The 57,671-nt window shown below is 68.9% G+C and carries 39 protein-coding genes and 1 tRNA gene (2 of these 40 only partly in view); 19 read left to right on the top strand and 21 right to left on the bottom strand.

What is annotated here, in order from left to right; genetic code table 11:
* From ABIC28_RS19120 to ABIC28_RS19110, 3 genes are all read right to left on the bottom strand, one after another.
* Positions 1-1,023: the beginning of an MMPL family transporter gene (locus ABIC28_RS19120; protein WP_354580323.1), read on the bottom strand. The gene continues 1,335 nt to the left of window position 1, outside the view; only the first 1,023 of its 2,358 coding nucleotides appear in the window; the start codon lies at positions 1,021-1,023; the stop codon falls past the left edge of the window.
* Between the two features lie 33 nt (positions 1,024-1,056).
* Positions 1,057-1,710 (bottom strand): acyl-CoA-like ligand-binding transcription factor, encoded by a 654-nt coding sequence (locus ABIC28_RS19115; protein ID WP_354580321.1) that lies wholly within the window; start codon positions 1,708-1,710, stop codon positions 1,057-1,059.
* A 113-nt stretch (positions 1,711-1,823) separates the two neighbouring features.
* A complete protein-coding gene (locus ABIC28_RS19110) occupies positions 1,824-2,759 on the bottom strand; it encodes a methionyl-tRNA formyltransferase (protein WP_354580319.1) in 936 nt (311 codons plus the stop codon).
* Positions 2,760-2,878: 119 nt separating this feature from the next.
* Here ABIC28_RS19110 and ABIC28_RS19105 point away from each other — a divergent pair, with 119 nt between their 5' ends.
* From ABIC28_RS19105 to ABIC28_RS19090, 4 genes are all read left to right on the top strand, one after another.
* On the top strand, positions 2,879-3,679 hold the full coding sequence (locus ABIC28_RS19105) for an alpha/beta fold hydrolase (protein ID WP_097211868.1): 801 nt from the start codon (positions 2,879-2,881) through the stop codon (positions 3,677-3,679).
* Positions 3,680-3,774: 95 nt separating this feature from the next.
* The gene (locus tag ABIC28_RS19100; protein WP_354580317.1) at positions 3,775-20,619 is read left to right on the top strand and encodes a non-ribosomal peptide synthetase; all 16,845 of its coding nucleotides are present in this window, start codon (positions 3,775-3,777) and stop codon (positions 20,617-20,619) included.
* Positions 20,620-20,740: 121 nt separating this feature from the next.
* Complete coding sequence (locus ABIC28_RS19095) at positions 20,741-22,135, top strand: lysine N(6)-hydroxylase/L-ornithine N(5)-oxygenase family protein (protein ID WP_374102894.1); 1,395 nt, start codon at positions 20,741-20,743, stop codon at positions 22,133-22,135.
* Complete coding sequence (locus tag ABIC28_RS19090; protein ID WP_027503481.1) at positions 22,132-22,371, top strand: MbtH family protein; 240 nt, start codon at positions 22,132-22,134, stop codon at positions 22,369-22,371. Before ABIC28_RS19095 ends, ABIC28_RS19090 begins: the two co-directional genes overlap by 4 nt.
* A 31-nt stretch (positions 22,372-22,402) precedes the next feature.
* Here the strand turns inward: ABIC28_RS19090 and ABIC28_RS19085 are convergent, their stop codons facing one another.
* Positions 22,403-23,845 (bottom strand): threonine/serine exporter family protein, encoded by a 1,443-nt coding sequence (locus tag ABIC28_RS19085; protein WP_257017481.1) that lies wholly within the window; start codon positions 23,843-23,845, stop codon positions 22,403-22,405.
* Between the two features lies 1 nt (position 23,846).
* The gene (locus tag ABIC28_RS19080; protein ID WP_097211994.1) at positions 23,847-24,221 is read right to left on the bottom strand and encodes a nuclear transport factor 2 family protein; all 375 of its coding nucleotides are present in this window, start codon (positions 24,219-24,221) and stop codon (positions 23,847-23,849) included.
* A gap of 150 nt (positions 24,222-24,371) precedes the next feature.
* Between ABIC28_RS19080 and ABIC28_RS19075 the strand changes: the two genes are divergently transcribed.
* Genes ABIC28_RS19075 through katG form a run of 3 tightly spaced genes read left to right on the top strand, consistent with a single transcriptional unit; the run spans position 24,372 to position 30,282 of the window.
* Positions 24,372-27,548 carry a multicopper oxidase family protein gene (locus tag ABIC28_RS19075; RefSeq protein WP_354580313.1) on the top strand — a complete coding sequence of 1,059 codons (3,177 nt, stop codon included), beginning with the start codon at positions 24,372-24,374 and terminating at the stop codon, positions 27,546-27,548.
* Between the two features lie 42 nt (positions 27,549-27,590).
* A complete protein-coding gene (locus tag ABIC28_RS19070; protein WP_502945049.1) occupies positions 27,591-28,106 on the top strand; it encodes a Fur family transcriptional regulator in 516 nt (171 codons plus the stop codon).
* Entirely contained in the window at positions 28,093-30,282 is a 2,190-nt protein-coding gene (gene katG, locus ABIC28_RS19065) for a catalase/peroxidase HPI (RefSeq protein WP_354580309.1), read from the top strand. The genes ABIC28_RS19070 and katG overlap by 14 nt, the downstream gene beginning before the upstream one ends.
* A 61-nt stretch (positions 30,283-30,343) precedes the next feature.
* Here katG and ABIC28_RS19060 read toward each other — a convergent pair whose 3' ends face one another.
* On the bottom strand, positions 30,344-31,522 hold the full coding sequence (locus tag ABIC28_RS19060) for an acyl-CoA dehydrogenase family protein (RefSeq protein WP_354580307.1): 1,179 nt from the start codon (positions 31,520-31,522) through the stop codon (positions 30,344-30,346).
* Between the two features lie 290 nt (positions 31,523-31,812).
* Between ABIC28_RS19060 and ABIC28_RS19055 the strand changes: the two genes are divergently transcribed.
* Positions 31,813-32,664, top strand: coding sequence for an alpha/beta fold hydrolase (locus tag ABIC28_RS19055; RefSeq protein WP_354580305.1), 852 nt, complete (start codon positions 31,813-31,815; stop codon positions 32,662-32,664).
* A 5-nt stretch (positions 32,665-32,669) separates the two neighbouring features.
* Here the strand turns inward: ABIC28_RS19055 and ABIC28_RS19050 are convergent, their stop codons facing one another.
* The gene (locus ABIC28_RS19050; protein ID WP_354580303.1) at positions 32,670-33,230 is read right to left on the bottom strand and encodes an AraC family transcriptional regulator; all 561 of its coding nucleotides are present in this window, start codon (positions 33,228-33,230) and stop codon (positions 32,670-32,672) included.
* A gap of 135 nt (positions 33,231-33,365) precedes the next feature.
* Between ABIC28_RS19050 and ABIC28_RS19045 the strand changes: the two genes are divergently transcribed.
* Positions 33,366-33,800 (top strand): YjdF family protein, encoded by a 435-nt coding sequence (locus ABIC28_RS19045; RefSeq protein WP_354580301.1) that lies wholly within the window; start codon positions 33,366-33,368, stop codon positions 33,798-33,800.
* Positions 33,801-33,829: 29 nt separating this feature from the next.
* Here ABIC28_RS19045 and ABIC28_RS19040 read toward each other — a convergent pair whose 3' ends face one another.
* Both ABIC28_RS19040 and ABIC28_RS19035 read right to left on the bottom strand, forming a co-directional pair.
* Complete coding sequence (locus ABIC28_RS19040) at positions 33,830-35,143, bottom strand: alpha/beta fold hydrolase (RefSeq protein WP_269589072.1); 1,314 nt, start codon at positions 35,141-35,143, stop codon at positions 33,830-33,832.
* Positions 35,144-35,257: 114 nt separating this feature from the next.
* Positions 35,258-36,208: a helix-turn-helix transcriptional regulator gene (locus ABIC28_RS19035; RefSeq protein ID WP_209927608.1), complete on the bottom strand. Its 951-nt coding sequence runs from the start codon at positions 36,206-36,208 to the stop codon at positions 35,258-35,260.
* 94 nt (positions 36,209-36,302) lie between these two features.
* On the opposite strand from ABIC28_RS19035, the gene ABIC28_RS19030 reads away from it, so the two are divergent.
* From ABIC28_RS19030 to ABIC28_RS19015, 4 genes are all read left to right on the top strand, one after another.
* Positions 36,303-36,716, top strand: a complete 414-nt coding sequence (locus ABIC28_RS19030; RefSeq protein ID WP_097211880.1) for a VOC family protein — start codon at positions 36,303-36,305, stop codon at positions 36,714-36,716.
* Position 36,717: 1 nt separating this feature from the next.
* A complete protein-coding gene (locus tag ABIC28_RS19025) occupies positions 36,718-37,347 on the top strand; it encodes a YdeI/OmpD-associated family protein (RefSeq protein ID WP_097211881.1) in 630 nt (209 codons plus the stop codon).
* A 12-nt stretch (positions 37,348-37,359) separates the two neighbouring features.
* On the top strand, positions 37,360-38,367 hold the full coding sequence (locus ABIC28_RS19020) for an alpha/beta fold hydrolase (protein WP_097211882.1): 1,008 nt from the start codon (positions 37,360-37,362) through the stop codon (positions 38,365-38,367).
* 79 nt (positions 38,368-38,446) lie between these two features.
* Positions 38,447-38,788 (top strand): SdpI family protein, encoded by a 342-nt coding sequence (locus ABIC28_RS19015; protein ID WP_143548456.1) that lies wholly within the window; start codon positions 38,447-38,449, stop codon positions 38,786-38,788.
* Between the two features lie 132 nt (positions 38,789-38,920).
* On the opposite strand, the gene ABIC28_RS19010 is transcribed toward ABIC28_RS19015, so the two are convergent.
* From ABIC28_RS19010 to ABIC28_RS18980, 7 genes are all read right to left on the bottom strand, one after another.
* Positions 38,921-39,481 carry a dihydrofolate reductase family protein gene (locus ABIC28_RS19010; protein WP_354580297.1) on the bottom strand — a complete coding sequence of 187 codons (561 nt, stop codon included), beginning with the start codon at positions 39,479-39,481 and terminating at the stop codon, positions 38,921-38,923.
* 17 nt (positions 39,482-39,498) lie between these two features.
* Positions 39,499-39,843 (bottom strand): PepSY domain-containing protein, encoded by a 345-nt coding sequence (locus tag ABIC28_RS19005; RefSeq protein ID WP_097211885.1) that lies wholly within the window; start codon positions 39,841-39,843, stop codon positions 39,499-39,501.
* A gap of 37 nt (positions 39,844-39,880) precedes the next feature.
* Complete coding sequence (locus tag ABIC28_RS19000) at positions 39,881-40,852, bottom strand: antibiotic biosynthesis monooxygenase (protein ID WP_269589068.1); 972 nt, start codon at positions 40,850-40,852, stop codon at positions 39,881-39,883.
* A gap of 10 nt (positions 40,853-40,862) precedes the next feature.
* Positions 40,863-43,589 (bottom strand): molybdopterin-dependent oxidoreductase, encoded by a 2,727-nt coding sequence (locus tag ABIC28_RS18995; protein WP_354580294.1) that lies wholly within the window; start codon positions 43,587-43,589, stop codon positions 40,863-40,865.
* The gene (locus ABIC28_RS18990) at positions 43,586-44,413 is read right to left on the bottom strand and encodes an FAD binding domain-containing protein (RefSeq protein WP_097211888.1); all 828 of its coding nucleotides are present in this window, start codon (positions 44,411-44,413) and stop codon (positions 43,586-43,588) included. Before ABIC28_RS18990 ends, ABIC28_RS18995 begins: the two co-directional genes overlap by 4 nt.
* A gap of 155 nt (positions 44,414-44,568) precedes the next feature.
* Positions 44,569-45,234, bottom strand: a complete 666-nt coding sequence (locus ABIC28_RS18985; RefSeq protein ID WP_097211889.1) for a response regulator — start codon at positions 45,232-45,234, stop codon at positions 44,569-44,571.
* Positions 45,231-46,421 (bottom strand): sensor histidine kinase, encoded by a 1,191-nt coding sequence (locus ABIC28_RS18980; protein ID WP_354580291.1) that lies wholly within the window; start codon positions 46,419-46,421, stop codon positions 45,231-45,233. The genes ABIC28_RS18985 and ABIC28_RS18980 overlap by 4 nt, the downstream gene beginning before the upstream one ends.
* A gap of 216 nt (positions 46,422-46,637) precedes the next feature.
* Between ABIC28_RS18980 and ABIC28_RS18975 the strand changes: the two genes are divergently transcribed.
* Entirely contained in the window at positions 46,638-47,864 is a 1,227-nt protein-coding gene (locus ABIC28_RS18975) for a serine hydrolase domain-containing protein (protein WP_257017482.1), read from the top strand.
* Positions 47,865-47,947: 83 nt separating this feature from the next.
* Positions 47,948-48,022: transfer RNA gene (locus tag ABIC28_RS18970), tRNA-Thr, on the top strand.
* 13 nt (positions 48,023-48,035) lie between these two features.
* On the opposite strand, the gene ABIC28_RS18965 is transcribed toward ABIC28_RS18970, so the two are convergent.
* Positions 48,036-48,476, bottom strand: coding sequence for a tyrosine-type recombinase/integrase (locus ABIC28_RS18965; RefSeq protein ID WP_257017483.1), 441 nt, complete (start codon positions 48,474-48,476; stop codon positions 48,036-48,038).
* A gap of 348 nt (positions 48,477-48,824) precedes the next feature.
* Here ABIC28_RS18965 and ABIC28_RS18960 point away from each other — a divergent pair, with 348 nt between their 5' ends.
* Positions 48,825-49,877: an acyl-CoA dehydrogenase family protein gene (locus ABIC28_RS18960; RefSeq protein ID WP_097211892.1), complete on the top strand. Its 1,053-nt coding sequence runs from the start codon at positions 48,825-48,827 to the stop codon at positions 49,875-49,877.
* Complete coding sequence (locus ABIC28_RS18955) at positions 49,862-51,022, top strand: acyl-CoA dehydrogenase family protein (RefSeq protein WP_097211893.1); 1,161 nt, start codon at positions 49,862-49,864, stop codon at positions 51,020-51,022. The genes ABIC28_RS18960 and ABIC28_RS18955 overlap by 16 nt, the downstream gene beginning before the upstream one ends.
* Positions 51,023-51,536: 514 nt before the next feature.
* Here ABIC28_RS18955 and ABIC28_RS18950 read toward each other — a convergent pair.
* Positions 51,537-52,616 carry an acyl-CoA dehydrogenase family protein gene (locus ABIC28_RS18950; protein ID WP_097211894.1) on the bottom strand — a complete coding sequence of 360 codons (1,080 nt, stop codon included), beginning with the start codon at positions 52,614-52,616 and terminating at the stop codon, positions 51,537-51,539.
* Between the two features lie 19 nt (positions 52,617-52,635).
* A complete protein-coding gene (locus ABIC28_RS18945) occupies positions 52,636-53,817 on the bottom strand; it encodes an acyl-CoA dehydrogenase family protein (RefSeq protein WP_354580287.1) in 1,182 nt (393 codons plus the stop codon).
* Between the two features lie 277 nt (positions 53,818-54,094).
* Between ABIC28_RS18945 and ABIC28_RS18940 the strand changes: the two genes are divergently transcribed.
* Together ABIC28_RS18940 and ABIC28_RS18935 are read left to right on the top strand one after the other, a co-directional pair.
* A complete protein-coding gene (locus ABIC28_RS18940; RefSeq protein WP_143548457.1) occupies positions 54,095-54,832 on the top strand; it encodes a helix-turn-helix domain-containing protein in 738 nt (245 codons plus the stop codon).
* Between the two features lie 479 nt (positions 54,833-55,311).
* Positions 55,312-56,562: a cation:proton antiporter gene (locus tag ABIC28_RS18935; protein ID WP_097211897.1), complete on the top strand. Its 1,251-nt coding sequence runs from the start codon at positions 55,312-55,314 to the stop codon at positions 56,560-56,562.
* On the opposite strand, the gene ABIC28_RS18930 is transcribed toward ABIC28_RS18935, so the two are convergent.
* Positions 56,471-57,328: a pentapeptide repeat-containing protein gene (locus ABIC28_RS18930; RefSeq protein ID WP_354580284.1), complete on the bottom strand. Its 858-nt coding sequence runs from the start codon at positions 57,326-57,328 to the stop codon at positions 56,471-56,473. The genes ABIC28_RS18935 and ABIC28_RS18930 overlap by 92 nt on opposite strands.
* 115 nt (positions 57,329-57,443) lie before the next feature.
* Positions 57,444-57,671: the 3' portion of an amidase gene (locus ABIC28_RS18925; protein WP_179800554.1), read on the bottom strand. 1,200 nt of this gene lie beyond the right edge of the window; the window shows 228 of its 1,428 coding nt (coding positions 1,201-1,428); its start codon lies beyond the right edge, outside the window — the gene reads right to left on this strand; its stop codon occupies positions 57,444-57,446.

Here is a 57,671-nt window from a genome sequence, read left to right as displayed (position 1 = left end):
GAGCGCGATGATCACCGTCAGCCCCGCGAAGACCACGGCCGATCCGGCGGTGCCCACGGCGCGTCCGGCCGCTTCCTCGCGGTTGTCGGTGACGGTCAGTTCGTGCCGGAAGCGCGAGACGATGAACAGCGAGTAGTCGATGGCGACGGCCAGGCCGATCATGATCGCCAGCGTCGGCGTCATCGATCCGAGCTCGGTGAATCCGGTCGCGATGGTGATGCCGAGGCTGCCGATGCCGACGCCGATGATCGCGGAGATCAGCGGCAGACCGGCGGCGACGAGCGAACCGAAGGTGATCATCAGGACGACCGCGGCCACGGCCATGCCGATCAGCTCGGTGGTTCCCCCTGGAGCCTCCTGGACCTGCGCGGCGCTGCCGCTGAGCTTGACGTTGAGCCCGGCGTCGCGGCCGACCTGGGCGGCGGCGTCAATCTCCGCGATCAGTTCGTCGGTGACGTCGGTGACCTCGCCGGTGAACGGCACGTCGACATAGCCGACGGTCGCGTCCGCGCTGAGCGAGGACAGCGCCTGCGCGTCGGCGAGCGCGCGGTCGAGCGGCTTGCCGGACTCCTGCGCCTGCTCGGTGACCATCTCGACCAGGCCGTCATGGGCGACAACGGGGTTGACCAGGGCCGCGCTGCGTTCTCCCGCGGCGGGCGGGGTGGCCGAGTCGGCCTTCGCGGCGGGTTCGACCTGCTCGATGCCGCGCACCTTGTTCAGCACGGCGTCCATCGCGGCCTCGTTCGCCGGGGCCGTCAGCGTCTGGCCGTTGGGCGCGGCGAAGACGAAGCGGGCGCTGAGCGAGTTGAAGGGGTCGCTGCCCGCGGCCTCAGGGAAGCGCTCGGCCATCAGGTCCTGCGCCTGCTGCGCGGGCGTCCCGGGGATCGAGAAGGAGTCGTTGGTCGGCCCGGAGAGGGTCGCGGCGCCGACGCCCATCAGGACGAGAAGGGTGAGCCAGATGGACAGGACCGTGCCCTTTCGTCGATAGGCGAACTTGCCGATCCGATAGAGATAGGTGGCCATGGAGGACCCTTCGTTCGAGGTGGTACGGGTCGGTCAGTGCTGCATGGGGGCTGGCGCGGAGCCTGCGAAGCCACCCGGCAGCGGTGTCGGCTGCGGGATGCCTGCGCGGAGTTGGCGGAAGGCCTCGGTGACGAGCTCGCCGGGGTTCGCGTAGTCGGAGGTGCCCTGCATCCAGAGGTCGATCGCCGCCTTACATGCGGCCCCCGCGGCCATCTGCAGCAGGTTCGGGTACAGGTCGCGCTCGATGTCGGTGCCGGTGCGTTCGGCGATCGCCTCGCCGAAGATGCGGTTGACGCGCCCCTGCAGTTCGAGCTGGCGGGCCAGCAGCGCGGGGCTGTCCTCGACGAGGGCCATCACGGCGAAGGTGTCGGTGAGGTCGCGCTCGGGATCCATCACGATGCCGACGACCACCGTCTCGAGCGAGTCCCAGATGGGTTCCTCGGCCGGGCGCTCGCGCAGTTGCTGCACCCACTGGGTCACTTCGGTCTCGAAGCGGAAGAGGATGGCCTCTTCCTTCGACGGGAAGTAGTTGTGAAAGGTGCGCGTGGAGACGCCCGCGTCTGACGCGATGGCGTCCGCCGTCACGCAGTCGATGCCGAGGGTCCTGGCCAGCCGGACCGCGGCGTCGCTCAGTGCCCGTCGGGTGGCGGCCTTCTTACGGTCGCGCAGGGGCAGTTCTTGGATCACCCCATCGACGGTACGGACTTTGCAGACCTCTGCAAGGTTGCAGAGGTCTGCAAAATTGGTGTGGTTGCCCACACTCGACGCCGCTCGGTGACGGGGGTCACCGAGCGGGGTCGTCAGCTCAGGTAGCCGCCGCCGTGCGGGAAGAACTCCTTGCCGGTCATCTCGGTGCCGTCGTCGAGGCGCACGCGCTCGATCGACAGGCCCCGGTTGCCGCCGCTCCACGCGTCGGGCCCGGCGACGATGACCATGCCGTCGCCCTCGTGGATGAAGACCCGGCCGGGGGTGCCGCCGTAGCAGCCCTTGGACACCGAGGACTCGATGACGCGGATGCGCTGGCTCTTGAAGTGGGTGAACGCATTCGGGTACGGGTCGGACTGCGCGCGGACGAGTCGCTCGATGACCTCGGCGGGCCAGGTCCAGTCGATCCGGCTGTCCTCCGCGGCGCGCTTGTGGAAGAAGGTGGCCTGCGACCGGTCCTGGGGCGTCCAGTCCGTGCGGCCGGACTCGATGAGGTCGAGGGCGTCCACGGTGATCGGGCCGATCATGTCGACGGTCCGGTGGAACAGGTCGGTGACCGTGTCCTTGGGGCCGACCGGGGTGCTGCGCTGCAGGATGATGTCGCCCGCGTCGAGCTCCTCGTCCATCAGGTGTGCGGTGAGGCCGACCTCGGGTTCGCCGTTGATCAGGGCCCAGATCAGCGGGGAGAACCCGGTGTACTTCGGCAGCAGCGAGTCGTGGATGTTGAGGGTGCCGTAGCGGGGGGCGTCGAAGACGTCCCTTGGCAGCCAGGTGCGCCAGTTGTTCGCCACGATGATGTCCGGGTCGGCCTGCTTCAGTGCGGCCTTGAAATCCTCGTCGGGCTTGTTCGCGATGTGCACCGGCACCCCGTGCTCGGCAGCGAGGTCGGCGACCGAATCGGCCCACATCCGCTCGTACGCGTGGTCGCTCTTGGGGTGGGTGATCGCAAGTACCACCTCATGTTTGGAATCCAGCAGCGCCTGCAGGGTACGGTGACCCCAGGTCTGGTATCCGAGCGTGGCGACTCTCAACGGGTTCCTCCTGGACGAGCGCGACAATTGCCGTCGAGTGATCGACGCGGGGCTAGCTTAGGCTATCCATAGCGCTGGAACCGGGCCGTGTCCCCGGTTCTCGCCAGAAAGGCTCGTCGATGCCCCTCGCCACGATCAATGGGATTCAGCTGAATTACCAGGTCAAAGGCTCAGGAGACCTGGTCGTCCTGATCATGGGGACCGGCAGCCCCGGTCGGGTGTGGGACCTGCATCAGGTCCCCGCGCTGCTGGCCGCGGGATATCGCGTGTGCACCTTCGACAACCGCGGCATCGCCCCGACCGACGAGTGCGCGGACGGCATCGCCATCGAGGACATGGTCGCGGACACCGCGGCGCTGATCGAGCACCTCGGGGGCCCGGCCCACGTGATCGGCACCTCGCTCGGCGCCCGCGTCGCGCAGGAGCTCGCGCTGGCGCGCCCCGAGCTTGTGCGCAAGGCGGTCTTCCTCGCCGCGCACGGCCGCCGGGTAGCGCTGCAGAAGGCGTTGTCCGAGGGTGAACGGGAACTCGACGCGCAGGGCATCACGCTGCCCGCGAGCTACCGGGCCGCGATCACCGCCGTGCTCAACCTCTCGCCCGCCTCGTTGGTGGACCAGATGGCGGCCCAGGACTGGCTGGACATCTTCGCCTTCTCCAAGGCCGAGACCAGCCGCGGCGTACGCGCCCAGCAGAACCTGGACGACTTCGGCGACCGCCTCGCGGCTTACCGCCGGATCACTCGGCCCTGCCTGGCGATCGGGTTCGCCGACGACCGGTTGGTGCCGCCGCACCTGGCCGCCGAGGTGGCCAAGGCCATTCCTGGGGCGAACTACGTGGAGCTGCCGGACTGCGGCCACTACGGCTACCTCGAGCGTCCCGACGCGGTGAACTCCGCGATCCTGGACTTCCTCACCGGCTAGTACGGGGTAGTTTGCCTACCCTAAGGGTAGGTAGCCTATCCTAAGGTCCGAAATCGCGGCGACGACCGGCGCCGCGCGACGAAGATCGGACCTGTATGTCTTCTCCCTCGGATTCGACGGCACTCCCGCGCGCCACCGGCCAGTGGCTTCCCGTCACCGCCGCCCAGTCCGAGGTGTGGGTCGCGCAGCAGCTCACCCCTGCCAGCCCGGCCTACAACATCGCCCTCACCGTCGAGGTGAACGGGCCGCTCGACATCGCCCGCGCGGTCGAGTCCGTGTACATGACCATCCGGCGCGCCGAGGCGCTGCACGTGCGGTTCGCGGTCGGGGCGGACGAGGTGCTGCGGCAGCAGCGACTCGATCCGGAGGGGTGGACCCTGCGGATCGTCGATCTGCGCGGTCGGCCGGATCCCCTCGCAGCCGCCCGCGCGTGGGTCGAGAACGACATGCAGACCGTCGCCGAGCTCGAGAGCGACGAGCCACTGTTCACCCAGGCGATCCTGCGGATCGAAGACGAGCTCACGTGGTGGCACCAGCGCTACCACCACAGCATCATCGACGGGTACGGCATCGTGCTGCTGGTCGCCGAGGTCGTCGGCAGGCAGGAACACCCGGAGCTGCTGTTCAACGAGCAGGACTGGTCGCTGCAGACCGCGATCGACGCGGACGTCGAGTACCGCGAGTCCGGGCGGGACGAGGCGGATCGTGCCCACTGGCTGGAATGGCTGGCCGACGCCCCCGAACCCCCTGTGCTGCTGCCGCCCTCGCCGGACCCCACCGCGCCGCCGATCAAGGCGACCGTCGAACTCGACCCCGAGACCGTTGCCGGGCTGTTCCGGTTCGCCGACGCCCAGGACATCCGGCGCAACCGGATCCCGTTCGCGATGATCGCCGCCTATCTGCACCGGGTCAGCGGCCAGACCGACCTGATGCTGTCGGTGCCGCTGACCGGCCGCACCGGTCGGGCGCTGCGGAACCTGCCGTCGATGGCCTCGACCATCCTGCCGATGCGACTGCGGGTGGACGGCGACAGCACGCTGGCCGCACTGGCGGCACACATCGACAAGGGGCTGGTCGGGCTGCTCCGGCACGGCCGCTACCGCGGCGAGGACCTCGCAAGGGAGATGCGCGCGCTCGACCCGTCCCGGCGCGTGTTCGGCCCCGGCGTGAACATCGTGATGTTCGAGCACCCGATGACCTTCGGCGGCAGCCCCGCGTCCGCGCAGAACATGGTCACCGGCGCGATCAGCGAGCTGGACTTCACCGTGCAGGGCGGTCAGGAGGGTCAGTCGATCAGGATCGACCTGCGCGTCGGTGCGGGCCTGGAGGACGAACTCGAGCGGCACCGCGTGCAGTTCACCGAGTTCCTCCGCCAGCTCGCCGCCGCGCCCGAGGCCCCGGTCTCGCGGTTCGACGTGCTGTCGGACGCGCAGCGGCGCCAGGTGCTGGTGGACTTCAACGACACCGCCCGGCCGCAGCCCAGCCACACCGTGCCCGAACTGTTCGCGGCTCAGGTCGCGGCGACCCCGGACCGGGAGGCGTTGATCGCGGGCGAGGTCCGGCTCAGCTACCGGGACCTCGGCGCGCGGGTGAACCAGCTCGCCCGACACCTGACCGAGCGTGGACTGGCGCCGGAAGAGGTTGTCGCGGTCGGTGTTCCGCGTTCCTCCGAGATGGTCGTCGGACTGCTCGCGGTGATGGCCGCGGGCGGCGCCTTCGTGCCCCTCGACCCGGCCTGGCCGCAGGACCGCCGCGACCAGGTGCTCGCCGACGCGGGCGCACGGCTGGTGCTCACCGGACCGGGCGGGGTGCAGGCCTCGCCGGACGCCGCGGTCGCGGTGGACCTGGCCGACTGGGCGCACGGGGTGCAGTCCGCGGATCCGCTCGACGCCCCGATCGAGGGCCGGTCGCTGGCCTACGTCATCTTCACCTCCGGTTCCACCGGCAGGCCCAAGGGCGCGATGATCCGCCACGAGGCGATCTGCGCCCGGTTGCTGTGGCAGGTCGAGGAGGTGCTCGGGTTCGGCGTCGACGACGCCTCACTGTTCAAGGCGCCGCTCTCCTTTGACATCTCGGTCAACGAGATCCTGCTGCCGCTGGTCTCCGGCGGCAGGCTGGTGGTCGCCGAGGCGGGCGGCGAGCGCGACCCGCACTACCTGCTCGACCTCATCGAACGCGAGCGGGTCACCTTCGTGTACCTGGTCTCGTCGATGCTCAGCGTGCTGCTGGACCTGGCCGAGGGCGGCCGCTCGCTCGACGGACTCCGGCACGTCTGGTGCGGCGGCGAGGTGCTCACCCCGGAACTGTTCGACCGCTTCCGGCGCCGGCTCAGCACCACCCTCTACCACGGCTACGGCCCCGCCGAGGCGACGATCGGTGTCTCCCATGTGATCTACCGCGATCGCGCCGAGCGGATCGCGTCCTCGATCGGCAGGCCGAACCCCAACACCCAGCTGTACGTGCTGGATTCGCAGCTGCGGCCGGTGCCGCCCGGAGTCGGCGGCGAACTGTATGCCGGCGGCTACCTGCTCGGCCGGGGCTACGTCGGGGCGGCCGCCATGACGGCCTCCCGATTCATCGCCAACCCCTTCGCCGAGGACGGGTCCCGGCTCTACCGCACCGGTGACCTCGCGCGGTGGGCGGAGGACGGCAGCCTCGACTTCATCGGTCGCGCCGACAACCAGGTCAAGATCCGCGGCATGCGCCTCGAGCTCGAGGACGTCGAGGCCGCGCTCGCGTCGCACCCGGGCGTCCGTGACTGTGCGGTGCTGGTGCGCGAGAACAACGGATCCAAGTACCTTGCGGGCTATGTGGTCTCGCACGCGACACACCCGGGGCTGACCTCCGATGAGGTGCGGGCCTGGGCGGCGGCCAAGCTGCCCGAGTACATGGTGCCCACCGTCGTGTTGGTCCTCGACGAGTTCCCGCTGACCCCGAACGGCAAGCTGGACCGGCGGGCACTGCCGGAACCGGACCTGCGCGCCGCGCTGCCCGGGCTGGCTCCGCGCACCGAGCGGGAGCAGCAGCTGTGCGCCATCATCGCCGGGGTGCTCGGCGTCGACAGCGTCGGCGTCACCGACGACTTCTTCGCGCTCGGCGGTGACAGCATCGTCGCCATCCAGCTGGTGAACCACGCGCGCGGCGCCGGCCTGAACTTCAGTGCCCGCGAGGTCTTCCAGTTGCGCACCGCGGAGGCCCTCGCCCGCGAGATCGAGGGCCGCGCGGAGGCGTTGGTGGACCGGCTCGACGTGCCGCTCGGCGAGGTTCCCGCGACGCCGATCATCGCGCACACCAGCGAATCCGGCGAGGCCGTCGCCCGGTTCCACCAGTCGGTGCTCGTGCAGACGCCGATCGGGTTCGACGCGGACGCGGCGCGCGCGGCGCTGGCCGCGGTGATCGAGCGCCACGATGCGCTGCGCGCCGCGCTGGTCCGCGGTGAGCGCTGGGCGCTGTCGGTGCCGGAGACCGCGGCCGCGACGGACCTGCTCCTGCTCGACGCGGAGCACCTGTCCGAGGCCGAGCTGGACGCCGTGGTTTCACGCGAAACAATCGCCGCCGCAGCGCGACTCGACCCCGACGCGGGCGCGATGGTCGCGGCGGTCTGGTTCGACGGCGGGACGGACCGCCCGGGCCGGCTGTTGCTGGTTGTGCACCACCTGGTGGTGGACGGCGTGTCCTGGCGGATCCTGCTCGAAGACCTGGCCAGGGCGGGATCGGCGGCGACGGCGGGCATTCCCGTCGAGCTGGCCCCGGTGGGCACCTCGCTGCGCCGGTGGTCCCAGCTGCTGTCCGAGCGGGCCGAATCCGGTGCGTTCGACGGCGAACTCGATCACTGGCTCTCGGTGTCGCGGACACCGGACCCCGCGCTCGGATCCCGCGGGCTCGACCCGGCGCTCGACCGCTGCGGCGCGGCCGAGTCGATCACGGTGAGTCTGGCGCCCGAGTTCACCGGTCCGCTGCTCGGGGCCGTGCCCGCCGCGTTCGGCGGTCAGGTCGGCGACGTGCTGCTCACCGGACTCGCCGCCGTGCTGGCGGACTGGCGCGGCCAGGCCGGGTCCGGCACCCAGGTGGTCATCGACCTCGAGGGCCACGGCCGCGAGGAGGACGCCGCGGGCAGGCCGGTCGACCTTGGCCGCACGGTCGGCTGGTTCACCAGCCTGTACCCGGTCCGGATCGACGCGGGTGCGCTCGCGGACGGCCTCGACCCGGCCGCGCTCGGCGTGGCGGTGAAGACGGTCAAGGAACAGCTGCGGGCGGTGCCCGGCAACGGTATCGGCTACGGCGCGCTGCGATACCTGAGCCCGTCGGGTGCCGAGCTGGCCGGTGGCGTCACCCCGCAGGTGCTGTTCAACTACCTGGGCAGGGTTTCCGCCTCCGAGGGCGCGGACTGGCTGCCGATCGCGATGGACGGCGCCAACGACCCCGATGCGCCGATGGGCCACGCCATCGAGTTCAACGCGATCGCGGAGGACGGACCCGACGGGCCGACCCTGCGCACCACCATCACCTGGGCGCCAGGGTTGTTCCCCGCGGCGCGGATCGCCGCCCTGTCCGAGGCCTGGACCGCGGTGCTGCGTGCGCTCGCGGCGAGCGCCCCGTTCGGCGGCCACACCCCCTCGGACTTCCCGCTCGCGCGGCTGGGCCAGGCGGACGTGGACCAGCTCGAGGCCGCGGCCGCCGAGCTGGTCGACGTGCTGCCGATGACCCCGCTGCAGGAGGGCATCTACTTCCACAGCGCGTTCGAGACCGAGCACTCCGATCCCTATGTGGTGCAGCAGATCATCGAGCTGACCGGTCCGGTGGACCCGCAGGCGCTGCACACCGCGCTGCAGACGGTCGTGGACCGGCACGCGGCGTTGCGCACCGGGCTGCGGGCGGTGTCCGACGGCCGGGTGGTGCAGGTGGTCTCCGGCGAGGCCCTGGTCCCGATGGATGTGGTGGACCTGCGTGGGCTTGGTGCCGACGAGGTCTCGTCCCGGGTCCGGCAGATCCTCGCCGACGAGCGGGTGCGCGGGTTCGACCTCGAGCAGGCGCCGCTGATGCGGTACGTGCTGGTGCTCGTCGGACCGGGCGAGCACTTGCTGCTGCAGTCGATCCACCACATCGTGGCCGACGGCTGGTCGGTGCCGGTGATGCTGCGCGAGCTGATGGCGCTGTACACGCCCGCGGGCTCGGCGCCCGCGGCGCTGCCCGCCCCGGAGCCGTACCGGAACTACCTGGGCTGGTTGGGCTCCCGTGATCGGGAGGCATCGATCGAGGTGTGGCGCGCCGCGCTCGACGGTGTCGACGAGCCGACCGGGCTCAGCAAGGCCGAGCGCGGCACCGAGGTCGGTGTCCGCGAGGTCGAGGTCAACCTGTCGGCGGCGCAGACAGCGGACCTCATCGCGTTCGGTCGAGCTCGCGGATTGACGCTGAGCACCCTGGTGCACGGCGCCTGGGGCCTGCTGCTGGGCCGGCTCACCAAGCGCCGCGATGTGCTGTTCGGCTCGACGGTGTCCGGGCGCGGCGGCGACCTGCGCGGCATCGAGACGATGGTCGGGTTGTTCATCAACACGGTGCCCGCTCGATTGCGGTACCGCGCCGAGGAATCCGCCGCGGAGGCGCTGACCCGTTGGCAGGACGAGCAGTCGAGGCTGCTCGAGCACCAGTACATCGGCCTGAGCGAGCTGCGCAGGCTGACCGGGCTGCAGGAGCTCTTCGACACCCTGGTGGTGTTCGAGAACTACCCCATCGGCGAGGGCGCCGTCGCCGACCCCACCGGCCGGCTGGAGATCACCGGCATCACCTTCGAGGAGAACCCGCCGTACCCGGTCACGCTGATCGTCGCGCCCGGCGACGAGCTGCGGCTCGAGGTCAAATACCAGGCCGCGGTGGTCGACTCGGCCACCGCCAACCGGTTGGCCGACGGCATGGTGTCCTTCCTCGGTGAGCTGGTGCGCGACGGCGACCAGCCGATCTCCGCGCTGGCGCTGGTGACCGCGGCCGAGCGGGACGAGCTGGAGGCGAGCTGGGCCGCGTCCCTCGGATCCGCCGAGGACCGCACCCTCACCGACCTGCTCGACGAGCAGGCCGCCCGGACCCCGGAGGCGGTCGCCGTCGAGTTCGAGGGACGGTCGCTGACCTACGCCGAGCTGCACGCACGGGCGAATCGGCTGGCGCGAGACCTCGTCGACCGGGGGGTGGGACCGGAGTCGCTCGTCGGCGTCGCGCTCGGACGTTCCCTCGAACTCATGGTCGCGCTGCTGGCGATCGGCAAGGCGGGCGGCGCGTACCTGCCGCTCGACCTCGACTACCCGGCCGACCGGTTGTCGTACATGCTGGCCGACGCGGAGCCCGTGTGCGTGCTCACCGACGGCGGGCCGTTCGACACCGGGCTGCCGGTGCTGACGGTGGATCTGTCCGAGCCTCTGGGGGATTCGGGTGTGCTGCCGGCGGTCGCCAGGGCCGTGGCGGGCAATCCCGCCTACGTCATCTACACCTCGGGTTCGACCGGCAGGCCCAAGGGCGTGCTGGTGCCGCACGAGGCCATCGTCAACCGGCTGCTCTGGATGCAGTCCGAGCACCCGCTGGCGGTCGGGGAGCGGGTGCTGCAGAAGACGCCGTCGAGCTTCGACGTCTCGGTGCCGGAGTTCTTCGGGCCGTTGATCGCCGGGGCCACCGTCGTGTTGGCCCGTCCCGGCGGACACAAGGATCCGGCGTACCTCGCCGGCCTGATCGCCGAACGCGGCATCAGCCGTGCGCATTTCGTGCCGTCCATGCTCGACCTGTTCCTGGCGGAGCCGGGCGCCGCCGCCTGCACCGCGCTGCGGGTCGTCGGCTGCTCGGGTGAGGCGCTGCCCGCGGCATCGGCCCGGCGCTTCGCCGAGGTGCTGCCGGGTGTCCGGCTGGACAACCTCTACGGACCCACCGAGGCCGCGGTCGAGGTGAGCTACTTCTTCGGGGCGCAGGAGGTTTCGTCGGCGGCGCTCAGCGTGCCGATCGGCGCGCCGGTCGCGAACACCCGGCTGTATGTGCTCGATCAGTACCTGAACCCGGTGCCGCCGGGCGCCGAGGGCGAGCTGTACCTGTCCGGGCCGCAGCTGGCCCGCGGCTACCTGGGCCGCGCCGCGCTGACAGCGGATCGGTTCGTCGCCGACCCGTTCGTCGCAGGCACCCGGATGTACCGCACCGGTGACCTGGTGCGGTCCGTGGATGGCGACCTGGACTACGTCGGTCGCGCCGACGATCAGGTGAAGCTGCGCGGCTTCCGGATCGAGCTCGGCGAGATCGAGGCCGCGCTACTGGCCGATCCGTCGGTGGCCCAGGCCGCCGTCCTGGTGCGCGAGGACCGCCCCGGCCGGCAGCGTCTGGTCGCCTACGTGGTGCCCTCCGGGCCCGTGAGTCCTTCTGGCCCCCAGGGGGACCAGAAGTACGCACAGGCGCTGGCCGCCTCGCTGCCGGAGTACATGGTGCCCAGCGCCTTCGTGGAGCTGGACGCGTTGCCGCTGAGCCCGAGCGGCAAGCTCGACCGCAAGGCCCTGCCCGCGCCCGACTTCTCCGCCGCGGTGTCGGCACCCGCCTCGAGCACAGGCACGGAGGGACGCATCGCCGCCCAGTTCGCCGAGGTGCTCGGCCTGGACCGGGTGGGACCGAGCGACGACTTCTTCACCCTCGGCGGCGACAGCATCCTGGCGATCCGGCTGGTGAACCTGGCCCGCCGCGACGGCGTCACGCTCACCCCCCGCCAGATCTTCGAGCAGCGCACCCCGGCCGCGATCGCGCGGTTGGTCGGCGAGGCGGACCCGGTCGCCCAGGCGGCCGCGCCCGACGCACCCGTCGCCGACGGCATCGGCGAGGTCATCCCGCTGCCGGTCGTGCACCGGCTCTCCGAATGGTCAGGCGGCACCGACCGCTTCAACCAGGCCGTGCTGCTGCACACCCCGGCGGGCGCCGACGAGCTCACACTCCGCACGGCGCTGCAGGCCCTGCTCGACCACCACGACGGCCTGCGTGCCCGCCTGACCCGGCACGCGCTGGGCGTGTGGTCGACGGCGACCACCGAACCCGGTTCGGTGAGCGCCGACGCCCTCCTCACCTCCGTCGACGCCCGCGACCCGGAGTCGCTGCGCGACATCGTCACCGAGCACTCCGAGGCGGCGACCGAGCGCCTCGACCCCGAGTCGGGCGTGATGCTGCAGGCGGTGTGGTTCGACGCCGGACCGGAGACCACCGGCCGCCTGCTGATCGTCGCCCACCACCTCGTGGTGGACGGGGTGTCCTGGCGGATCCTGCTCGAGGACCTCGCGATGGCGAACGTGGCGTCGGCATCCGGTCAGGATGCGGCGCTCGATCCCGTCGGCACCTCGTTGCGCGGGTTCGGCCGGATCGTCGCCGAGCAGGCCCAGGGCGCCGAGCGCCTCGCCGAGTTGGCGCACTGGACCGTCGTGACTGCGCCAGGAGCGGCGCTGGTGCCGGAGGTCAGCGGTCACGCGACCATCGGAACCGGCTCCCAGCACCGGGTTTCGCTGTCCGTCGAGGACACCGCCGCCGCGCTGACGACCGTGCCTGCGCTGGCGAACGCCGACGTGACCGACGTGCTGCTCAGCGCGCTGCGGATCGCCGTCAGCCGCTGGCACCGCGACACCGGCCGCGCCGCCTCGGACCTGCTGGTCGACCTGGAGCGGCACGGCCGCGAGGAGCTGGCGTCAGGCGTGGACCTGTCCCGCACGGTCGGCTGGTTCACCAGCATCAGCCCGGTCCGGCTGCGGGCGGGCGAGCGACCGCTGGACGTGCTCAAGGACGTGAAGGAGCGGCTGCGGGACGCGCCCGACGGCGGCATCGGCTTCGGCATGCTGCGGTACTCGAACGCCCGCACCGCCGCCCTGCTCGCCGCCCGCGCGGAGTCGCAGGTCCTGTTCAACTACCTGGGCAGGATGCCGTCGGCCGATCTCGGCGTCGCGGTCCCGTGGGCCCCTGCGCCCGAGATCGATGCGCTGTCAACCGATCCCGATGCCGACATGGGCGGTCCCTACTTGCTGATCGTCAACGCGATCTGTGAGGACACGGCCGAGGGCCCGGTGCTGCGCGCGAATTTCGGCCGCTCGGACCTGGGGCTGACCGAGTCCGACGGTGAGGCGCTGAGCCAGGGCTGGGCCCAGGCGGTGCGCGAGCTCGTCGAGACCGCGGCGCGCCACGACGGACCCGGCGTCCTGACACCGTCCGACGTGCCGCTGATGGCGCTGACCCAGGACGAGCTGGACCTGATCGCCGAGCGCAGCCCCGCCGGGGTCGACGCGGTGTGGCCGCTGTCCCCGCTGCAGGAGGGCCTGTACTTCCAGGCGACCTTCGACACGTCGCCGGCGGCGACCGGTGACGCTCCCGCCGACATCTACACCGCGCAGTTCTCGCTGGACTTCGAGCATCGCCTCGACATCGAGAGGCTGGCCGCGGCGCTGCGCGCCCTGCAGCGCCGGAACCCGACGCTGCGTGCGGGATTCCTCAGCGACGGCCTCACCACGCCGGTGCAGTTCATCACCGCCGACCTCGACGTCCCGATCCTCGAGTTCGACCTGCGTGAGCTGGCGGAGTCCGAGCGCGAGGCCCATGCCGCCGAGCTGATGACCACCGACCGGCTCACTCCGTTCGACCTGACGGCGCCGCCGCTGTGGCGGGCGATGGTGATCCGTCTCGACGACGACCGCGACCGGCTGGTGGTCAACCGGCAGTTCCTGCTCTGGGACGGCTGGTCGAACGGCATCGTCGTCAGCCAGCTGCTGGCGCTCTACGAGTCCGCGGGCGACGACGGCGGGTTCCCCACCGCGACGGGCGGTTTCGACGACTACCTGGGCTGGCTGCGCGACCGCGACAGCGAGACAGGGAAGGCGGAGTGGCGGCGTGCGCTGGCCGGTCTCGAGGAGCCGACGCTGCTCGGGTCGACGGTGGCAGGGGCGCCGGCGCTGCCCGGCCGCCGCGACACCGTGCTCACGGCCGAGCTCAGCGAGCGGCTGCGGGCCAGGGCCTCGGCAAGCGGGGTCACCTTCAACGCCGTCCTCAGCGGCGCGCTGGCGCTGGTGCTCGGCGCCGCGACCGGGCGCGACGACGTGGTGTTCGGCATCACCGTCGCCGGTAGGCCCCCCGAGGTCGAGGGCCTCGACACGGTGGCCGGGCTGTTCCTCAACACGGTCCCGGTCCGCACCACGCTGCGTCCGGCGGAGCGGGTGGAGGACCTGTTGCGGCGCAGCCAGTCCGAGCGTCTCGGCCTGATGCCGCACGACTATCTCGGACTGGCCACCATCGGACGCGAGTCCGATCACCGCCAGCTCTTCGACGTGCTCTACGTGCTGCAGAACTTCGTCGACGAGAACCAGGTGTCGGCGCTCAACAGCGCGCACGACATCAGCGGCGGCGACAGCGTCGACCACACCCACTACCCGCTGACCGTGGTGGTGACACCCGGCAACCGGGTGAAGATCAAGTTCGAGTTCCGCCCCGAGGCGGTGGCCGAGGCGACGGTCGAGTCCATGCTCGCCCGGTTCGTCGGGCTGCTCGAACTGTTCGCCGAGGACGTGTCCGCGCCGGTCGGGTCGCTGGACCTGTCGCTGCCCGGCGAGCGCGCCGCGCTGGCGTCTCTCTCGGCCGAGCGGGGGCTGCCCGAATCCACCATCGCGGACATGTTCGCGGAGGCGGCCGCCCGCACGCCGGGCGAGGTCGCGCTGGTCTTCGGGGCGCAGTCGGTGACCTACCGGGACCTCGACGGCCGGATCAACGCCATGGCCCGGCTGCTGCTGGCACACGGCGCCGGTCCGGAACGGATTGTGGCGCTTGGCCTGCCGCGGTCGGTGGAGATGGTCGTCGCGCTGTTCGCGGTGCTGCGCACCGGGTCGGCGTACCTGCCGCTGGAGCTGGACCACCCGGCGGAGCGTCTGCTCGGGATGCTCGACGACGCCCGGCCGGTGGCGCTGGTGACCACCGTCGCGGTCCGCGAGACCCTCGCCGGTTTCCAGGGCACGGCGATCGTCCTCGATGGCGAAGACGCACAGGTCCACGGCACCGGACCGTTGACGGACGTCGAGCTGGGTGGCTTCGCCCCCGGCACCCCGGGACGGCTGGATCACCCGGCGTACGTCATCTACACGTCCGGCTCGACCGGTAAGCCGAAGGGCGTGGTCACCGGCTACCGCGGCCTGACCAACATGCAGTTCAACCACCGCGCCGAGATTTTCGACCCGACGATCTCGATGACCGGGGGCCGACGCCTCCGGATCGCGCACACGGTCTCCTTCGCCTTCGACATGTCCTGGGAGGAGCTGCTCTGGCTCGTCGAGGGACACGAGGTGCACATCTGCGACGAGAACCTGCGCCGCGACGCGGAATCGCTGGTCGCGTATTGCAACATCCACGCCATCGATGTCGTCAACGTGACGCCGACATACGCGCAGCACCTGTTCGAGGAGGGCCTGCTCGGCGACGGTCCTGGCGAGCACCGGCCGCCGCTGGTGCTGCTTGGCGGCGAGGCGGTGCCGGATTCGGTGTGGAGCCGGCTGCGGGACACGGAGGGGACGTTCGGCTACAACCTGTACGGACCCACCGAGTACACGATCAACACGCTCGGCGGCGGCACCGCGGACTCCGCGACGCCCACGGTCGGCAAGCCGATCTGGAACACCAGGGCCCACATCCTCGACTCGTGGCTGCGTCCCGTCGCGGACGGGGTGGCAGGCGAGCTGTACATCGCGGGCATCGGCCTGGCCCGCGGCTACCTGGACCGCTTCGGCCTGACCGCCGAGCGCTTCGTGGCCGACCCGTTCGCTGGGGGCGGCCGGATGTACCGCACCGGCGACCTGGTGCGGCGCGGCGTCGACGGCAATATCGACTTTCTCGGCCGCACCGACGCCCAGGTGAAGATCCGCGGTCACCGGGTCGAGCTGGGCGAGATCGAGGCGGTCCTCGCCGGCCTCGACGGGGTGCGGCAGTGCGCCGTCATCGCGGCGCCCGGCCCCGGCGGCGTCAAGCGGCTGGTCGCCTACGTGGTGCCCTCCGGGCCCGTGAGTGGTTTTGGCCCCCAGGGGGGCCAGAAGTACGCACAGGCGCTCCGCGCCTGCCTGCCGGACTACATGGTGCCGGCGGCCTTCGTACCGACCGAGACCTTGTCGATGACGGTGAACGGCAAGCTCGACGTGCGAGCACTGCCGCCGGTGCCGGACGCGGTCGGTTCGGGATCACGCGCGCCCGCCGACCACATCGAGCAGGCGCTGTGCGAGCTGTTCGGTGAGGTGCTCGATGTCGGCGAACTCGGTGTCGAGGACAGCTTCTTCGACCTCGGCGGGCACTCGCTGCTGGCGACCAGGCTGATCAGCCGGGCCCGGTCGGCATTGTCGACCGAGCTGACGATGCGGGACCTCTTCGAGGCGCCCACCGTGGCGGAGCTGGCGGAGCGGGTCCGCGCGCGGGGCCAGGCTGTGCGGCCGGGGCTGGCGCCCGCGATCCGGCCCGAGAACCTGCCGATGTCCTCCGCGCAGCAGCGGCTCTGGCTGATCCAACAGATCGAGGGGGAGTCGGTCTCGACGGACGGCGTGCCCGCCGGGGCTGCCTACAACTTCCCGATCGTGTTGCGCCTGAAGGGCGAACTCGATCCCGAGCTGTTCTCGACCGCGCTCGCGGACGTGGTCAGCAGGCACGAGTCGCTGCGAACCGTGTTCGGCGAGGTCGACGGCCTGTCCGTGCAGCGGATCCTCGACGAGGCGACCCCGGAGCTGACGGTGGTGGACGGGACCGAGGCCGAGATCGCGGGCCTGGTCCGCGGCGCCGTGCTGCGTCCCTTCGACCTGACCCGTGAGATCCCGGTGCGCGGCACCGTGATCCGGCTGGCTGCAAACGATCACGTCCTCGCGCTGGTGCTGCACCACATCGCCACCGACGAGTGGTCGGACCGGCCGTTCCTGCGGGATCTGATGCTCGCCTACGCCTCGCGGGCGCACGGGCAGGCGCCGCAGTGGGAGCCGCTGGCCGTGCAGTACGCGGACTACACGCTCTGGCAGCGCGAGCTGCTCGGCGACCCCGCGGACCCGGATTCGGTTCTGAGCGAGCAGCTCTCGTACTGGGAGCGGACGCTGTCCGGTGCGCCGGAGGAGCTGACGCTGCCCACCGATCGGGCCCGGCCCGCACGGCCGAGCTTCGCGGGCGGCGCGATCGAGCTGGATCTGGATCCGCGCACCACCGCAGCGCTGCGGGCGCTGGCCACCGACAGCGGAGCGAGCATGTTCATGGTGCTGCACGCAGCCGCGGCGGCGCTGCTGCACCGCATCGGCGCGGGCGAGGACCTGCCGCTCGGCGCGCCCATCGCGGGCCGCACCGAGCAGGGCCTCGACGAGCTGGTCGGGTTCTTCGTCAACACGCTGGTGCTGCGCACCGACGTGAGCGGCAACCCGACGTTCGGCGAGCTACTCGGCCGGGTCCGTGAGCTCGACCTCGCGGCGTTCACCCACGCCGACGTCCCGTTCGAATCCGTTGTCGAGCGCCTGAACCCGGCACGCACGCTGGCCAGGAACCCGCTGTTCCAGGTGATGGTCGGCTACCACAGCCGGGCCGCCGATATCACCGAACTGGGTGGCCTGACCCTGGAGCCGGTGCCGCTGCCGGAGCGGACCGCCAAGTTCGACCTGGTGTTCAACTTCACCGAGTTCCTGCCCGCGGCAGCGGATTCGGATGCCGGCGACGGCAAGATCACGCTGCGCCTGGAGTACGGCGCGGACCTGTTCGACCGGTCCACCGCCGACGCGATCGCGCACCGTCAGCTGGCGCTGCTCGACGCCGTCGCGCAGGAGCCGACGACGCCGATCGGCGCTGTCGACGTGTTCCTGCCCGGCGAGAGGGACCTGGTGCTGGTGGACTTCAACGACACCGGCCGGGAGGTGCCGGAGGAGACCCTCGACGCCTCGTTCGCGCGCTGGGTCGAGGCCACACCGGACGCGGTGGCCGCGCTCGACGAGCACCGCAGCGCCACGTACGCCGAGCTCGACGAGCGGTCCGATCGGATCGCCGCGGTGCTCGCCTGCCGCGGCGTCGGCGCGGAATCGGTGGTGGGCCTTGCCGTTCCGCGCTCGGTGGACATGGTCGCCTCGGTGTTGGCCGTCCTCAAGCTGGGCGGGGCCTACCTGCCGCTCGACCTGAGCCACCCCGCGGACCGGATCTCGTACATGCTGGCCGACTCGAACGCGGGGGTGCTGCTGAGCACCGCCGCGGAGTCCGCGCGGATCGACGAGGTGCCGGGCCTGCGCCGGGTGCTGCTCGACGAGCCGGGTACGGTCGCGGAACTGGCCGCGGCACCGAAGCCGGTGGCCGCGGTGCCCGACGGCATCGACCACGCCGCCTACGTCATCTACACCTCCGGATCCACCGGCAGGCCGAAGGGCGTGGTTGTCTCGCACGAGGGCATATCCAGCCTGGTCGCCACCGCCGAGGACCGGATGAAACTGGTCCCGGGTTCGACCGTGCTGCAGTTCGCCTCGGTCGGGTTCGACGTCGCGGTGTTCGAGCTGTCGATGGCGCTGTGCACCGGGTCGCGCCTGGTGATCGTGCCGGACCGCTCGCGGGTCGCGGGCCCGGAGCTCACCGACTTCATGCACGAGCACGAGGTCACGCACGCGATCATCCCGCCGTCGCTGATGGCCGCGCTGCCGCCTGGCGCCCTGGTGCCCGCGGGCTGCACGGTCCTGGTCGGCACCGAGACGGTGCCGCCGGACCTGATCGGGCGGTGGGCGGAGCGGCTGAACCTGCTGGCCGCCTACGGCCTCACCGAGGCCACGGTGAACAACACCCTGTGGCAGGCGCAGCCGGGCTGGAACCAGGCCGTGCCGATCGGCATCCCGGACCCCAACGAGCAGGCGTTCGTCCTCGACGCGCGACTGCGGCCGGTTCCGGTCGGCGTCGCGGGCGAGCTGTACATCGCCGGCCGCGGGCTTGCCCGCGGCTACCTCGGCAAGCCGGCGCTGACGGCGGGGCGTTTCGTCGCCAATCCGTTCGGCCCCGGCCGGATGTACCGCACCGGCGATCTGGCGCGCTGGCGTGCGGAGGGCAATATCGACTTCCTCGGCCGGGTCGACGACCAGGTGAAGATCCGGGGCTTCCGCATCGAGCTCGGCGAGATCATCGCGGCGCTCGCGGACGGCCCGGGCGTCAACCAGTCCGCGGTGGTCACCGACAGGGACGGGTCGATCGCCCGGCTGATCGGGTACGTGGTCCCGCACGAGGGTGCGGTGATCGATCCGGCCGCGGTGCGCGCCCACGTGGCGTCCTCGCTGCCGGACTACATGGTGCCGAGCGTGGTCATCGTGCTGGACGGGCCGCTGCCGCTCACGCCTAACGGCAAGCTCGACCGCAAGGCGCTGCCCGCGCCGGACTGGTCGGAGCTGACCGGCGACGTCGCGCCGCGGACGCCGAGGGAGCGGGTGATCGCGGACCTGTTCGCGGAGATCCTGCACCTGCCCTCGGTCGGCGTGCACGACAACTTCTTCGACCTCGGCGGTCACTCGATGGCCTCGATGCAACTGGTCGGCCGGGTGCGCGCGGAACTGGGTGCCCAGCTGAGCATTCGGGAGGTCTTCGACGCGCCGACGGTCGCGGAGCTCGCCGAGCTGACCGAGGCGGACACCGGTGAGGGCAGGCCTGCCCTGATCGCGGGCGTGCCCCGCGACGGGGCCGCGCCGCTGTCGCCGCCGCAGCGCAGGCAGTGGCGGATGTACCGGGAGTCGCCGACCGCCAGCCACGCCCTCTCGCTCTATCCGGAGCGTCGGCTCGATGCGGAGTCGCTGGCGTTGGCGCTCGACGACGTGGTCTCGCGGCACGAGCCCCTACGCACGGTGTTCTTCGAGCGCGACGGCGAGGTGTTCGGCCAGGAGGCGGTGCGCCCGCAGGTCGAGCTGGTCGACATCGGCGACGGCGATCTGCACGCGCGGGTCTTCGAGCTGGCCCAGCAGCCGATGGATCTCACCGAGGAGGCACCGCTGCGGGTGCAGCTCGTGGAGGACGCGTCGGGTCGCCAGGCCCTGCTGCTGGTGATGCACTACCTGGCCGTCGACGAGTGGTCCGTGGTGCCGTTGCTCGGGGAACTGCTCGCCGGCTACCTGGCTAGGCAGGCGGGACATTCGCCCGACCTGCCGCAGCTGCCGGTGACCTATGGCGACTACGAGCTCTGGTCGCGGCAGGTGCTCGGCGATCCCGCCGATGAGTCGAGCAGGCACGCAACGCAACTCGCGTACTGGCGGCAGCGCCTGTCCGGCGTGCCGGAGGCACTGGCCATGCCGGGCGAGCGGCCGGGCGGTCCCCGCCGCGGCGACGTGGTGCCGCTGCCGATCGACGAGTCACTGCATCGCGAGATCGACGCGCTGGCCCGCCGGACCGGCACCTCGATGTTCATGGTGTTGCAGTCGGCACTGGCCGTCGCGCTCACCGAGGCCGGTGTGGGCGAAGACCTCCCGATCGGGGCCCTGGTCGCCGGCCGGACCGAGGAGGCACTGTCCGGGTTGATCGGCTGCTTCTTCAACACGGTGGTGCTGCGGACGGACACCTCGGGTGAACCGACCTTCGCGGAGTTGCTGGCCCGGGTCCGGGAGAGCAACCTGTCCGCGCTCGAGCATCAGGATGTCGGATTCGACGACGTGGCAACCGATCTCGGCGGCGACGCGCTGCGGCCTCAGGTGATGATCGTGCACCACGAACAGGCGCGCCTTGGCGAGGTGGACGGGGTCTTCGGGGGGCTGCTGCCGGTCCCGGTCGGGGAGCCGGTGTCGGACCTGACGCTGAGCTTCTACGAGCCCGTGGGGGAGGGTCCCGTGCACGCCTACCTCGGCTACCGGGCGCACGTGCTCGATCCCGCCATCGTGTCAGTGCTGGCGGACCGACTGCTGGCCGTGCTGGCCGTCGCGTGCGCCGACGCGGATCGCCGGATCGGGGTGATCAAGTGAGGGCCCGCCCAGCCACCCGAATTAGGGTAGGCTGCGCTACTATTCGGCGCGGCCCAAATGTTGGACCCCGAGCTATGTCAGCAACAAGCAGCACTGCCGCCGGCCGAACCGGCGAGGATGGATGACCGTCATGGATACGACTCTCTCGGCCGCTGACCGCGACCAGTCGCCGACCTACGACCTGGTCGGTGTCGGCTTCGGGCCGTCCAACCTGGCGCTGGCCATCGCCATCGAGGAGCACAACGCGAGCTGCGCCCCCGGCGACCGGATCCGGGCGCACTTCCTGGAGAAGCAGGACCGCTTCCGCTGGCACCCCGGCATGCTGCTGGACGGTGCGACCATGCAGATCGCGTTCCCGAAGGACCTGGTGACCTTCAGGAACCCGGCCAGCTCGTTCAGCTTCTTCTCCTACCTGTTCGACAAGGGCAGGCTGGTCGACTTCGTCAACCACCAGACCTTCTTCCCGACCCGGCACGAATTCAATGACTACCTGCAGTGGGCGGCAGGCCGGGTCGACGCCGACGTGCGATACGGCACCGCCGTCACCGGCGTTCGCGGCCTGCCCGCCGCGGATGGGGCGGTGGACGAGTTCGAGGTCGAGACGGCCGACGGGCAGGTCCTGCGGACGCGGAACCTGATCGTCGGGGCCGGGCTGCGCGAGCGGATCCCGGAGTGGGCGACGCCGTCGGCGCGCTGCTTCCACAACCATCAGTTCCTGTTCCGGATCGACGAGCTGCCCGAGCTGCGGCACCAGCGCTTCGTGGTGCTCGGCGCCGGCCAGAGCGCTGCCGAGGTGGTCCAGTACCTGCACCGCAACTACCCGAAGGCCGAGGTGCACAGCGTCTTCTCGCGCTACGGCTACAGCCCGGCCGACGACAGCCCGTACGCCAACCGCATCTTCGACCCCGGCGCCGTCGACGAGTTGCACGGCGCCGACAGCACCGAGCGCGAGCGGATCCTGACCCTGCACAAGAGCACCAACTACTCGGTGGTCGACATCGAGCTGATCAACGAGCTGTACACCACCGAATACCAGGAACTGGTGCGCGGCCAGCGGCGCCTGTTCATGCGCCGGGCCTCCGAGATCGACGGCGTGGTCGAGACCGAGGAGGGCATCGAGGTGAGCGTGCGCAGCAGCCTCGACGGGCTGACCGACTCGCTGATGTGCGACGCGCTGGTGCTCGCCACCGGGTTCACCCCCACCCCGCTGAGCAACCTCATCGGCGATCTGGCCCCCGAGGGCGGGGTGGCCACCGAGGTGGACCGCGATTACCGGCTGGTCACCCCCGAGAACGTCCGGGGTGGCATCTACCTCCAGGGCGGCACCGAGAAAACGCACGGCCTCACCTCGTCGCTGCTGTCCAATGTCGCCGTTCGCGCCGGTGAGATCCTGAATTCTGTGCTGGATAATCGTCCCGACCACGGCGATCTTGATAGGGTCGAGGCGTCCGCTGGGACGGAAACCTCAGCGCTGGAAACACCGATGAACGAATTTGCGACAAGCGAGGCCAGATGAGCACCAATCCCTTTGACGACGAAGACGGCCGTTTCTACGTGCTCGTCAACGACGAGGACCAGCATTCGCTGTGGCCGACGTTCTCGGACGTCCCGCAGGGGTGGCGTGTGGTGTTCGGTGAGGACAGCCGCCAGGCGTGCGTCGAGTACGTCGAGGCCAACTGGACCGACATGCGCCCGAAGAGCCTGCGTGAGGCCATGGAACGCGACGCTGCCGAGCGCGGGAACCAGAGCTGACAACCCGGCGCCACCGGCGCAGGCGCATTGACTACAACGCCCGATTCTGACCCGACCTCCGTCGGCTCAGGGTCGGGCGTTTCAGCGTTCCTGTACGGCGCAGGATCCGCGGCCGCCGCATGGTCCGGGCGATCCACTCGCCGAGCGTGACCCCCGCGGCGAGCGCACATCCGATGCCGAAGGCCGACAGCAGCGCGCTGAAGCCGTCCAGTAACTCGTTGTTGAGCAGGGCGTACAGGCCGCGGTACAGGGCGAGACCCGGCAACAGCGGGGTGATGCCCGCGACCGCGATCACCTGCGGCGGGGTCAGCGCCCGGCGGGCCAGGATGCCGCCGACGGAGCCGACGACGGTCGCGGCGATGGCCGAGGCGATGACCGGGCCGATGCTCACGCTCAGCGCCAGGGCATAGACGAGGATGCCGGCGGCGCCGCCGATGCCCGCGATGGGCAGCGCCCGCCGCTCCGCGTAGCAGGCCACCGCGAAGAACAGCGAGGTGAACGCGCCCGCGACCACCTGCACCGGGATCTGGGCAAGCGCGGGCGGCGGGACGGTGGTCAGCACCGGCAGCGTCGAACCGAGGGCGCCCGCGATCCGCAGCGAGATCGCGACGCCCGCGATGATGCCGCCGGTCATCATGAGGACCTCGAAGAACCGCGCGACGGCGGTGATCGGTGCGCCGGTGATCGCGTCCTGCACCGAGCCGACCAGCGACAGCCCCGACAGCAGCACGATCACCCCTGCCGCGATGATCAGTGACGGCCGGATGGTGATGCCCAGCTGGTCGCTGAAGGTGTACAGCAGGCTGGCGGGCGCGGCGGCGATCAGTCCGCCCATCACGTGCTGGAAGAAGAACGGGAGCCCGATGGCGTTCAGCCTGCGGTTGACCCGGTCGATGACCATGGTGGTCAGAAAGCTGACGACCGCCACCAGCAGGTTGCCGCCGAGCAGCACCGAGGCGGAGGCGGCCATCGACGCCCACGCCAGCGTCGCCGTCCAGCGGTTGTAGGGATGCGGCGCGCGGGTGATCCGGGTCAGCTCGTCGTGCGCGTCGTCCGGGCTGACCGCCTCCGTCCGCAGTCGGCGGGTGAGCCGGTCGACCGCGGCGAGCCGGGTGAAGTCCAGCGACCGGTAGTGCACGATCCGCATGGTGGCGGCGGGCGGCATCGTCGGACCGCGGTGCGCGCTGATGCGGATCGCGTTGTAGGTGACGTCGACGTCGCAGCGCGCGAGCCCGTAGCTCGCGGCGACGAACTGGACCTGCGCGGTGGTGTCCATCGCGGAGGTGCCGGACGCGAGCAGCACCTCGCCGGATCGGAGGGCGATGTCGAGGACCTCGGCGACCTTGGCGTCGTCGGTCAGGTCGATCGGCTGGAGCGGCGCGGGGGCCGATGTCTGGTCGTCGACCACCGCCCGCTCTTCACCGATCAGCCGGTTCAGCGAGGTGAGTGCGTCGCGCAGGCGCCCCCTCGCCACGTCAGGACACCGCGTCCGCTTCGCTCAGATCCGTTGCCGCAAAAGCTGCTTCGAGGTCGTTGTGCCGGAAGATCGAGGTCACCTGGTCGTGCACCACTCGGAAGGCGGTGGCGACGGTCGACTTCTCGTCGGGCTTCGAGGCCCAAGAGGCCTCCTCCTCGACCACGACGACGCCCTCGTGCACGAACATGCGGCCCGGGGTCAGGGTCATGCCCGCGCTGGAGGCCCACTCACGCAATGCTGTGAGACCCTGTCCGGCACCCTGCGGACCGCCCACCTCGACGTCGTCGCTGGACAACGCGAGGAGGGTGTCGATGTCGGAATCGTTCAGTGCGTCGTGCCACGCGAGAACCGTGGCGATCTCCGAGGTGCTCATGCCGTCCACGCTATCGGGTTTCCCGCCGCGGGGGCCGCGCACGGGCCGAGCGCCGTTTCGTGTGCGACCGCCGCGGCGGCGAACTAGGCTTTTGAGGCGCTGACGCTGGAGCGCCGGTGCCCGTATTCGTTCACGGAACGGGGCAGCGAGATGGTCGCGAATCGTCGAAGGCCGATCTCTGTCGTCGCGTGCGCTGCGTTCGCCATGGCGCTGGTCCTCACCTCGTGCTTCTCGACGACGGGGGAGCCGGGGGTCAACGCAGGTCCAGACGGCGCCCCCGCCTCCTACCGGGAGCCGGTCAAGCTGTCGAGCGAGGACGGCGTGCTCGAGGTGCGGCTGTCGGCCCACCAGGGCAAGGTCGCCCTCGACACGGCCTCGGGGCCGGTCTCGAATTTCCTGCTGTTCGGGTACGAGGTCATCCGGGGGACGGCATCGGACGGCTCGACCGAGGGCGAGGACGTGTACCCGGCGCCGACGCTGCGGGTCGATCCGGGCGAGCGCCTGATCATCCACTACGACAACGACCTGCGGGGCCTGACGATCGAGGACTTCAACGACCCCGCCTTCACCCCGGCAGGCGGCGACGTGCCGATCTACCCGCAGGCGCTGGAATCCGCGCCGCTGAACCTGCACACCCACGGGCTGCACGTGAGCCCCGACGGCAACGCCGACAACGTGCTGCTCGACATCCCCGCCGGGATGGGCAACCGTTACGACTACGCGGTTCCGGAGGACATGCCCAACGGAATGTACTGGTACCACAGCCATCGCCACACCCTCACCGCGCAGCAGACGTACCTGGGGCTCGCCGGTCTGCTGGAGATCGGGCGGCCGGACGGAAACCTGCCGCTGGTGACGCAGAACGAGATCCCGATCCGCGACATGGCGTTGCAGTACAACTTCGTCGTCGACCGCAAGGGCAGCGGGCGCCAGCTGAACAACGCGTACTGGTCGCAATGGGTGAGCACCTTGAAGCCGCCGGAAGGAGCACAACTCGCCGACGGCACCTACCGGCCGAGCCTGGCCCCGGTGAACTTCGACCAGACGACGAAGGGCTCCCGGTACATCACCAACTGGTATGCCGGTGCACTCTCTCCGGCCAACCATCGGGGGCAGAACCAGTTCATACCCGGCAACCTGCAGACCTTCACCAGCGACACGGTGACCGTCGCGGCGGACCCGTCGCTGCCCGACAACCAGCGCGACGTCCAATTCACCGTCAACGGCCAGTTCCAGCCGGAGCTGAAACTCGAACCGGGCCAGACGGAGATCTGGGTGCTGGCCAACATCAGTGACATCGCCTACATGCCGGTCCGGCTCACCGAGACGGCGACGGGCACCCATCCGACCTTCGCGATCGTCGGGCAGGACGGAAACCCCTTCACCCGGGTGGAGCCGCCGGTCGGCGGCGACGGCACCCGGCTCGTCATCCCTCCCGGCTCACGGTTCGCGATCGCGGTGACGATGCCGAAGACCGGCGACCTCGTCCTCGACATCCCGCCGCTGGAGGGGGCGAAGCCGGTCACCAACCCGGGCGTGCTCTACACCAACGACGGCACCGAGAACCCGCCCGCGGTGCTGGGGACGGTGACCGTGGACCCGTCGGTGATCAGCTACGCCGACGGCTTCTTCACCTTCCCCACCCAGACGCTGCTGCACGCGACCCCCGATAGCGGGCAGGGACAGACGACGGCCTTCGAGCCCGGCCAGAACCTCGACGCCTACACCTCGTTCGTGGACACCTCGGTGATGACGCCGGACGTGAAGCGGACGCTGACGGTCTCGGGCGGCTTCGGCAACGACAAGGCCAGCAACAGCGATCCGAAGGCCTTCACCTACGAGTTCGACGACAACACCTTCCCGAACATCCCCCTGCTCCAGCCGCGGCTGAACTCGGTGGAGGAGTGGACGGTCACCAACCTCAACAACGACGAGCATCCGATGCACATCCACGTCAACGATTTTCAGGTGATGGAGGTCGTGGACCCGGTGGCGGGCACCAGGACCGGTGTGCAGCCGTGGGGCATGGACAACGTGAACGTCCCCGCGCCGGTGACCGATGAGAACGAACAGGCGCTCGAACCGGCCTCGGTGACGCTGCGGACCAAGTTCACCGAGTACACCGGCACCTTCGTGATCCACTGCCACCGCCTCAATCACGAGGACAACGGGCTGATGGCGCTCGTCAGCGTGATCCCGGAGGTGTCCACGTACGCGGTCGCGGTGCCGGGGTTGCCGGGCACCCCCGCGACGGTGCGGGTGCATGACGGCAACGGCGACAAGGTGATCGCCGCCGTCACGCCGTTCCCGTCGTTCGAGGGCACCCCGACGGTGGCGATGGCCGACGTGAACGGAGACATGGTGCTCGACCTCGTCGTCGGCACCGGCGCGGGCCCCGAGTCGGAGGTGGTGGCCTACGACGGCGCCGACCGCGCCGACGGCGCGTTCAGCGCCGAGCTGACCCGGTTCGCCCCGTTCGACCCCAGGTTCCGCGGCGGGGTGAACGTCGCGGGTGTCGATATCGATGGAAACGCCTTGGCCGACAACATCATCGTGGGCACCGGCCCGGGCGCCCCGACGCAGGTCAAGGTGTTCTCCTCGACGCTGCCCGCCGGGAAGGGTGAGGCACCGGAGGTGTTCTCGAGCTTCACGCCGTACCCGGGGTCCGAGGCGGGGGTGTCCGTCGCGACGGGGCTGGTGGACACCGCCTCTGGCCGGGCCAGCATCGTGACCGCGCCGGGCCGGGGGGAGGCGCCGCGGGTGAAGACCTTCCGCTACGACCTGTTCGAGCCGACCGCGGCCGCGGCGGCGTCGAAGAGCGGCCACGGCGGGCACGGCGGCACGGGCGCGAGCGGCGGCGGCACCGACGATCCGACGATGACGTCGGAGTTCCTTGCCTTCGACGAGGGCTACCGCGACGGCGTCTCGCTCTCGACGGGCTGGGTGGCAGGCGCCGAGGGCGGCGCGAAGAGCATCGTGACCGGCATGGCGGGCGGGGCGGGCACGGTGCGGGTGTGGTCGAGCGGCTCGCGGCTCGACGGCGCGCCCGGGATGTACCTCGACAGCCCGGATCACCACTCGGGCCCAGTGGATTTCCGCCAGATCGCCTCGTTCGAGCCGTTCGCGGGCGGCGGGGTGCAGGTGGCCACCACCAGCACCACCACCGGCGCGGACCTGCTCGTCAGCGGCGCCGGTGCGACGGGATCCGAGGTCCGCAAGTTCGGGCTGGGCCGGGCGGACCCGCAGTCGACGACGCTGACGCCCGCGCCGCTTGGGGCGCTTCCCCCGCTGCCCGCGGCGGGCGCGGTTCCGCTGGGCGGACGGTAGTTCCGCGATCGACCCCGAAAACTCTTGACCGAGTCCAGAACAATGCGCCATTGTATTGATGTGCCCTCCGCGAGGGAATACGCAGCGCATTTGCGCGCGGCAGAGCTTCGCGTGACCCGCCCCCGGGCCACGGTGCTCGAGGCTGTGCACAAGCACCCGCATGCCGACACGAAGACGATCTACGGAGCCGTGCGGGCCGTCCTGCCCGAGGTCTCCCGCCAAACCGTGTACGACGTGCTGCAGGCACTCAGCGATGCGGGCCTGGTGCGGCGGATCCAGCCGGCGGGCACCGCCGTGCGGTACGAGGCACGCGTCGGCGACAACCACCATCACTTCGTCTGCCGTTCCTGCGGGGTCATCGCCGACGTCGACTGTGCGGTCGGCGCGGCCCCCTGCCTGACCGCGCCCGGCGACAACGGCTTCGTCGTCGACGAGGCCGAGGTCACCTACTGGGGATCGTGCCCCGACTGTTCGGCAGCACAGGTTTCGCGACCAGGTTCGCGATCGCAGTCCGATTCACCCACTCCTGGAAGGAAGGACCGTCGTGTCCAACAGTGAAAGCGAATGCCCGGTAATCGGCTCCCCGAGCCCGCAGGAGCACCGGCCCAGGACCAACAGGGACTGGTGGCCGAATCAACTGGACCTGCAGGTTCTCCATCAGCACTCGCCGCTGTCCAACCCCATGGGCGAGGACTTCGACTACGCGGCAGAGTTCGCCACGCTCGACGTGGACGCGCTGAAACGGGACGTCATCGAGTTGATGACGGCGTCGCAGGACTGGTGGCCTGCCGATTTCGGACACTACGGGCCGCTGTTCATCCGGATGAGCTGGCATGCGGCGGGCACCTACCGCATCGCGGACGGCCGTGGCGGTGGCGGTGAGGGCGCACAACGGTTCGCCCCCCTCAACAGCTGGCCGGACAACGCGAGCCTCGACAAGGCACGGCGGTTGCTCTGGCCGGTCAAGCAGAAGTACGGCCGGAAGATCTCCTGGGCGGATCTGCTGATCTTCGCCGGCAACTGTGCCTACGAATCGATGGGGTTCGAGACGTTCGGCTTCGGTTTCGGCCGCGAGGACATCTGGGAGCCCGACGAGGTGTTCTGGGGGCCGGAGGACACCTGGCTCGGCGACGAGCGTTACACCGGCGACCGGGAGCTCACCGGTCCCTTCGGCGCCGTGCAGATGGGCCTGATCTACGTGAACCCGGAAGGGCCCAACGGAAACCCGGACCCGCTCGCCGCGGCCGTCGACATCCGCGAGACCTTCCGCCGGATGGCGATGAACGACGTCGAGACCGCCGCACTGATCGTCGGCGGCCACACCGTCGGCAAGACCCACGGCGCGGGACCGGCCGACCTCGTCGGGCCCGAGCCGGAGGCAGCGCCGATCGAGCAGCAAGGCCTCGGCTGGAAGAGCTCCTTCGGCACCGGCGTCGGTGGGGACGCGATCACCAGCGGCCTCGAGGGCACCTGGACGCCCACCCCGACCAGGTGGGACAACAGCTTCCTCGAGACCCTGTACGGCTACGAGTGGGAGAAGACCAAGAGCCCGGCCGGTGCGTGGCAGTACATTCCCAAGGACGGCGCCGGGGCGGGCACCGTCCTCGACGCGCACGATCCGTCGAAGTCCCACAGCCCGGTGATGCTGACGACGGACCTCTCGCTGCGCCTCGACCCGGTCTACGGGCCGATCACCCGGCGCTGGCTGGACCACCCCGAGGAACTCGCCGACGAGTTCGCCAAGGCCTGGTACAAGCTGCTGCATCGCGACATGGGGCCCGTCTCGCGCTATCTCGGCCCATGGGTTGCGGAGCCCCAGTTGTGGCAGGACCCCGTCCCCGACGTCGATCACGATCTGGTCGGGACGGACGAGATCGCCGCGCTCAAGGCCACGGTCCTGGGGTCGGGTCTGTCCATTCCCCTGCTGGTCGGTGCGGCATGGGCGTCGGCTGCCTCCTTCCGCGGCACCGACAACCGCGGCGGGGCCAACGGGGCGCGGATTCGGCTTGCGCCGCAGAAGGACTGGGAGTCCAACAACCCGGCAGGCCTGGCCGAGGTGTTGCAGACGCTCGAGCGGATCCGGGGCGACTTCAACGGTGGGAGGTCCGACGGCACGAGGATCTCGCTGGCCGACCTGATCGTCCTGGCGGGATGCGCGGCGGTGGAGCAGGCGGCGAAGAACGCCGGGCACGACGTCACGGTCCCGTTCACGCCGGGCCGCACCGACGCCGCCCAGGAGCAGACCGACGTGGAGGCGTTCGAGGTGCTCGAGCCCAGGGCCGACGGGTTCCGCAACTACCTGCGCGCCGGGGAGAAGCTGCCCGCCGAGCGGCTGTTGCTGGACAAGGCGAACCTGCTGACGCTGACCGCCCCGGAGATGACGGTCCTCATCGGTGGGATGCGCGCGCTGAACGCCAACGTCGGGCAGTCCGGGCACGGTGTCCTCACTGCCCGTCCCGAGACGTTGACCACCGACTTCTTCGTGAACCTGCTCGACATGGGCACGGAGTGGAAGGCATCGGCCGAGTCCGAGAACGTCTACGAGGGCCGCGCCCGCGGCACGGATGAGGTCAAGTGGACGGCCACCACCGTCGACCTGGTCTTCGGTTCGAACTCGCAGTTGCGCGCGCTCGCCGAGGTATACGCGAGCGACGATGCGCAGCCGAAATTCGTGGCGGACTTCGTCTCCGCGTGGGACAAGGTGATGAACCTGGACCGCTTCGACCTCGCCTGATCGCGGCACGGCGCCCCGCAAGCCGACTCGGCTCGCGGGGCGCTCGCGTTTCCTCGATCGGTCAGATCATCGCGCGGTGCGCGCCCTGCGGCTCGCCGCCGAGCTGCGTCAGCGCCGACGAATGGAAGATCGAACCGGGCACGTGAATCGCGTGCGACAGGCCGGCGTGTGCGTCCCGCCAGAAGCGCTGCATCGGCGTCTTCATCTGCAGCGCACCGCCGCCCGACCGCGCGAAGATCTCGTCGACCGCGCGCACCGCCCGCCACGCGGCGGCGGTCTGGGTCCGACGGCCGATCGCGCGCTGCTCGAAGGTGACCTCCTTGCCCTGGTCGGTGAGGTCCCAGAACCGGTCCACCGTCTCGAGGATCGCCGCCCGCGACGCGGCGATCTCCGCCGCAGCCTCGCCGATCGCGAACAGCACGTACGGATCGTCCTTGATCGCCGTGCCGGACACCGTGATCCGCTCGCGCTGCGCGTTCAGATGGCAGGCCAGCGCCCCCTCGGCGATGCCGATCAGCGACGAGGTGATGCCCAGCGGGAAGATGCACGAGAACGGGAAGTTGTACAGCGTCTGCGTGCGGCCGGCCTCCTTCGGCGCGGTGCCGTCGAAGACCTTCGCCGCCTCCAGGGTCCGGTGCGTCGGGATGAACGCATTCTTGACGATCACGTCCTTGCTGCCGGTGCCGCGCAGACCGACGACGTCCCAACTGTCCTGGTCGATCTCGTAGTCGCTGCGCGGCAGAAGCACGTGCAGGATCTTCGGCGGCATCTGCGGCTTGCCGTCCTGGTTTCCGACCATCGCACCGATCATCACCCACCGGCAGTGGTCGGTACCCGAGGAGAACGACCAGCGGCCGTTGAGGACGTAGCCGCCGTCGGTCGGGACCGCGACACCCATGGGCGCGTACGGCGAGGCCATCCAGGTGTCGGGGTCCTCACCCCACACCTCCTCCTGGGCCTTCGGGTCGAAGAACGCCAGCTCCCACGGGTGCACGCCGACGATGCCGCTGACCCAGCCGGTGGCGCCGTCCATCGCGCCGATCGCCATCGCGGTCTCGGCGAACTCACGGGGATGCGATTCGAGGCCGCCGTGGTCCTTCGGCTGCAGCATCCGGATCACCCCCGATTCACGCAGCCGCTTGGCCGAGGCATCGGTGAGGCGCATGAGCCTGTCGCCCTCGGCACCGTTTGCGCGGATCTCGTCCGCGTACTGCTCGATCCGCTCGTGAACCTGACCCATGACTTCCTCGTCTCGGTAGAAGTGCCGGCTGATTGACTCCAAAACTAGAACAAGTTCCATGCTTGCGGAAGGGGAACGAACTCATCGGTTTCCTTCCTGGTTCCGGCCGGGGGCCGCCGCATGTCGGCGATCGAGTCATGGGTTTCAGCAGGTAAGTGTCGATATTTGGGGCGATGTCGGGTCTCGGGCGTGGTGGCCGCACGCCTGGATTTGGTGTCGCGAATCACTGAAGTTGGGGCGATCTGTCGAATCGGGCGCACACAAACTAGAATGTGTTCTAGTGTCGAGTGATGGACGTGACCTACGAGGGGACCAAGAGGGAAGTCGCTACCGACAAGGGGGTGTTGCGCTACCACGAGGCAGGCGAGGGACCGCCGCTGATCCTGTTGCACGGCTCCGGTATCGGAGTCAGCGGCTGGCGAAACTACCGGGGAAACCTGGACGTCTTCGCCCAGCATTTTCATTGCTACATCCTGGAGTTCCCTGGATTCGGCGTGAGCGATCCGGTGGACGGGCATCCCGTGCTCACCGCGGGCTCGTCGGTGATCCGCTTCATGGACGCCCTCGGTATCCGATCGGCCGCGATGATCGGCAATTCGATGGGCGGCGTCGTCGGCGTGAACGTGGCGATGAGGCACCCCGAGCGGGTCGGCAGGCTCGTCACCATCGGCGGGGTGGGACCGAACATCTTCAGTCAGAACCCGAGCGAGGGCACCCGGCTACTGCAGGAGTTCGCCGACGGCCCGAGTCGCGAACGGCTGGTTCGCTGGCTCGAGTGCATGGTCTACGACCCGGCGGTGATCACGGAGGAGCGGGTGGAGGAGCGCTGGGAGACCGCCAACGACCCGGCGTCGCAGAAGACGCTGGCGGCGATGTACGGCTCCACAGCGTTTGCGGCGCAGCAGCAGTTGATGGCCTCGTCGGATGCGCCGCCGTACTGGTCGCAGATGCACAAGGTGCAGTGTCCGACCCTGCTCACCTGGGGCAGGGACGACCGGCAGTGCCCGCCGGACATGCCCATGGTGCCGATGAGACTGATCCCCAATGCCGAGCTACACGTGTTCCCGAACTGCGGTCACTGGGTGATGGTCGAGGCGAAGGAGGCTTTCGAGCGAATTGCCATCGAGTTCCTGCGCCGCTGAGGGTGTTACCGCCGCAGTGGAACCCAGAGCTGGCACAGGTGGCGGGTGAGCAACTCCGATGTGTACATCTCGAAAATCGGTTCGCCGTCCACGGACAGCCCGCGAGTTTCGATTTCCTCGAAGATGCTCGACCATGCCGCACCCACGCCCTCCGTGGTGTGCGGCACATCGAATACCGCGTAGTGCCCGCCGCGGAGGCAGCCGACGCCGACCGCGCCGTCGACTTCGAGATCGTCTGTCACGACGATCGCCGCGTCGTAGCGGCACTCGTCGGGCGGCGTCACCGAGGGATCGTCCCTCGGAATTCCACACAGGATCGCTCCGTCGTCGAGTAGTCCCCGACGAGACGCCCACTGCTTTATCTCGGCCATCGCCTGGGCGTTGCCCTGTCCGAACGGTCCGGTCACGCGCACGAAGGCGAGGCGATGATTCGGAATGTGGTGAAGCGTCATGCGCATGATTTCTCCCGCTGTCGTTGGTGTGGCAGCGAAGGTATCACGGTATAAATCGGCTCTGACCTGCATTTTTAATACATGCGATACGCTCACCGTGATTGCTGGTCGCACGAATTGCACAGTCCGGAGGAAGTCCGGATGGCACGTCCCGATGGGTCCTCGGGCCCCCGGCTCGGGCGTGTTCGTCACTTCGCCGTCGAAGACTCCTGATGCTGCCAGGTTGCCTACGCATACCTGGAGGTTGAAATGAGTTCCACGACGTTCACCGTCTTCCACGACGGACAATTTTGGGTCGGTCTGCTCGAGGTCATCGACAACGGCGAATTGCGCGTAGCCCGTCACGTGTTCGGGTCCGAACCGAGCGGGCCCGAACTCTACGAGTTCTCGCTGCGCGACTATGGCGCGTTGTCCGCTCTCGCGCACCGCTCGCCCTCGGTGCCGGTCGACCAGCGGCGGGCGGCACCGCGGTCGGTCAATCCCAAGCGGCTGGCGCGGCAGGTCGCGAAGGAACGAGCCCGGCCGGCCGTCTGCACCGCCGCGCAGGAGGCCGTCAAGCAGAGCATTTCCGAGAACGCCACTGCCAGGAAGTCCAGGAGAAAGCACCTTCGCGACGCCGCCGAGGACACGCGCCGACAGATCGCCCGGGCGAAGGCGAAGGCGCGGCACCGGGGAAAGGCTTGAACGGCGCACCGACCGGGGTCCTTGCGCGGTCACCGTGAGGCGTTGGCGAACCCGGGCGGCGGCTCGGCCCCCTCGTATCGGGGGAGTGCGGGTCGGCCGTCCGTCAGGAACGCGACGACGGTCGCGGTGTACAACTCGGGCCTGTCGGCGGCGATGGCGTGGCCGGCGTCGGGAATCAACACCATCGTCGAATTCGGAAACGTGTCGCGGTATTCGCGCGTCACGGGCCAGGACTTGTAGTCGTACTGGCCGCGCATCACGAGCACTGGGACGCGCAGGTTCCGCAATGCCGGACGGGGGTCGTCGACCGATGCGAGATCGGCGCCGGTCATCTGGTTCACCCAGTAGCCGGGTGGCGACGCCGGAACGAGATCCGCTCGACGGTCGGGAGCCTGCGCCAGCGGGGCGAGAATCTCCAACTGCCGCCGGAACATTTCGTCGGCCTCGTTGTCGGTCCAGAAGCTATGCGCGGCAACGGGGTTGATCGCCTGAAGGACGGAGGCTGTGAAGACGCGCGGGGAGCTGCCCGTCTCTTCGAGCTGGGCGGTCATCGCCGGGGTCTCATGAGCTCTGATGTTCCCATCCGACCCGTCCGGGTATTCCGGCGCCCACAGTGCGCCGGGCGAGCTGACCACGATCCCGGCGACGCGGTCGGGGTGGGCGGCGGCGTACCGCGCCGCGAGGATGCCGCCCCAGGACTGACCCATCACCACGATCCGGTCAGCGGCGATGACCTCCCGGATTGCCTCGAGATCGCGTACCTGCCGATCAACGGTGTAGTCCTCGACCTGGGACAATCGACTCGAGCGGCCCGACCCGACCTGGTCGTACGAATAGACGTCGTACCCAGCTGCCGCGAGCTCAGCGCTCGAGGGCGGTAGGCCGTCTCCCGCGGTGCCGGGCCCACCATGCAGGAAGATCACCGGCATCGAACGGGTCGCGCTGCCCGCCGCGGGCAGGTGCCGGTACGCGATGTTCGATCCGGTGGGCAGGTCCCAGTAACTGCTTGCCGAAACGACGGCGCGATCGTCCTGGTGCGCCGCCCGTCCCACGAGCGCATAGCCGGTTGCCGCGCAAACCAGGCCGAAGATCGTCGCACACGCCAACAGATTCAGCGCGGGTACAGGTTTGCGCGCCATGCGCGCCCACAGGCGCCCGGCACCGTATGAGCAGACGATCACCGTGATGATCGCACACAGCGTCAACATAGGAACGGAATCGAACAGCGCCGCCGATGCGAAGAACACCGCCGCCCCTGCGAGCGCGGTGAGCACCAGGGCCACCGTCACGACGATCAGGGAAGTGATTCGGCGCCCCAACGACTCCGGCGATCTGGATGCCATATGCGGTCCTCTCGGGGGCAACTGAACGACCTAGCCGAGACTAGGTCGCAGTGGCCGGCGAGAACATCAGGGATGTCCCCCATTTCCGGCCAGGGGTCGTCCGCCACGGGCAGTTCACTGCTCGCCGGCATAGCGGCCGGCGAGCTCGATTCCGATGCGCGCCAACTCGTCCCGTACCGACCGCGGCTCGAGCACCTCGACGTCCGCGCCCCAGCCGGCGAGGTTGCGGGCGATGTCGAGCGGGGTGGGTGCGGCGAGGCGGACTCGGGTGCGGCCGTCGTCGGCCTCGCCGTCGGTGTGGCAGTGGCGGCCGAAGTGGTCGCGCAGGATCGGCACGAATCTCGGTTCGATCAGCACGGTCGCCCAGGTGGCCGAGCGCCGTTCCTCCATCTTCCCGGTGACCTCTTCCCAGGCGGCGGCGAGCTCGAAGTCGGCGGGCCGGTCGGCGGGCTGGTCGGTCGTCTCGGCGTCGGCGATCCGGTCCACCCGGAAGGTTCGCCTGCCGCGCTCGGTCCCGGCGATCAGGTACCAGGTGTCGTCCTTGTCGACCAGGCCCCACGGGTCGACGAGGCGTTCGCTCCGCTCGCGGGCGGCGTTCACATAGGTCAGCCGGACCCTGCGCCTGCGGACCACGGCGGACTGGAGCTGGTTCACCATCTCGGGTCGGCGCCGATCCCGCTCGCCCCAGCGGGTCGGGTCGATCATGGTGGCGCCCGCGGCGGCCTCGGCTTCGGCCCGAAACGTCTGCGGCAGAGCACGTACGAGCTTGCGCAGCGCTGCTTTGGCCTCGCCCGAGACCGCCGCGGCGGGGCCGACGAGCAGGAACAGGGCCTGCGCCTCGTTGGACGACAGGCCGGACAGGTCCGTGCGGGCGCCGCCGACGAGCGCCCAGCCGCCACCGCGACCGGGCTGCGGGTATACGGGGATGCCCGCCGCGGACAGTGCCTCCAGGTCGCGTCGGGCGGTGGCGACGGACACCTCGAGCTCGTCGGCCAGCTCGGCGGCCGTCACCCGGCCGCGGGACTGCATGAGCAGGAGGGTGGCGACGAGTCGGTCTGCGCGCATGTTCTTCAGTTTCCCCGTAAAAGTGCTCAGTTGGTGAGCACTTTGGTCGGAAAGATGGTTCCTGTCACCAACCGAACGAGGGAAGGAACCACCGATGTTGCGAGGACTCACCACCGTCAGCTTCTTCGCCGACGACGTCGCGGCCGCCAAGGATTGGTACACCGAGGTGCTCGGGATCGAGCCGTACTTCGCCCGCGAGATCGACGGGCAGATCGCCTACGTCGAGTTCCGCATCGGCGATTTCCAACACGAGCTCGGCATCATCGACGGCCGGTTCGCGCCCCACGACCGCTCGGACAAGGCCGGTGGCCAGGTGACCTACTGGCATGTGGACGACGTCGAGTCCGGCTTCGAGCGGCTCCTGGAACTGGGCGCCACCGCGCACGACAAGCCGACCGAGCGCGGACCCGGCTTCGTCACCGCCTCCGTTGTCGATCCGTTCGGGAACATCCTCGGCATCATGTACAACCAGCACTACCTCGACATCCTCGGCTCGAAGGAGGCGTGAGATGACCGGCGTGAGCACCCCCGACGTCAGCGCCTTCGCCCCGCGCACCACCGCCGACTGGCGAGACTGGCTGGCGCGAAACGGCCAGTCCGAGAAGGAGATCTGGCTGATCATCCACCACAAGGACAGCGGCACGCCGAGCCCGCGCTACCACGAGGCGATCGAGCAGGCGCTCTGCTTCGGCTGGATCGACGGCCTGCACCGCAAGCACGACGCGGATAGTTCCCGGCTGCGGTTCACCCCCCGCAACCCGCGCAGCACGTGGAGCCGGGTGAACCGGGAACGCGCGGCGAACATGATCGAGCTGGGCCAGATGACCCCGCACGGCCAGGCCCTGATCGATGTCGCCAAGGCTGCTGGGACCTGGCAGGTGGTGCCCGACGACGGCGCCGCGCTGCCCGACGATCTGTGGGAACCGCTACACCGCAACGAGGGGGCCCGCGCCAACTTCGAGGGCTTTCCGCCGTCCTCGAAGCGGCTGATCCTGGAGTGGATCGCGACGGCGAAGCGGCAGGAGACGAGGCAGCGACGGATCGATCGGACGGTCGAGCTCGCAGCGGTGAACATTCGGGCCAATCACCCAGGGGTGCGGGCAGGCGCCGGTGCCCTCCCGCACAGCGTCGCGGTGTGACACGCTGAGATCATGCGCGCCACTCCGGGCGGGCGCCTGGCCGCCCTGCGGTTCGCGGCGGCCGTCCTCGGCGTCACGGCGTCGCTGATCGCGTGTGGCAGCCAGGAGGAGAACCCCGCGGGCAACACGGTGCCCACGGCGGACACGCCGCAGGCCGACATCGCCCGGACGTTCGACATCGGCGACGGGCGGCAGATGTACCTGGAGTGCCGCGGCACCGCATCTCGCGATGATGACGTCCCGACGGTGGTGCTGGTGCCCGGCGCAGTCGCCGCTGCGGACACCTGGAGTGAGGTCGCCGATCAATCCGGTGACATGGTGCCGAGCGGGTCCGCCGTGTATCCGGAGGTCGGCGCGTTCACGCGGGTCTGCTCCTACGACCGGCCCGGGACCGCACGCGCGGGCGACGAGTTCACCCCGTCCACGCCGGTGTCGCAGCCGACCGACCCCGAGCGGGACACCGCCGACCTGCACGCGTTGTTGACCGCGGCGGAGGTGCCCGGTCCCTACGTCCTCGTCGGGTGGTCGTACGGGGGACCGATCGCGAGGGTGTACGCGGGCACCCATCCCGACGAGACGGCCGGTCTGGTCCTCGTGGACGGCATGTCGGAGTTCCTCGAGAACGAGCTGACCCCCGCCGAGTTCTCGGTGTTCCTGCGGATGAACGAGCTGGACAACGAACGCCGCACCGCCCAGTGGGCGGACGTCGAGCAGCTCGACCCCGCCGCGATCTTCCCTCAACTGCGCGCCGCCCCGCCGGTTCCCGAGGTGCCGGTCGTGGTGCTCAGCGGTGACACCTTCGACCCGGACGCCTTCCGTGCCCGCCTGCCCGCGGACGCGCCCGCCGACTACCCGGAGGTGTTCTGGCGGGCGCAGCTGGCGTCGCAGGACAGTCTCGCCCTGCTGTTTCCCGGCGCGCAGCACATCACGAAGACGAACAGCGGCCACAACATCCACAACGAGTCGCCGCAGCTGGTGGTCGACGCGATTCGTGAGGTGGTCACGGCGGCGGGCGGCTAGGACACGGGTCAATGCCTGCTCTCAGAGCACGTTCAACGGGATATCAGACGGTGAGGTTGCATGTGTAAGAGTGCGCTTCATGACAATGAACGATGCTCCGGGCGACCTGATCATGGTGGCCTGGGTGTTTACCGGGTTGCTGCTTCTGCTGGTCGTGGTCTGTCTTGCCGCAGGCCGCGGAGCGATACCGGTCAACTCCTTCGTCGGTATCCGTATCCCCGCATTGAAGCGCAGTGAGGCTGCGTGGCGGGCAGGGCATGCGGCCGCTGTGATGCCCGCGGCGATCGCGTTCGTCATCGCGGGCATGTGCAGCGGGATCGGACTCGTCGCGCCCGTCGCCTATTGGGGCACGATCATCGCGATGGTGGGCGGAGTGATCTGGGTGTTCGTCCGCGCTGCGAGGGCTGCCGCCGTCGCCTGAGCCGCAGGCGTCCCGCCTGGCGGCCGGGGTCCAACCTCGTTCACTCGTCCTCGGCAGGCACGCGAGCCGCCGTGATGTGGGTCAGCCAGCCCGACCCGACGAAGCCCAGGAACTGCGCTTTCGGGAACCCGGTCAGGCCTTCCCATACCGCGAGTAGGTGATGCCACAGCGGAAGGCCTTCGCGTCGAGCAGTGCCAACTCCGGTATCTCGAACCCGTCGGGGAACAACCGGCGGCCCCGGCCCTGCACGACCGGATAGACGAACAGCCGGTACTCGTCGACGAGTACCGCCTCGATCAGGGTGTGGCACAGCATGATGCTGCCGGTGACCACGATGTCCTTGCCCGGCAGCATCTTCAACGCGCGGATCTCCTCGGCGGGTTCGCCGGAGAGGACCGTCGAGTTCTGCCACTGCGGGTCGATCATGGTCGAGGAGACGACGTACTTCTGTACTCGGTTGAGGTAATCGGTGATCCCCGTGGCATCCTCGGATTGTTTCGGCCAGTATCCGCGTAGGTCCTCGAAAGTGCGCCTGCCCACCAGAAACCCGTCGGCTGCACGGTCCTGGCGGTGCGACTCCTCGAGCAGATCAGAGTTGTCCACCCCGCCCTGGCCCTGGGGATCGAACCACTCTCCCAGCATCTCGATCGAGCCGTCGATGGTGATGTTCTGCGTGATTGCCAGCGTGCGCATCTCGGCGTCCCTGCGGATCAGTTGTCGGGCACGACCGCGCCGGTGGCGGCGTCGACGTCCACGTCGTAGTCCCAGCCTTGGGTGTTGCGGATGTGGACGTGCCACACCGTCTTGCCGTCGTGCTGATTGGTTTCGGAGGAGACGATCGTGCCGCCGGGGACGGTCGCGAGGGCGGCCTGCTCGGCCTTCTCCTTGCTGACCGCCGCCATCGCCGTCGTGCCCGTGGACACCGGAGCGGTCGTCACCGCCGCGGTCGCGGACGTCGTGGAGGTGTCGTCGCTGTCCGAGTCACATCCGGCCAGCAGCAGTGCCGCCGCGGCGATGGGGATCAGGCTCGCGCCTCGCACCGTTCTCGTGTTCATCGTGGTTCCTCGATTCCGTAGAAGGTGAACTCCTCTGTCAGGGCAGCGTCCAGAACTGTCTCGTCACGAGATAGAACACGACCACCCAGAATGTGTTGACCCCCGCGACGATGGCGATACCCCGGAGATTCGTCCTGCCTTCAGGCACGTCCGCGGGCGGCCGCAGCCAGCGTCGCAGCAGTGGGTTCACGTAGCGCGGCATGGTCACGAAGGTCATGGCGAAGCTGGAGAACAGGTTTCCGATCAGCAGGCCCAGCCACAGCGGCATCTTCAGCGGGGACAGCGCGAGGGTGAGCAGCACCACGGTGGGGTAGAGGCCCACCCAGACGGCGATGGAGGTCTTGACATCGGACGGTGGCGGCGCCTCGTTCCCCTTCTCGTCGAAGGCGAACCAGCTGCCGAAGGAGTTGTCGACGGTGCGTGAGGAGAACTCGTGGAACCTCTCGCCCTCGGTCAGGAGCTGCTGCCGCTTGTTGGAGGTGAGCCACGTGAAGAGGTTCGCGGCGTTGTCGTAGCGGTAGAGCGCGGTCCACTCGTCCTGGATGCCCTCGATGGGGCGGAACAGTTCGCTGCCGCGAAAGCCCTCGAACTTGCACTCCGCCAGCCGCATCCGGTTCTGCCACTCGAGGAAGTCGTCGACGTTGTCCGGCGCAACGCGGTGGGTCACGACGACCGTCACGAGCTGATCGGTCGGCCGGGATCCGCCGGTGATCACCTGCTGCGTCGCGGGGCCGTCGAGGTACTGCTGACCCCGGTCGAGCCAGGCCTGGCGGGTGGCACTGTTCACCCATGCCTGCACGTTGGCGACGGAGTCGAAGCGGTAGACCACCACCCAATCGGGTTGCACGGCAGTGGGTGCCGAGATCTGGGCGCCGAGGAAGCCGGCGTAGTGCGAGGCGGCGACGTTGATCTCCTCCTGCCAGGCCTTGAAGGCCGACTCGCAGCCGCGGCGCACCCGCTGCCCGATGATGACCGTGGCGGTGTCGCGGGTGCACTCCTCGGCTGCCATGGCCGCCTCCCTACGGGCGCACCGACGGGGCGCGGGTCCGCGACAGGGCCAGTGGGCCGTAGATGCGCTCGGGTGTCAGGGGCAGCGCCCGGAATTGCACCCCCGTCGCATTCTGGAGGGCGTTGGCCAGCGCGGGCGCGACCGGGTTGATGCAGCACTCCGCCATGCCCTTCGCACGCATCGGCCCGACCGAGTCCGCCGAGTCGACCAGGAGCACCTCGGTGCGGGGCACGTCGGCATAGGTGGGGATGCGGTAGTTGCGCAGGTTCGGGTTGACCATCGTCCCGGCGCCGTCGACGAGGAAGTTCTCGGTCAACGCGAAACCGATGCCCTGCGCGACGCCGCCCTCGATCTGCCCGCGCACCTGCGCCGGGTTGATGATCACCCCGGCGTCGGTGGCCTGCACGCTGCGCAGGACACGGATCTCGCCGGTGACCCGGTGCACGGCGATCCGGAAGCCGTGCGTGTTGGACACCACGCTGCGCGGCGAGCCGTACGCCTTGCGGGCGGCGGTGAACCGGATGCCGCGGGCGCCTGCGGCGAGCTGGAGCACGGTCAGCGGTACGCGGGTGCCGTCGCAGACGACGCCGCCGTCGTCCATGGCACAGGCGGCGACGTCGACCCCCGTGTGCGCGGCGGCGAACGCGAGGATCCGGTCGCGCAGGGCGTTCGACGCCCGCAGCACGGCGTTGCCGGACACGAACAGGCCCGCGCTGGCGAAGGCGCCGGTGTCGAAGCCGGTGCGGTCGGTGTCGGACTGCACCAGGCGGATCCGCGACGGCGTGGTCCCGAGCTGGTTCGCGGCGATCTGCACGTGCGCGGTCGAGGTGCCCTCCCCGAACTCGACGGTGCCGACGGCGAGCTCGTAGACGCCGTCGTCGCCGAGCGTCACCCAGGCCTCGGAGACGTGTTCGGTCGGGGGAGCGGTCTCGTGCAGTGAGCTCGCGGCGCCGGTCCCCACGAGCCAGTCGTCACCGGCGGGCGGGTCGGAGCCGCCGTGCCGCAGGGCCTCGTCGACCAGGTCGATGCACTTTCCGAGCCCGTCCTCCGCGAACACGACGTCGTCCGGTCCGTCCTCGAAGGCGACCAGGGAGTCGCCCGGGCGCACGATGTTGCGGCGGCGCAGCTCGAGCGGGTCGATGCCGAGCGCGACCGCCAGCTCGTGCACGGCGGACTCCACCGCGAACGCGGGCTGGGTCATGCCGTAGCCGCGCAGCGCGCCGCTCGGCACGGTGTTGGTGTACACCGAGTACGCGTCGTATTTCTTGTTGGCGCACCGGTAGATCGAGACGGCGGCCCCGCCCGCGAACAGCGTCTCGCCGCCGTGGTTGCCGTAGGCGCCGGTGTTGGAGACGTTGCGGATCTTCATCGCGGTGAGGGTGCCGTCGGCCTTCGCGCCGAGGGTGACCGTCAGCTTCATCGGGTGCCGCGGCGAGGCCGTCGTGAACTCCTCCTCCCTGGTGAACTCCAGGCAGACCGGGCGCCCGGTGTCCAGCGTGGCGAGGGCAACCAGGTCCTCGGAGATCACCTCCTGCTTGCCGCCGAACCCGCCGCCGACCCGCTTGCAGAACACCCGCAGCTGATCGGGGCGCAGGGCGAACAGGTGGGCCAGCTTGACCTTCGCGATCGACGGTGACTGGGAGCTGGTCCGCACGTGCAGGCGGCCCTCCGCCATCCACGCGATGGACCCGTGCGTCTCCAGGTGCGCGTGCTGCACGCGCGGGGAGAAGTAGGTGCCCTCGTGGACGACATCGGCCTCGGCCAACCCGGTCTCGACGTCTCCGACGTGCCCGTGCAGTTCGAGCAGGATGTTGTGCACGGGGTCCCGCACGAACGGGTCGTGCGAGCCGTGCAGCGCGGGCGCGCCGTGGGCCATCGCCTCCTCTGGGTCGAACACCGCTGGCAGCGGCTCGTACTCGACGACCACCCGGCGGCAGCCCTCCTCCGCGGCCCCGACGGAGTCGGCCAGCACCGCGACCACCCGCTGCCCGACGAAGCGCACCGTGTCGTCGAGGATGTAGGTGTCGTCGGGATCGACGAGGTGATCGGTGTGGATCGCGGTTGTGAAGCGCTTCCGCGGCACGTCCTCCCAGGTGTAGACGCGGTGCACGCCGGGCACCGCGAGCGCGGCGGTCTTGTCGATCGAGATGATGCGGGCGTGCGCGTGCGGCGAGTGCAGCACCTTCAGGTGCAGCATCCCCTCGATCTCGGTGTCCATCGTGAACTCGGCGCGGCCGGTCACCACGTCGGTGGCGGCCGGGGCGGCGACGCTGGTGCCGACGGCGCGACCGGGGAGCGCGTCCTCGATCCCCGTGACCCCGTGCACGGCGTCCTCGATCGACCGATAGCCGGTGCAGCGGCAGAGGTTGCCCTTGAGCGCGCGGGGCAGATCCTGCTTCTGGGCGTCGGTGAAGGTCGCCGACGTCATGATCATGCCCGCGGTGCAGAATCCGCACTGGAAGCCGGGGGCATCGCGGAACTGCCGTTGCAGCGGGTGCAGATCCTCGGGAGTGCCGAGGCCCTCGATCGTGGTCACCTCGCGGCCATCCGCCCGGAACGCGGGGGTGATGCAGCTGTGCACCGGATCGCCGTCGAGCCAGACCGTGCAGGCACCGCAATCGCCTGCGTCGCAACCCTTCTTGATGCCGTGGTGGCCGAGCTCCCGCAGGTGCGTCCGCAGGCACTGGCCGGGTCGCGGCTCCTCGTCGAAGGTCTTGCCGTTCACCGTATAGGTCATGACCGGTCTCCCGACTCGAACTCGACGCGGATCTCCTCGGCGAAGTGCCGCGCGAGGTGGTGGCGGTGCTCGGGGGTGCCGTTCGGGTCGTCGAACCACAGGTCGTCGGGCAGGGAGTCGATGCTGCGCCGCATCGTCTCGGGGTCCGGCACGGTCTCGAACTCCATCCGCACCGGGCGCGTGGTGCCCGCCGTGATGGTGAGGGCGAGATCGGCGGTGCCGGGGGTCTGGGTGGCGATCATGAACAGGGTGGAGCGCCCCAGCCGGGTGAGGGTGAAGCGGCGGTGGGTGTGGCGTTTGCGCAGCGCGGCGGCCGGGATGTCGATGCGGCGCAGAACCTCGCCGGGCGCCAGCACATTCCGGTGGTCGCCGGTGACGAAGTCGGCCGCGTCGACGGTGCGCTGCGATCCGTCGGGCGCCCACAGCGTGTACGTCGCCTCGAGCGCCACGGTCATCGTGATCATCGGGCCCGCGGGCAGGGACATGCAGATGTTGCCGCCCACCGTCGCCGAGTTCCACACCTTGAACGAGGCCAGGAACGCCTCACAGCTCGTCCTCAGTAGCGGGCCGGCTCGCCAATCGCTCTGCGGCGCAAGGTCGTACAGATCACGAACCGTGCACGTCGCGCCGATCTCCAAGCCGGACTCGCTCGGTACGAGGGCGTCCCAGCCGAGTGCGGTGAGGTCCACCAGCCTGCGCAGCGCGGGCTGCGGAACGGAGAACAGCCACGTTCCCCCGGCCAGCCAGGCATCGCCCTCGCGCCAGTCCGCGCCGGGGCGGTCGGGTGGTCGCCGCACGACATCGCTGATGGTGTTGAGATCCATGGGACCGCTCCCGTCAGGGAATGTGTCGTGCCAAACATACGCCGACCGGGTCCGCGCGGGTCGGCGTTTGGGGCGCCGGGAGGCATATTCGTGCGGCCTCGTATGGCTGGTCCGGCCGGAGGGGTCTCGGTATGTCGCGGCTGGCGTGGCGGTGCTCAGTTTCCCGGGGTGATCAGGCCCGATTCGTATGCGAGCACCACGGCCTGCACCCGATCACGCAGGTCCAGCTTCGACAGAATTCGCCCCACGTGGATTTTCACGGTGCCCTCGGACACCTGCAGGTCGCCCGCGATCTCGCGATTCGACCGGCCGGCCGCGAGCCCGGCGAACACCGTCCGCTCCCGGTCGGTGAGCGCGTTGAGCACCGTGTCGCGCCGGGCCTGCCGGTCCGGTTCGGGCAGAAGCGGCATGAACTGGTCGATCAGGCGTCGGGTCGCGGTCGGAGCGAGCACGGCCTCCCCGTCGGCCACCGTGCGAATCGCGGCGAGTAGAGCCGTCGGGGGCGCGTCCTTGAGCAGAAACCCGCTGGCACCGGCCTTCAGGCCGGCATAGAGGTACTGGTCCACATCGAAGGTGGTGAGGATCAGGATCTTGCAGGCGGGCTGGGCGTCGAGAATGGCGGCGGTGGCCGCGATGCCGTCCATGGTCGGCATCCGGACGTCCATCATCACGACGTCCGGTTCGAGGGCCGCCGCCATCCGGACCCCGGTCGCGCCGTCCCCGGCCTCGCCGACCACCTCGATATCGGACTCGGCCTCCAGGATCAGCCGAAATCCCATCCGCAGCAGGGATTGATCGTCGACCAACAGCACACGGATCACGTGCTCTCTCCTTCGTCCAAGCGAAACCGTGCGGAGACCCGCCAACCGCGGGGCCCCATCGGACCGGACCGCAACACGCCGCCATATGTGTGGACTCGCTCCCGCATCCCGATCAGGCCGCCGCCCCCGCCGGACGGCGTCGTCGCCGCCCCGGCACCGTCGTCCTCGACGTCCACCCGGATCTCGCCGGGCAGGTACCGCAGCCGCACCGAGGCGCGGGTGCCATGGCCGCCGTGTTTGAGGGTGTTGGTGAGCGCCTCTTGCACCAGCCGATAGACCGTGAGCTGGATGGTGGCGGGTAGGTCGATGGCGTTCCCGTGCACCTCGAGTGAGGTCGGCAGTCCTGCGTCACGTACCCGGGCGATGAGCACGTCGAGTTCGGCCAGGTCCGGGACGGGCGCGAGCGCGCAATCTCCGGGGTTCCCGAGCTCGTTCTCGCGCAAGACCCCGAGCAGCCTCCTGGTGTCGGCCAGTGCCTGTCGACCGGTGGCGGACACGGTGCGCATCACCTCGATCCCGCGTTCGGGCGAGGTTGCGCTCGCGGCGACCGCACCCTCGCTGAGGGCAACCATGACGGTCAGGTGGTGCGCGACGATGTCGTGCATCTCGCGGCTGATCCGCGCGCGTTCAGCGGCCGCGGCCAGCTCGCCCTGCTGGTCGCGCTCGCGTTCCAAACGCACCGCGCGATCGCGGAGTTCGGCAAGGTATGCGCGCCGCGTCGATGCGTACAGTCCGAGCCCGAGTGCGGTACCGACCAGGCCCGACACGAGGATCGAGGCGTGCCACCAACTGCCGTCAGTGCTGCGGACGGTGGCGACGATCATGGCGAATTCGAGGACGGCCGCCGCCGCCAGCGCCTCCAGTCGCGATTGCGCAGCGGCGACGGTGTAGAGCGCGATGAGCAGGCCCAGGTCGGCGGCGAGGTTATCGTTCCAGAGTCCGGCGGCGACCGCGCTGATCAGGACCCAGGCGAATACCGGGATCGGAAAGATGCGCCGTACCGCCAGCGGGGCGAGCACGGCGACCAAGACCGCGATCGCGACCAAGGGCGGGCCCTCGCCGTCGTGGAAGAGGTCGGGCATCGCCACCGCCACCGCCAGCGCCGCGACGATCGCATCAAAGGCCCAGCGGGCCGACGAGCGGTCATCGAGATGTTCCGCAGGGCGGAGGCAACGCATGGTGGTCATTGTCGCGTGCGCCCCCTTCTATCGCCTCGGCGACTCCGACTCGATCGACGCTAGAACCACTATGCCCGTCTTCGCATCATCCGAGCGGACACATTCGGGGCCTGTCGGGTATGTCTCAAGGCCTATGCGCATGTACGCCGCAGGTCGCGATCTTTCTGAAATGCGTAGTCCTGTATCGGTTTTAGTGAATTCAACTGCTCTACTGGGTCGGCGTCCATGGTGGATGCGCTGGAGCGGGAGGGCAGGTCGATGTCGATCAATTGTGTGCGTTCGAGGAGGACCCTGTGCGCCGTCGTGGGGGCGCTCGTGGTGGCGGTCGGGGCCACCGGATGTGGTGGCACGGGTGAGGGCTCCGCGTCGGTTGGCTCGGAGTCCTCGGCGCCCGCCGGCGTGCAGATGGATCAGGCGACGACCGCGAAGCTGGATTCGGCAATAGCGGAGGCGGTCCGGAAGACCGGGGTACCGGGCGCGATCGTGGGCGTGTGGGGACCGAACGGCAGCTATGTCAGAGCAACGGGGACGGCGGACACCGCGACCGGGGCTCCCATGAAGACCGACTTCTACAGCCGGATAGGTAGCGTGACCAAGACTTTCACCGCGACGGCTCTGCTACAGCTGGTCGATGAGGGCAAGGTCGGACTCGATGATCCGATCTCGAAGTACGTCGACGGTGTGACCGAGGGCGACAGAATCACCCTGCGCCACCTGGCGGGCATGCGAAGCGGGCTGGCCGACTACACGTACGACGAACAGTTCGGCACCGATTTCCTCACCGACCCCAAGGGTGATTTCAGCCCTGGGCAGCTGGTGGGATACGTCAAGGGCGACCCGTTGCATTTCGAGCCCGGTGACCGGCTCGAATACTCCAACACCAACTTCATCCTGCTGGGGATGGTCGTCGAGAAGGTATCGGGGGACTCGATGAAGAACATCATCAAGGGGAAGATCCTTGAACCGCTGGGGATGAAGGACACCAACTTTCCCACGTCGAACGCTTTTCCGGAGCCGCACGCCCAGGGTTACACGACGCAGACGAAGGACGAGACGCTCGGGGTCGCGACCGATTGGAATCCGTCGTGGGGGTGGGCTGCCGGTTCGATGATCTCGACGCTCGACGATCTGCGGACCTGGGCGCATGCGCTGTACAAGGGCGACCTGCTCGATGCGGATACCCAGAAGCAGCGATTGCAGATGCTGCCGGCTCAGGGGATCGATGGCGTCGGGTATGGCCTCGGCGTCTTCGATGTGCGGGGATGGATCGGGCACAACGGGAGCCTGCCCGGCTACAAGAGCGTCGTCGTGTACCTGCCGGAGAAGGATCTGACCATGGTCATTCTGATCAACTCGGACGTCGACACGCTGGACACCGGGTCGAGCGGTGTCCTCGCCACCGCAATCACCGAGGTGATCAGTCCCGATCACCTCTACACGTTGAGCGGATAGGTCCGGTAGCAGGCCAGGCGCGCATCCGTGCTGTCGGTTTCGGGGCCTCGGAGGCGGCCAGATATGATGGGCGCGCTTTGTCCGCCTCCTTAGCTCAGTGGTAGAGCACTCGCCTTGTAAGCGAAAGGTCGTCAGTTCAATCCTGACAGGGGGCTCCACGGGATCCGGCGTCTACCAGCGCGAATAGTTGGTGGCGCCGGATTTCTCGTTACAGGATCCGGCGAAACTGTCACGGGTCGTCACAACTGATCGCAAACCCGCGGCGGCGAGCGTGAGCGAATCGTCCTGCGAGTGCATGTAGGTGCGCGTCGTGGATGTCGAGTCAGCGTGCCCGAGCCGCGCCGAGATGACCGCGGTGGGGACGCCCTGCAGGTGCATGAGCGTGCCGCAGGTGTGCCGCGCATCGTGTAGCCGGATCGGCGGAACCTTCGCCGCTGTGCAAATCGTCCGCGGCACAATCGCCTCAATCGGGTGCATTGATAACGGGCCACAGTCACCAACATGTTGCGCCGCGTCGAGGTGACCAGTTGGTAGACCCGCTTGAGATCTTCCTGATGTGGACGTACCCCGACCTGGAGTTGGCAGGAAGATGACTTCGACGGCGGCCGTCACTGACCAATTGCTGGCCACTAAGAGCCAGCCGACCCACACAGCAGAGCTGTCCGCCTAACGTCGTGGCCTAACGGGGAGTCCAAAACTGACCAGGAGGCAGACGGTATGCGTGTTCTTATCAGTGGAGACGCGACATCGTGCTGCTGAGCACCTCCGATACCGACTGGCACGACGACTCGACGCCAGCGTAGACGTTCCTGCCGTGCATCCGCCGCGCCGGTCGGCCAGACCGGCGACTCGGTCGCGGTCGAGCACCGTCAACAACACCTCCATGACGAAGGGCACTCCCGCAACACATTGGGGATTGGTTCAGCGCGCGGCGCTCATCCATCTCGGGAAGGCGTGTAGATGGATTTCAGTTTTGATGAAACGCAGCTTGCCGTCGAAGAAACGGTCCGAGGGGTCCTCTCCCGGGAGTCGCCCTCTGCGCAATTGTGGTCAGTGCTTCAGGATGCAGGATTGCATGTGCTCAGCATTCCGGAGGAGCATGGTGGCGCCGGCCTGGGCGCAGTCGAGGTCGGCATCGTTGCTCAGGCATTGGGTGAAGCTGCCGTAATAAGTCCATTCGTGGGTGCCGGTATTGCTGGCCTGGTGGCATCGCGGACTGCTGCGGGAATCGAGATCGACGACTGGTGCAAGGGCATCGCTTGCGGAGAGGTGACTGCAGTCAGTGCGCGGGCGCCAGGGCGCATGGGCGTTCCTGAAGCAGTCCCGGTCGAGGGCGATGCCGTTGTGAAAATCGATGGTGACTTCAGCGCGGCGCAGTGCGCTGAGAACGCCCGATGGTTACTCATCCCGACTACGACTGGGCCGGGCCTGATCGATGCAACGCAGCAAGGCGTGACGGTCGTACCGATCGCGAGTTCGTTGGGCACTGAAGATCCCAGTGCACCGATCGACAGTCAATTCCGACTCGTAGACGTTCGGTCCAAGCCGGTGTTCGGCGACCGTCCTGATGCACCGGATCTGTTTGCCGATCTTCACCGCACGGTATTCCTTTCCTATGCGAGCGGTCTCCTGAATGGTGCGTTGAAGTTGACGGCGGATCATCTCAGGAGTAGGACACAGTTCGGGCGCCCCTTGGCAACGTTCCAGGCCGCATCGCAGGAGATTGCCGACATCTACGTCCTAGCGACCGCCTTGGAATCGACGTCCCTGTATTGCAACTGGACTCTCGACAACGGTGGGAGTGCCAGCACCGAACTCGATGCTGCCCTGTTCATGTTCGCGGGCGAGGGGCGCGCGGCGATGCAGATGTGTCACCACTTGCACGGGGGACTGGGTGTAGACGTCACTTACCCAATGCACAGGTACTTCTCATTGGCCAAGGATGTCGTGCGCCATTGTGGTGGTGAGAGACAGAATCTCAGAAGGTTGGGTAATCGATGTTCATTGGTCTGACTTCGGAACAAGAGTCACTGCAGAGCGAAATCCGTTCGTATTTCGAATCTCTCGTGAGTGAAGGCGATGTTTCTTCGCTGCTACACGACCGTCACGGCCCAGTGGCCAAACGGATCGTTCGTCAACTCGGACAGGACGGTTGGCTGGGGGTCGGCTGGCCGAAAGAGTTCGGTGGCCGAGGTTTCGGCTCGTTAGAGCAGCAGATCTTCGAGTCGGAGGCGGTGCGCGCGAGCATCCCACTGTCGTCCGTCACCCTGCAAACGGTCGGACCGACTCTGCTGCGATACGGCACTGACGAACAGAAGCAACGCTTCCTGCCGGGCATACTGCGTGGCGAAATCGAGTTTGCGATCGGATACACCGAACCCGACGCGGGTACCGACCTCTTCTCTTTGTCCACCACGGCGAAGAGGCAATCCGACGGGTCGTACGTCGTCAATGGTCAGAAGACTTACACCACCGGCGGGCATAGCGCGGACTACATATGGTTGGCCGCACGGACCGGCAGCGTGGAATCGCGCCACCGCGGTCTGTCGATACTGATCGTCGACACCAACGATCCGGGATTCAGCTGCACCCCGGTCATCTCACTCGACGGCGCACATCACACCAATGCCACCTACTACGAGGACGTGCATGTTCCGGCGTCGATGTTGGTCGGTGAGGAGAACAAGGGGGTAAGGTACCTGATCTCCCAGCTCAATCACGAGCGAGTGATGCTGAGTCCGTCCGGGCGTATCGCTGCTGTCTACGACCTCGTGCACCGTTGGGCCGCATCAGAGGGGTTGTTGGACATTGACGACGTGAGGGAATGTCTTGGAGAAATCGTCGCGGTTCTGAAGGTCAACAACGTATTGAACTGGCGTGTGGTGGCGTCCGCGGGCCCCGAAGGGCCAAGTCAGGCGGACGCGTCTGCTTCCAAGGTGTTTCACACCACCCGCGTGCAACGCGTGGCCCGGATCGCCGAAGACATCATCTACTCGTGGGGTGACCTCGCTGATCCATACACGGCCCAGACCTTGAAATCACTGGACGTTCATTCCAAGCGGAACGTGGTGATTACCTTCGGCGGCGGTGTCAACGAAGTGATGCGAGACATGGTCTCAGAGGTTGGATTGGGCCTGCCGAAAGTCACCCGCAGGTGACGATGATTCACGGTCAAGCACGGCAGGCGACCGATCCGTGCGTTGTTGCGCGATCCAGCGATGGTGAACAGGATCCGCGAGAGCAGTTCCACAAGTCCCTGTGAAATCACTGGAATCAGTGCATGACCGCCGTCTACGCAGTGGCACGCCCTGCGTGCTGAAAGCTGGGTGAGCGGCCCGATGACCGTCACCGCCAGGACGACAGGAGAAGCTGAGTTGGACTCTGGCGTTTCCTCTGGAAGCGCCAGATGCGGCCGCAGGGGTCGTATTTCGCCAATCGATGGCAATGCCAGGAGCTCTCGAAACTTGTGGCGCACGGCTACGTGGATTGTCTGGGTATGTCAGCGTTTCGCTGAGATCGGGCAGGTAGATCAACTCACCCGCGACAACCGACAAACGGTGGGAACTTCGGCCGTTTGTGTCAACGCCCTCGCCAATCGTGACTGAGAACTTCGGTGGCGCAGTTCGACTCGGACCTGCGCCACCGGATACGGCTCCCGGGCGCCGCTATTCGCTACGTCCGCTGGGTCTCGGTGAGGGTGTCGGCCAGCGTTCGAAGTTGTTCGGTGGCAGCACCGAACAGAAATTCGGTGCGTTTGGCGGCCGTAAAGTAGCGATGTACCTGGTAGTCCAGGAAGATGCCGATGCTGGCGTGCACATGGACCATGGTGTGCGCCACCCGATGGCCGGCCTCGGCCGCCCAGAATTTCGCGGTGGCGATTTCGGCATCCGCGAGAAGGCCCTCGGATTCGCGCCAGGCCGCTTGCCAGAGGCTCAGTCGTACCGCCTCGACGTCGAGGTAGGCGTCGGCCAGACGTTGTCTGACCGCCTGGAACTCGCCGATCGGCCTGTCGAATTGCTTTCGGGTGATGGCGTATTCGCTTGTGAGTTCCAGGCCGCGCTCCAAGACGCCGAGTTGGTAGGCACAGGCGGCGATGGTGGCGCGGCGATGCGCCCATCCGGCTGAGCCGTCGCCGGGCGCGCCGAGCGCAGCGGTGCGGCCTACTGCCGTGTCCAGTTCCAGCAGAGCGGCGTCGGAGCCGTCGACGACTTGCTGTTGGGTAGTGCGCAGTCCACGGGTAGCGCGATCGAGCACTAGCAGCAGCGGGCCGCCGTCGGCTACCGCCTCGACGAGGAAGGCATCCGCGAACGCGCCCGCCGGAACTGCGCTGTGCGAGCCGTAGATGCGCCAGCCGGCATCGGTGCGCTCGGCGGTGAATCGGTGGTCTTCCGTGGAGAGAGCCACGGCGACAGTGGCGGTGCCCGCCGCGACCGGAGCGGCCCACCGTGTCTGCTGTTCTTTGTCGCCGAATTGCGCGATCGCGGCAGCTGCGACCGCCGCGCTGGTCAGGTACGGTGCGGGCGCGACTGTGCGGCCGATCTCGATAAGCACGCTGCACTGTTCGAGCACGCTGAACCCGCCGCCGACCGGGGCGGGCAGCGCGGCCTCCAGGAGTCCGGCGCGGGCGAGGGCCGACCATAGCGTGCGGTCGAAACCCGTCGCGTCCGGGATGTTCTTGGCGGTCCAGTCGGTGAGCACGGTGCGGGCCAGTCCGGCCAGGTCGTGCTGGGCATCGGTGAGGGTGAAGTCCATGAGAAGTCCTCGAAATAGGTCAGCGGGTAACAGGCAGGCCGAGCGCGGTCTTGGCGATGATGTCGCGCTGGACCTCATTGGTGCCGCCGCCGAAGGTCAGGATGAGCGATGATCGGTGGAGGCGTTCAATTCGGCCGCGCAGCAGCGCGCCAGCGGAGTTCTGCCGTACCACCGATGCGGCGCCCAGCACCTCCATGAGCGATCGGTAAGCTTCCGTGGCCAATTCGGTGCCGAAGACCTTGGTCGCGGAGGCATCCGCGGGGTGGAGTTCACCGGAGTCCGCAGCCCAGGCTATGCGCCAGTTGCGCAATTTCAGATACTCTATGTGGGCGTGCACGCGAGCGAGATGTAGTCGCGCCCACTCTGAGTCGATAGCCCGGGTACCGTCGGCCCGGGTGGTGGTCTCTGCCCATTCCCAGACCTGGCGAAGCGATTCCTGAAGTGGTGCAGCGGAAGTCAACGCGACTCGCTCGTGATTGAGCTGGTTGGTGATCAGCGGCCAGCCGGCGTTCAGTTCGCCCACCACATTCGTGACGGGCACCCGCACATCGTTGTAGAATGTTGCGCTGGTGCCGGGACCGGCCATGGTGTGAATCCTGCTCCAGGAGAAGCCCGGTGCCGTGGTGGGCACGATTAGAATGGACAGGCCGCGGTGCTTGGTCGCCTCCGGATCGGTACGGGCCGCCAGCCAGATGTAGTCGGCGTATTCGATGAGGCTGGTCCAGGCCTTCTCGCCGTTGATGACGAACTCGCTGCCCTCGCGTACCGCTCGGGTGCGCAGTGACGCCAGATCGGTGCCTGCGTCGGGCTCGGAGTAGCCGATGGAGAAGTGCAACTCGCCCTTGGCAATTCGGGGCAGGAAGAATGCCTTCTGCTCGGGGGTGCCGAAGCGCATGATGGTCGGGCCGACCGTGTTCACGGTCAGGAACGGGAAGGGGACGCCCGCGGCGGCGGCCTCGTCATTGAAGATCAGTTGGTCCATGGCCGGCCGGTTCTGGCCGCCGAATTCCTCGGGCCAGCCCAGGGTCAGCCAGCCGTCGCGGCCGAGGGTGCGAACGACCTCTTTGTAGGCGTCGGGATCGCCGTATTCGCCACCGGATCCAGCTAGAGTCTCGCGGATTTCGGGTGTCATCAGGTCGGTGAAGTAGGAGCGCAACTGCTTGCGCAGCTGCAGTTGTTCGTCGTTGAAGTCGATGTGCATCGTGGTCCTTGGATTCGGATGTCTGAGCTCTTCCGAAAATAGAACAGGCTCACCTCGAAGAAGGGCTGTTGTGTAGCAGGAAGCTGCCGTCCCGCGTGGCAGAGAATTGCCACGCCACAGAGTGCTTTAGTGATCTGATCACTTAGATTGACAGCTTGTCGGGGGTGCCGGTAAGCCTGGTTTTCATAGTCGAAGGTGGGGTCATAGAGCTATGTATCCAGAGGGGACGCAGCACTTTGAAATTGGAGCGAAGCAACCAGACCGGGGTGGGGTGGATGTGGGTTCACTGCTGGCGGAGGCGCGTCGCCTGCTCGATCACGCGATAGACGAACATCACAGTGTCCGCAGTGCGGCCGGAGACGTCGTCCGGTTGCGCCCAGGTGAGGGGTGGGAACGCGATCTACAGCAATTGCTACAACGTGTTCGCAAAGAGGCCATGCTCGCGGTGGCGAGCCCGCTGCGGATCCAGCGGCATTACCAGCCAGGTCGGCGAACGGTCGCGGATATGCTCTCGACCGGTAAGGAAGTCCGTCTGCTGTACACCCAGCACTACGCCGAGACACGCGATTATGAATCGTTGCGGCAACAGCCCGAACTGTGCGACCGGATCCGGGTGTCCAACGCCGACTTCCACAATATGGTCATCATCGATCGACAGGTCGCAGCGGTTTGGGGCGGGACCGGTGAGCAACGGCCCTATGGGTACGTCATCAGCGATCCCGACCTGCTCCGGGTGCTGCATCAATTCGCCATGGTCCTCTGGGAATCGGCGCCAGGGCTGTCCAGGCACTTCACATTGCCGCAACCGGAATTCGCCCAGATGACGCTGGCTGTGTTGCGCGCACTCGACCTCGGATTGAAGGACGAGCTCGCCGCGCGCCGGCTCGCCGTGTCGCTACGAACTTACCGCCGCTACGTTGCCGACATTATGGTTCGACTCGGGGTCACCACCAGGTTCCAAGTCGGCGCTCGCGCGGCAGAGCTTGGTCTGCTCAAGGCATTCTCGGAACAGTGACGTCGAGCGTTGGAGTCGTCGGGTGACCTGTGTACCGACTATGCGGGAACGATGTGATTCCGGACCCTATCGATGACGACTTGTGTCGAGTCGTGCGGCGAACGGCGGCGGACCACGCTCGGCCGCGCAGCTGCGTCGGGCAGATTTCCCCGACGCTGTGGCCCGGCTACATGCCGATCCTCTCGGCGACATAAGTCGCCGAGAGGTGCCGCCTCTGCTTGTGCATGGCGCCGGACCTGCCGCACGGTGACCGCCACTGCGCCGGCCCAGATGACGGCGGCCGAGCCGATCGGCCTCATCCCTTTGCGGCTCCGTACGCGACCATGCGCCGCTCGCGACCGCAAGCGCGACCCGCCCGCTGTTGCGCCCATCGGGACCTTCGCAACGGTGAAGAGTGGAAATTGCCGCTCGGCGCGCGCTGATCGGCGGATACTCGACATGACCTGGTAGCCCGGCGAGGTGAGTGGGGCGGTGGCGGCATGACATGGGCGCTACCCGTGATCGCTGGGGTCCTGCTCGTCTTCGCGGCGCTGTCCCGGCGTCTCGCGGGCACTCCGATCACGGCTCCGATCGTCTTCACCGCGGCAGGCCTCCTGCTCGGGGGGAGGTCTGCGGGTCTGATCGACGTGCACGTCACCGCCGAGACGGTCAAGCTGCTCGCCGAGGTGACGCTCGCGCTGGTGTTGTTCTCCGATGCCGCCCGGGTGGACCTGTCCGCCCTCCGCACCGAGATCTCCCTTCCTGCTCGGTTACTCGGCATCGGCCTGCCGCTGACCATCCTGGCGGGCTTCGGTGCCGCGGTGGTCGTGCTCGGCGACCTCGCCTGGCCCGAGGCACTGCTGCTCGCGGTGATTCTCGCCCCGACCGACGCCGCGCTCGGGCAGGCCGTCGTGACCCTCCGGTCTCTGCCGCTGCGGGTCCGGCAGGGCCTGAACGTCGAGAGCGGGCTCAACGACGGCATCTGCGTGCCGCTCTTCCTCGTCGTGCTGGCCATCGCGGAGGCGGAATCCGGTGCGCTCGGCGGCGGTGCCGCGGCCCGGCTGGTCACCGAGCAGATCGGGTACGGGATCGCGGCGGGCGTCGGAGCGGGCGCGATCGCCGCCACGATCCTGGCCGCCGCGCGTCGGCGCGGCACGATCGACCCGCTGTGGGCGCAGATCGTCCCCGTGACGGCGGCCCTGCTCGCCTACACCGCCGCCGTGCCACTGGGTGGCTCGGGTTTCATCGCCGCGTTCATCGGCGGACTGACCTTCGGCGCGATCCGACGCAGAAGTGGCGGCGGCGAGGAAGAGGGGGCACGCCTGCTCGACGAGGCAGGCGACATGTTCAGCGCCGTGACCTTCATCGTCTTCGGTGCCGTGCTGCTCGGCCCCGCCCTCGGGCACCTGTCCTTGGCCGTGCTCGGCTACGCGGCGCTGAGCCTGACCGTCGTCCGGATGGTCCCCGTCGCGCTGTCACTGGTCGGCACGCACCCGCGTGCGCCGACCGTCGCGTTTCTCGGTTGGTTCGGTCCCCGCGGACTCGCCACGATCGTCTTCGTCATCCTCATCCTCGAGGAACCGGGGCAGCTGCCCCACGAGGACCTGCTCGTGACGACGGCGGTGATCACGATCGGGGCCTCGGTGCTGGCCCACGGGCTCAGCGCGGCGCCGCTGGCCGACCGCTACGCCGCCTGGTTCCGCCGCCACCCGCGCGACGAGGACGACCTCGCGAAGCGGGGTTCGCCGTGAGTCCTTCTGGCGGCGAATCGCCCCAGTGCGGTGGCACCGCCAGCGCGGCGGGCAGGCGGGTCGTCGCGTCGCCCTGTGCGGCGTTGACCTGGAACTGAGTCAGGAAGATGGTCTCGGTCAGATCCGCGCCCCGAAGATCCGCTCCCCGGAAGTCGGCGCCGATGAGATCGGACGACCGCAGGTCGGCCTTACGCAGGTCCGCGCCGATCAGGTACGCGCCCCGCAGGTTCGCGCCCCGCAGGTCCGCACCGCGCAGCTTGGCGCCGATGAGGTCGGCTCCCCGGTGCTCGCGCTTGCGGCCCGGCACGGCCCCGCGGACCAGCTCACTGACCCGGAGCAGGAGCACGTTCACCTCCTGACGGTGGCGATCGACGTCGATCCGGGCCACCGTCGCGGGGTCGCCCTCGGTCAGCTCCACCGTCCGGTCCCAGGCGTCGCGGAGTTCGGCGTGGACCGGTTCGGCGGCCGCGGTCGTCAGCGACTCGTTCAGGTACCAGAGCAGCTCGTGCAGCTGCCGCATGATCGGGAAGACCTCGAACATCGCGCCTGCCCCGGCCGGGTCCCGGCGCCAGTCGCGCCCCTCGAAGGTCTGCTGCGACACCTTCTGGCCTGCGCCGAAGCAGTCGTAGACGGTGCAGCCCGTGAACCCCCTGTGCCGCAGGTCCGTGTGGATCCCGCACCGGAAGTCGTCCAGGAGGTTCGTGCACGGCCGGCCCGCGGACTTGTCGACGGCAAAGTCCGCCGACTTGGCGAAGGGCAGCGCCACGCAGCACAGCGCGAAGCAATTGCCGCAGTCCGCATTCAGGCTAGGGGTCGTCGGTGGGGGCAGCTGGTCGGCAGGCACGGAAGGCGATCTCTCGGTCGGGTGATTGCCCGCGAGTCTAGTTGCCCCGCGGGGGCGCCCAGCCGCCGAAGGCGCGCTCCAACTCGAGCGCGGCGGCGATCGTCAGGTGATCGTTGCCCATCCCGCCGACGATCTGGACGCCCAGCGGCAGCCCGGCCGAGCCCAGCCCGAGCGGTGCCTGGGTGACCGGCAGCCCGGCGAGGCTGAACGGGGCGACCGCGTTGGTCCGCCACGGCTGGCCGGTGGACGCGCCGTGTCGCGGCGC

The organism is Rhodococcus sp. PvR044 (assembly GCF_040548995.1).
In the GTDB taxonomy this organism is placed as follows: Bacteria; Actinomycetota; Actinomycetes; order Mycobacteriales; family Mycobacteriaceae; genus Rhodococcus_G; species Rhodococcus_G oryzae.
The sequence above is the reverse complement of the archived record's forward strand: the minus strand, read 5'-3'. Positions and strand labels throughout refer to the sequence as shown.

Excerpts from the sequence above, each read along its gene's own strand:
- ABIC28_RS19105 (WP_097211868.1), top strand. The coding sequence starts at position 2,879 with ATGCCCCTCGCCACGATCAATGGGATTCAGCTGAATTACCAGGTCAAA.
- ABIC28_RS19100 (WP_354580317.1), top strand. The coding sequence starts at position 3,775 with ATGTCTTCTCCCTCGGATTCGACGGCACTCCCGCGCGCCACCGGCCAG.
- ABIC28_RS19095 (WP_374102894.1), top strand. The coding sequence starts at position 20,741 with ATGACCGTCATGGATACGACTCTCTCGGCCGCTGACCGCGACCAGTCG.
- ABIC28_RS19090 (WP_027503481.1), top strand. The coding sequence starts at position 22,132 with ATGAGCACCAATCCCTTTGACGACGAAGACGGCCGTTTCTACGTGCTC.
- ABIC28_RS19080 (WP_097211994.1), bottom strand. The coding sequence starts at position 24,221 with ATGAGCACCTCGGAGATCGCCACGGTTCTCGCGTGGCACGACGCACTG.
- ABIC28_RS19075 (WP_354580313.1), top strand. The coding sequence starts at position 24,372 with ATGGTCGCGAATCGTCGAAGGCCGATCTCTGTCGTCGCGTGCGCTGCG.
- ABIC28_RS19070 (WP_502945049.1), top strand. The coding sequence starts at position 27,591 with ATGCGCCATTGTATTGATGTGCCCTCCGCGAGGGAATACGCAGCGCAT.
- ABIC28_RS19060 (WP_354580307.1), bottom strand. The coding sequence starts at position 31,522 with ATGGGTCAGGTTCACGAGCGGATCGAGCAGTACGCGGACGAGATCCGC.
- ABIC28_RS19055 (WP_354580305.1), top strand. The coding sequence starts at position 31,813 with ATGGACGTGACCTACGAGGGGACCAAGAGGGAAGTCGCTACCGACAAG.
- ABIC28_RS19045 (WP_354580301.1), top strand. The coding sequence starts at position 33,366 with ATGAGTTCCACGACGTTCACCGTCTTCCACGACGGACAATTTTGGGTC.
- ABIC28_RS19040 (WP_269589072.1), bottom strand. The coding sequence starts at position 35,143 with ATGGCATCCAGATCGCCGGAGTCGTTGGGGCGCCGAATCACTTCCCTG.
- ABIC28_RS19035 (WP_209927608.1), bottom strand. The coding sequence starts at position 36,208 with ATGCGCGCAGACCGACTCGTCGCCACCCTCCTGCTCATGCAGTCCCGC.
- ABIC28_RS19030 (WP_097211880.1), top strand. The coding sequence starts at position 36,303 with ATGTTGCGAGGACTCACCACCGTCAGCTTCTTCGCCGACGACGTCGCG.
- ABIC28_RS19025 (WP_097211881.1), top strand. The coding sequence starts at position 36,718 with ATGACCGGCGTGAGCACCCCCGACGTCAGCGCCTTCGCCCCGCGCACC.
- ABIC28_RS19020 (WP_097211882.1), top strand. The coding sequence starts at position 37,360 with ATGCGCGCCACTCCGGGCGGGCGCCTGGCCGCCCTGCGGTTCGCGGCG.
- ABIC28_RS19015 (WP_143548456.1), top strand. The coding sequence starts at position 38,447 with ATGACAATGAACGATGCTCCGGGCGACCTGATCATGGTGGCCTGGGTG.
- ABIC28_RS19010 (WP_354580297.1), bottom strand. The coding sequence starts at position 39,481 with ATGCGCACGCTGGCAATCACGCAGAACATCACCATCGACGGCTCGATC.
- ABIC28_RS19005 (WP_097211885.1), bottom strand. The coding sequence starts at position 39,843 with ATGAACACGAGAACGGTGCGAGGCGCGAGCCTGATCCCCATCGCCGCG.
- ABIC28_RS19000 (WP_269589068.1), bottom strand. The coding sequence starts at position 40,852 with ATGGCAGCCGAGGAGTGCACCCGCGACACCGCCACGGTCATCATCGGG.
- ABIC28_RS18995 (WP_354580294.1), bottom strand. The coding sequence starts at position 43,589 with ATGACCTATACGGTGAACGGCAAGACCTTCGACGAGGAGCCGCGACCC.
- ABIC28_RS18990 (WP_097211888.1), bottom strand. The coding sequence starts at position 44,413 with ATGGATCTCAACACCATCAGCGATGTCGTGCGGCGACCACCCGACCGC.
- ABIC28_RS18980 (WP_354580291.1), bottom strand. The coding sequence starts at position 46,421 with ATGACCACCATGCGTTGCCTCCGCCCTGCGGAACATCTCGATGACCGC.
- ABIC28_RS18975 (WP_257017482.1), top strand. The coding sequence starts at position 46,638 with ATGGTGGATGCGCTGGAGCGGGAGGGCAGGTCGATGTCGATCAATTGT.
- ABIC28_RS18960 (WP_097211892.1), top strand. The coding sequence starts at position 48,825 with ATGGATTTCAGTTTTGATGAAACGCAGCTTGCCGTCGAAGAAACGGTC.
- ABIC28_RS18955 (WP_097211893.1), top strand. The coding sequence starts at position 49,862 with ATGTTCATTGGTCTGACTTCGGAACAAGAGTCACTGCAGAGCGAAATC.
- ABIC28_RS18950 (WP_097211894.1), bottom strand. The coding sequence starts at position 52,616 with ATGGACTTCACCCTCACCGATGCCCAGCACGACCTGGCCGGACTGGCC.
- ABIC28_RS18945 (WP_354580287.1), bottom strand. The coding sequence starts at position 53,817 with ATGCACATCGACTTCAACGACGAACAACTGCAGCTGCGCAAGCAGTTG.
- ABIC28_RS18935 (WP_097211897.1), top strand. The coding sequence starts at position 55,312 with ATGACATGGGCGCTACCCGTGATCGCTGGGGTCCTGCTCGTCTTCGCG.